A 56,797-nucleotide genomic window follows, 5' to 3' on the forward strand; every position below is an offset into this window, starting at 1 on the left:
TCTATTCAGGAGGTGAATTCAAAATGGCAAACAAAGCACAATTGGTTAGCGATGTTGCAACTGCAACTGGTTTAACTAAAAAGGACGCAACGGCTGCAGTTGACGCAGTCTTCGATTCTGTCCAAGCAACTTTAGCTAAAGGCGAAAAGGTTCAATTGATCGGCTTTGGTAACTTTGAAGTTCGTGAACGTGCAGCTCGTAAGGGCCGTAACCCACAAACTGGACAAGAAATCCAAATTCCTGCAAGCAAAGTACCTGCATTCAAGCCAGGTAAAGCTTTAAAGGATGCTGTTAAATAATTTATTATTTAACGACTAAAAGAGCCAGTGCGGCGTATGCCGGGCTGGCTCTTTGCTGTGCTTAACTAGTTTAAAAGTTCCCGAAGAACCTGAATAGTCGGACTAGCCAATCATTTGCCACCACATTTGCCGGTAACGGTGGTAAGATGGTAAGTGCTGATTTAGTTAGAAAAAAATCGATAAACAACGATGGAGGCGGGTTATGAGTTACGCAGAAACGGCGCTGGACCAACTGGAAAAGGGCCAACTTGAAGATTTTAAAAAGCAGTATGCCTTGTCACTGCGCCACGATGACGATGAGACGCTTTTTAGCCTGGGGGAAGAGTTGTACTCCCTGGGGTTCCTCAACCAGTCTCGACGCATTTACGAAAAATTATTAAAAAAGTATCCGGACGAAGACGAACTACGGACCAACTTAGCCGACATTGCGATTGATGAAGACAAGAACGACGAAGCTCTGGACTACCTGAACCAGGTCAAGCCGGATTCACCAGCCTACATCGAATCTTTGATGGTGGCGGCCGATCTGTATCAGACCCAGGAACTCTTTGAGGTCAGTGAACAGAAATTATTGACGGCCAAGAAATTGGCCCCTGACGAGCCCGTCATCACGTTTGCCTTGGCGGAGCTCTACTTCACCATGCGTGAGTTCAGAAAGGCCATTCCGCTGTATTTAGACCTGATTACGGCCGGTACCACGGAACTGTCTCGGGTCAACATCGTCGAACGGCTCGGGGTCGCCTATGCCAATGCTGGGCGATTTGAACAAGCCGTGGGGTATCTCAAGCAGATTCACCCGGGGAACATGACGCCGGACGTGAAGTTTGAGACCGCCTTTACCTACCTGCAACTGAAGGAACGCCCAACCGCCATTCGGCTCTTTAACGAGCTAAAGGACAGCGACGCGCACTACACCTCCCTGTATCCGTACCTGGGACAGGCGTTAGAGGAAGAGAACCGGTTACCCGAAGCACTCACGGCCTTGCAAGAGGGACTGGGTGTCGACCAGTACAACGAGAAGCTCTGGTTACAGGCGGCTCACGTGGCCACTAAGCTCGATGACGAGAAGATGGCGGAGAAGTACCTGACCCACGGCCATCAGCTCGACAGCGACGATTTAAGTGCCGTCATTCAGTTGAGTAATCTTTACGTGAAGCAGGAACGCTGGCAGGAAAATGCCGACTTGGTTCAGCCGTACGTGAAGAGTGAGGATGCCGATCCACAGCTGTACTGGAACCTGGCCATCACGGCAGAGCACCAGGAAGACTTTGATGCCGCGCGGAAATATTACGATGCCGCGCAGCCATTCTTTATGGATCAGGCCGATTTCCTGAAGCCCGCCATTTACTTCTATCGCGAAGAAGGGGCCACGGACCAGGTCATCAAGTTATTACACGCCTATTTGCAGGTCGTTCCAGACGATGCGGAAATGGCACTGATGCTTGAGGGGTACGAAGACTAGATTTTTGAAAAAGAAGGTCTCTGCGGAGGCGTTCTTTTTGTTTGGGTTAGAACACAATAATTACTTTAACTTATTTAAACAAAATAAAAAGCAACCGCAAAACCCGCGGTTGCTAAGACCCAGTTCACTAACGCTTAAATTTGCCCAAGAACCCTTTTTTCGGGACCTCGAACGAGAAACCTTCACCCAGCGCCTCATTCACGTTGACCACGGACACGAATGCCCGTGAATCATGCCGCGAAATGATTTGGCGCACCTGATACAGCTCACCAGGGGCCACGACCACGTAGATCATTTTACGACCCTGGTGGGAGTAGCCACCCTCGGCGTTGATCAGACTGACGCCACGTTCCATCTGGTCCATGATATCGTTGGTAATCTCCTGGTGCTTGGTGGAGACGATGATGACCCCGCGCGCTGCGTAGGCGCCCTCCAGCGTGAAGTTGACGATGCGCGAGAACACGTAGGAGTAAATCAACGTGTAGGCCATGTGCTGGATGTCGATGTAGACCAGTGAAATCAGGAGCACAACGACGTCTAAGTAAAGGAGCGTCCGCCCCATGGGCACACCCCGGAAGCGTTCAAAAATCCGGGCGACAATGTCGGTACCACCGGTCGTTCCGCCATAGCGGTAGAGCAGGCCGGAGCCGAGACCGCCGACCAAACCAGCACCTAACGCTGACAATAAGAGATCGCCGTGCAGGTCGATCACCAGTGGCACCCGTTGCCAGATCCATAAAAAGAGGGACAACATGAGGGTGCCGTAAATCGTGTAGACCAGTGATTGTCGACCCAAGAAGCGCCAGCCAATCACAATCAGCGGCACGTTGATCAGAATCGTTGAATAGGCGGGGTCAATGTGGAACAGCGCCCGCAAAATCAGCGTGATCCCGGAAATTCCCCCGTCCGCTAGGTGATTCGCAATGTTAAAGAAGACTAAACCAAATGCAAACATGGCGCAACCGATGCCAATCATGAGTAGGTCAAACAGGCGAATCGATTCGTCCTTTTGTGTCATACCATCCACTCCCAACACACGTTCACCACGGGTTGCTGGCAACGTGTTTTCTAATCCGTCTGGTCCGCGTTAGCGCTATGAAATTGCTAAATTTAGGTGCAAACTTTCCCTGACTTCAACTAGCCAGTTTATTAACCTAACAAGCCCCAAACGTTTTTATTCATAAACCCATCATAGCACACCCGTGATTCGGGCATAAACCAATTTCGGGCCAATCAGTGCTAGCACTTGATTAGTCGTGCAATTTTAGGGTAGCGGTCCAGTAGTTTGAATTCAATTTCCGGGACGAATCTGTTAGACTGGCATAGTGAGTAAAAAACAGAAATCAACTGGCAAAAAGGGTGAAAATAAATGAAATTAGAACACTTACCAAATGAATTTGAATTGGCCCGGCCAGTCTTACAGACCATCGAGCAGGCCGGTTATGAAGCCTACTTTGTGGGTGGCAGTGTGCGGGATACCATTCTGGGCAAGGCCATCCATGACGTGGATATCGCGACGAGTGCCTATCCCAATGAGATCAAGGGGCTTTTTAAACGGACCGTCGACACCGGAATTGAACACGGCACCGTGATGATTCTGGACCACGGGACCGGCTACGAGACGACGACTTTCCGGTCCGAATCAACCTATACCGATTACCGACGCCCGGACCAAGTCACTTTTGTGCGATCCCTCGCCGAGGACTTAAAGCGGCGAGACTTTACCATTAACGCCTTGGCCATGAAGGAAGACGGGGAAGTCATTGACCTGTTCGATGGCCTAACGGATATGGCCAATCACCAAATTCGGGCGGTGGGCGATCCGCAAGAACGGTTCCATGAAGATGCCCTCCGCATGATGCGGGCGGTCCGGTTTGCCAGTCAATTAGACTTCAGCATCGTTGACGAGACGTTGGCGGCCATCACGGCGCATGCCCAACTGTTGGCCAAAATTGCGGTGGAACGCACCCAGGTTGAGCTCCTCAAGTTGCTGCAGGGGAAGGCTCCCCAACGTGGACTCCAGGACTTTATGACCACGGGTCTATGGCAACACTGCCCGGACTTTGCGGACCACGGTCCCGCACTGACGGCGTTGGCCACGGAACTGACCCAGGGCGTCTCCAGCGAGGTCGCAGCTTGGACGCTGTTGGCTACCAAATTTGGCCTGGATAGTGCCGCTGTGACGCCATTCTTGAAGCATTGGAAGACGGCCAATCAGACCATTACCGCTGTTCAGGCCGCTAGCAAGGCTGCCCAGATTCTGGCAACGGGTAATTTGAACGCCTGGCAACTGTACCAGTGCGGCGCAGCTCTTGCGCCAGTTGCCAACGAGGTCGCCGTGATTCTGGGTGCGCCTGACCGGGGAGCCGCGTTACAGGCCCAACTGGCAGCCTTACCGATTCAGCACAAGAATGAATTAGCCATTACGGGGAAAGAACTCATGCAGGCCGGCATTCAACCCGGACCGCAACTGGGCGCCATCCTGGGTGATTTGGAATACCAAGTCGTCACGGGGGTATTACCCAACGAAACAGCCGCGCTGGTGGCTCACGTCAACGCCTAACGGTAATTTGAGAATAAGAGAGTGAACAATTTATGCAAACCTTACGCGCGGAAAATCTTCACCGGACTTACGGGGAGAAAACGCTTTTTGATAATTTGAATTTTATTATTAACGAACATGACCGGATCGGCCTGATTGGGGTCAACGGGAGTGGGAAAACCTCGCTGCTGAACACGTTAGCGGGCATTAGCAATGAACAGACCGGCGCCATCGAGACGCCCAAGGACTACACCATCGGCTACCTCACGCAAAAGCCTGAGTTGGACGAGAATTTAACGGTCATGGATGCCGTTTTCTCCGGTGATCAAAAAGTCTTCGTCACGATTCGGCGCTACGAGGCGGCCTTAGCCGCTTACGGGGCCCATCCAGAAGATGCCAAGGCTCAGCAGCGTTACCTGGATGCCGAAGCTCAGATGAACGAAGAGGATGCCTGGACGGCCGAGAGCGATGTCAAGACTATCCTGACGCAACTGAAGATCACGGACCTGTCACAAGCCATTAAGACCATGTCCGGGGGCCAAATCAAGCGGGTCGGCTTAGCCCAAGTTTTGATTCAGTCGCCCGATTTGTTACTGCTGGACGAACCGACCAACCACTTGGACTTTGACTCCATTGCCTGGCTGCAGCAATACCTGGCATCCTACAAGGGGGCCTTACTGGTCGTGACCCATGATCGGTACTTCCTGGACCAAATTGCCAACCAAATTTGGGAACTTGATTTCGGGAAACTGTATCAATACCCTGGCAACTACCAAGCCTACGTACAGGAAAAGGCCGAACGAGTCAGCCAGGAAGCCGATGCTGATCAGAAGCAACAACAATTGTACAAGAAAGAATTAGCCTGGATGAAGGCGGGGGCCAAAGCCCGTTCCACCAAGCAACAGGCCCGAATCAACCGCTTCAACGACATTGCCAGCAACGTCGGCACGCGACAAGTCCAGAACAATGTCGCCATCTCCCTGGGCCAACAACGGCTCGGTAAAAAGGTGATTGAGCTCAAGGATGCCAACCTGACCCTCGGCGACCACGTCATCTTAAAGGACTTTGACGACCTGATTCAGGGTGGCGAACGCATCGGGATCAGTGGGGAAAACGGGGCTGGGAAGTCCAGTCTCTTAAACGTTATCGCCCAACGTCTACCCCTGGACTCCGGGATTGTGTCGATTGGGGAGACCGTGAAAATGGCCTACTATACCCAACAGATCGAACCGATTCCGGATGACAAACGGATGATCAACTACCTGTCCGAGGTCGGTCAAAACGTCACGGACAAGGCCGGTAATTCCGTTAGTGTCACCGAATTGCTGGAACAATTCCTGTTCCCACGGTTCATGCACGGGACACTGATTCGCAAGCTATCCGGTGGGGAAAAACGCCGGTTATACCTGTTGAAGCTATTAATGGAACAACCCAACGTCTTATTACTGGATGAACCCACAAACGACTTAGACATTGGGACGTTGACTGTTTTGGAAGATTATATTTCCCAATTTGCCGGTACCGTGATTACCGTTTCCCATGACCGGTACTTCCTGGACAAGGTGGCCGACCGCCTGTTGATCTTTACGGGTAACGGCGATATCGAACGGTACTCCGGTCGCTTCAGCAGCTATTTAGCAGATGAACAAGCCCAACACAAACAAGCCGCCAAGACGGAGAAGGCCAAGGCCACGCCGAAAGCCGAACAAAAGCCGACTGAACCCCGGAAAAAGGTCAAGTTGACCTACGCGGAACAGAAGGAATGGGAAGGCATTGAAGGCGTCATTGACGGCTTGGAAGACCAGAAGTCTCAGGTCCAATCGGCCATGAATGCCAACGGTAACAACTATGACAAGCTTGCCGACCTTCAGTCACAATTAGACGACTTAGACAAACAGTTGGACGAGAAAATGACGCGTTGGGAATACCTCAGCGAATACGCAGAATAGGAGACGGTCACGTGTTAGAAGACGGGTATTTAGATTTGGCTAAGAAGGTCCTGAACGAGGGCCACGAGAAGACCGACCGAACGGGCACGGGGACCATCAGTCTGTTTGGTTACCAGATGCGGTTTAACCTGCAGGAAGGTTTTCCCCTGTTGACCACGAAAAAGGTGCCCTTTGGCTTGATTAAATCCGAACTGTTGTGGTTCCTGCGGGGCGACACGAATATTCGTTTTCTCCTGCAACACCACAACCATATTTGGGACGAATGGGCCTTCCAGCGTTACGTGGCTAGTCCCGATTACCACGGCCCAGACATGACCGACTTTGGTCGGCGGTCGTTAGTCGATCCAGATTTTAACCAACAGTATCAGGCGGAGAAAAAAGCCTTTTGCGACAAAATTCTAACGGACCAAGCCTTTGGAGACCATTACGGTGACCTGGGTCTGGTTTACGGGAGTCAGTGGCGCGCTTGGCAGGGCCACAACGGCGAAACGATTGACCAACTGGCCAACGTGATTGAAACGCTGCGGACCCATCCGGACTCTCGGCGAATGATCGTATCCGCCTGGAATCCCGCCGATGTGCCGTCCATGGCCTTACCACCTTGCCACACGCTGTACCAATTTTACGTGAACGATGGCAAGCTAAGCTGTCAGCTATACCAACGGAGCGGGGATATCTTCCTCGGCGTGCCGTTTAACATTGCCAGCTACGCCTTACTGACCTCACTGATTGCCAAGGAAGTTGGCCTGGAGGTCGGTGATTTCGTGCACACCCTGGGTGACGCGCACATTTACAAGAACCATATCAGTCAGATTGAAACGCAACTGGCCCGGACACCTAAAGCCGCCCCACAATTGTGGCTGAATCCGGATAAATCAAGTATTTTTGATTATGAAATGAGCGATATTAAGGTAACCGGCTACGATCCAGCGCCTGCTATCAAGGCGCCGGTGGCCGTTTAAACAAGGAGGGGACTGCGATGCTGATCTTTTTATGGGCTGAGAGCCAGGGGAAAGTCATTGGCTTTCATGGCAGCTTACCGTGGCACTTGCCAGCCGACATGCACTACTTCAAGACCGTGACGACGGGCAATACCATTGTTGCGGGCGCCAAGACGTTTGCCTCATTTCCCCAAGCGCTGCCCAACCGGACCAACGTGGTGGTGAGTCACCGCGATGCCAGTGAGTTTCCGGCGGGTGTGACCGTGCTCAATTCGCTGGATGCGGTACGCGAATACGCTGCCCAACGGCCGACGGAGAAAATTTTCGTGGTCGGTGGCGCGCAGATTTTTGCCGGCCTGGTCGATGACGTCGACTTCCTCTATCGAACCGTGATTGACGCCGGATTTGACGGGGATACCTGGATGCCGGCGATTGATTACACGAAATTTCAACTGATTGATCGGCAGCCGGGGGTTCGTAACGAGAAGAACACCGTCGATTACGCCTTCGAACAGTACCAACGGCGGTAAAGGGCAGTCGTTCAATGCCGTTCCCGGCGGCGGATTCAAAGTGGCCTGCTATGGGGTCGGCTCCAGACAAAGGGCGGTCTTCCGCCTCAACTTTGAGCCTGAGAAGCGGTCTCAAAGGTTGTCCCATGGGCTAAGCTGAGTGAGAAACCTCAGCTAAGACCATCGACACAGCTGGCCACCTTGATTCACCTCTGGTCACTCAGTATGGAACACGACATTTACGCCACGCTGAAGGTGAACTAGTCTACAACTACAGTATTCTTCACTTAATCTAATATTTGCTAAAAATAATCTTACCTACGTTAAATTACGGCACATCAAAAAGGCGAAGACAACTATCCTCCACGGATAATGTCTTTGCCTTATTTGATGTTTCGTCTAAACTATCGCTAAATTTTATGCATATAACAGGATGGAGAAGTACATCAGTCCCGTCCCCAGCATCACGAACAGGTGCCAGATAACGTGACCGAATGGGACGTTCTTGAAGCTGTAGAGGACGGCGCCCACCGTGAAGGCCACGCCACCGAAGAACAATAGGGCGAAGCCGACGGGACCCAGGCCCTCGTACAGCGGCTTGATGCCCAGCAAGCACATCCAGCCCATGACCACGTAGATGATGGTCGATAATTTTTGCATTTTGCCCAACCAGAGGGCTTTGTAAATGACCCCACAGACCGCCATAGCCCAGATGATACCGAACATGGTCCAGCCGAGCGCACCGCCAACGACCAATAGGCTAAACGGCGTATAGGTTCCGGCGATCAATAAATAAATGGCACAATGGTCAAATATTTGAAAAACGTGGCGGCCACGGGTAAAGTACAAACTATGAAACAGGGTGGACGCGAGGTAGAAGAGCACCAGGATGGCCCCGTAAATGGCAAAGGTCGTGATGCGCATGGCCCCGCCCTTGGCGTGAGCCTGTAGCAGTAAGACGACGAGTCCGGCGATGCTCAAGGCGGCTCCGATTCCGTGGGTGACCGCGTTTAAGACCTCATTGACGACTTGGTAGGTGTGGCTCCGTTCTTTTATCAAACAAAATCCTCCTTAGAATTCCGGTGACTTTATTTTTCTCTAAAGCAGCCGGATAGTTCCGAACAACTTACTGAAAATTGTCACTAACTCTGCTATACTATTACCGTATGTTTCATTACGCATATTGTAGCATAAACCAAAATTTCTGGTCAGAAAGAGTGGGATACCCATGGCGAAAATTAAGATTGTCACGGATTCATCTGCCGGCCTTACCGAGCAGCAGATTCAAGACTATGACATCACCATTATTCCGTTAACGGTCATGATTGATGACACGATTTACGTTGAACGGGAGACCATCACCAACAAAGAATTTATTGAAAAAATGAAAACGGCTAAGTCATTACCCAAGACGAGTCAGCCACCACTGGGCAAGTTTGTGGAGACCTTCGACAAATTGGGCGAAGACGGTAGCAGCGTGATCTGCTTCACCATGTTAGCTGCCATCAGTGGCACGGTCCACACGGCCGAACAAGCGGCCCAATTGTCCAAGACGGACGTGACCGTGGTCGACAGTCAATACACCGATCAAGCCTTGGCCTTCCAAGTCGTCGAAGCTGCTAAGCTCGCCGCAGAAGGGGCCGACAAAGACGCCATTATCAAGCGTGCCGAGGCCGTTCGAGACCACACCAAATTGTTCATGGGGGTTGTGACCCTAGAAAACATTTTGAAGGGTGGCCGCTTAAGTCGGGCTGCTGGTATGTTAACTTCCCTGCTTAACATCAAGATTGTCTTGCAGGTCACGGGTGGCGAGCTTAAAATTCGGGCTAAGGGTCGCGGTATGAAGACCATCGACCGTTACTTTGATAAAGTCTACGAACAAATCAAGCAGACGCCGGACATCGTGGCTATCGGAATTTCTCACGTAGAAGCCTTCGAATCCATTGATAAGATTCAGGGCCATTTGAAAGAAATCTTGCCAGATAAGGATGTCCTGGTACGGGAAACGGTTCCCATCATTGCGACCCACGGGGGCCCCGGTGCCTTCGCCTTAATGTACTACACCGATCCAACTAAATAACGTCAACTGGAAAGGGGTGGCCGCACGCCACACCCTTTTTTCTTTTAGCTATAGGGGGAACCACGAAATGAAATTTAAGAATCTCAGTAAGATTATTGGGGTGACCTTACTCCTCGTCCTGATTGTGTTGGCGGCGCTAACGTACTGGCATCCCGGCGCGCGCACGACCCACACCACGACCACGGCGCCCCGGAGCACCAAGCGGGCCACCGTGCGCGTCGTTGCTTTAGGTGATTCACTGACCGAGGGTGTCGGTGATCAGGAAAAGGACGGCGGTTATACCGGTCGGCTCAAGACTATGATTCATGAGAAGGACCAGGTCAAGGTGGTCATGCACAATTTTGGCAAGTCCGGCGACCGGAGTGATCAGATTGAAAAACGCCTGGTTAATAGTCAGGAGCAACAGGCTCAGCTCAAAAAGGCCAACGCCATCGTCATGACGGTGGGAGGCAATGATCTACTCCAAACGTTGACAAAAAATGTGACCATCAACCAGCAAGATAAGTTAAACGCCCATCTCGACACGGCCGAAGGTGCCTACCAACAGAAATTGAAGCACCTCCTAAGCACCGTGCGGCAGTACAACGGCCACGCACCCATTTTCCTGTACAGCATCTACAACCCCATCTACGTGTACTTTGCGGATATCCAGCAGGTCACGAACGCCGTGAATGACTGGAACAAGGCCACGAAGAAGACGGCCACTAGCTTCGACGACCTCTACATGGTCGACATCAACCACGCATTGTCCGTTGGGCAGTACAAGTCGATCATCCAGCAGGCCAAGCTCAAGCACGATGCGAAAAAATCAAACAATGGGAAAATTTCAACGGCTAGTCTTCAAGAGTTGATTTTAGCCAGCAATGCCAGCGACGAACTGAACGATTACCTGTCGCCGGCCGACCATTTTCACCCGAACGCCAAGGGCTACCGCCTCATGACCCGCTATGCTTTCAAACAAATGCAAGCTCACCAGCAATGGCTGATGAAGTAAGGAGGAACTATCTATGCAACGTCACGCCGCCCCACAAACTTCCCGTAACTGGTGGAAGTGGGGGTTCATCGCCCTGGTCGCCATTCTGTTAGTGACCGCTGTCACCGTGGGAGTCAAGGCCTTTTCATCGACCCAGATTGACTCTACGGCCAAGGTCACCAAAGATACGACCAACATCAACGTTGATTTAAACAAGAAACAAGTAAACGCCTTAGCCGATTACTACGTGAACAAGTCCCTGAAAAATTCGGCTGTTAAATACCGGTTCCAGGTGTCAGACCACGCCATGATTACCGGCTCCACCCAGGTTTTGGGCGCAAACGTGAATTTCGTTTTACTCTTAAAGCCAACCGTGTTATCCTCAGGAGACGTCCAACTGAAGGCGGAGAAGTTGTCGGTCGGGTCCTTACCCGTGCCGATTACCTTCGTCATGAACTACATCGCGAAGAACTACCCACTGCCAAAATGGGTGGCCATGGATACCGGGAATGAAACCATTACCCTGCATCTGACCGCCATTGGTAACGGGAAGAAATTGTCCTTCGCTGCCAAAAAGATCGACCTGTCCGGTGCCGGAAAGTTTGTCTTCCAAGCGCGGATTCCCAAGAACTAAGGAGGGGCCCTATGCCCAAAACGTTTTATCAATTCCTAATGACCCAACGTAATCCAGAAAGCTACGATCCCGTGGCCAGCTTTGCCAATAATGCCTTTCTGGATAGCTCGTTTCCCAAGCAGGAGACGGAGTTTGATCCCTTATCCAAGTATTTAGAAGAAAACGCCCCGTACCTACCATCCATGACCATCTTTGATGATGCTTGGCAGCTGTACCTGGCGGCGATAGCTTAATTGGTTTATCAGAGAAGCCCGTTGTTGCGGGCTTTTTTGATGGGCCAAACCATTCCTACGGTTTGTATTAGTTTGACCCAGAGAATTTTTCGGACACCATTAAAGGGCATCCCCCAAAGGACTTTCGTAAACTTGTTCTGTGGGGCAATTTTTTTGCTTACATGCCCTAAAGCCAGGCCTGTACCCAGTTCACGCAACTTGAAAACTACCCATATCTGTCGTATAGTTACCTAGATAATCTAGGGTAAAACCCTAGATGGAAGATATCATCTGATTAAAGAAAGAAGGAATAGGCATGGATAGTGTGAAAGGCCGCAACGAACCCCAATCCATTATTAATCAAAAACTGCTTGAAAAATTCAATCAGCATTTTGACAAAGTACGTGGAACGGGCATTCAAATGGATACTAATGCTAAGAACCAAATGATCGTTGATTTGGATAAGCCTGTTCTTAGGGAAATGTTTAATAAATAATGTTAAAACGATTTGGAATCTATTGGTTATTTGTAGATTATCATGGACATTCCAAGCCATCAGGAACAGATGGCGAGGAACGTCCTTTTTATTAAACTAGTGTCATTACTAGTCAGCTTGCACTTGCGGAATTATATTCATTGTCTGCCATGAATATAATTCCGCAAGTCACTTTCCTATCTAAAAAGGAGCGGAAAAATGGTAAGATGGGGTAGTTGGTGAAAATTAACCTTCGCTCGGTGACAGCTAATTCACCACGCTCTTTACTAAGAAACAATCAGTTGCAGCGGTCACCAGCCAAGCAATACCATGAGTTTTAAAGTACTTAACCCACTAATTAAATCTACTACGCTTCACTATCAAAAGGAGAAAATACAATGACTGTAATACAATGGTTCCCCGGCCATATGGCGAAGGCCATTCGGCAAATGGAAGAAAATATTCACCTGGTCGACATCGTTTTCGAACTGGTCGACGCCCGAATTCCTGCCGCATCCCGAAACCCTGAAGTGGTCCGAATTGCCAAGGACAAGCCACACTTGATCATCATGACCAAAAAAGACCTGGCTGACCCACAACAAACGGCGGCCTGGTTAAACTACTACCGCGCGCAAAAGCAACCGGCCATCGCCATCGATTCCCGGGCCAACGTGACCCCTAAGCAGATCACCAAGATTGCCGCTAGCATTTTAGCCGACAAGCTCGCTGCCGAAAAGGAAAAGGGCCTGAAGGAACGGCCAATGCGGGCCATGACGGTTGGGGTCCCTAACGTGGGGAAGTCCACGCTGCTCAACCATTTGGTCCAACGTAAGGCCGCCCAAGTCGGCGATACTCCCGGTGTCACCAAGGGCCAACAGTGGTTGCGTTCCAGCAAGCATTTGGAATTACTCGATACCCCAGGGATTCTGTGGCCTAAATTCAAGGACCAGGAGACCGCGCAGAAGTTAGCGTTGACCGGGGCCATCAAGGACAAGCTCTACGCCAGCGATGACGTGGCACTCTTTGCCCTGAACTTCTTCCGTCAATACCACGAAAAGGCCTTACTGGACCGTTACCACTTGGCTACCAGCGACCTGGAACTCAGTGACGTGGACTTACTTCTCAAAATTACGCAAAAAATCGGTATGCGCGATGACTACGACCGGGCCAGCGAACGGTTGATCCTCGACGCCCGCCGGAAAAAAATTGGTGGCTTCACGCTTGACCGCGCGCCCCAAGCTGGTGACCCTAGCAATGACTAAGCAACCCAGTCTGGCTAGTCTCAAGGCCGAGCTGGCCGATGTAACGACCCCCGACGACCCCCGTTTAGCGTCATTAGCGGCCGATTCACGGAAAGGGGCCCAGTTACTCCTGAAACAGATTCAACGGCGTCTAGCGAAGGCTGAGGCCGCTGAACAGGCCTTTCAACACCGCTTACACTATGAGCGGCCGTTCTGGGCCCAGGGCGAACGGGTCGCCGGCATTGATGAGGTCGGGCGGGGGCCCCTGGCCGGACCGGTCGTTACCAGTGCCGTCATCTTGCCCCAGGACTTCGATATTCCGCTGGTCAACGACTCCAAACAGCTGACCCCCAAGGAACGCGAGCGCCTGTACCCCCTGATTCTGGCACAGGCCGAAGCCGTTAGTATTGGTGTCGGCAGTCCCCAATTGATTGACCAAATCAACATTTATCAGGCCACACGGGTCGCCATGCAGCGGGCCGTGCTCGGTCTCGGTCGGGTACCCCAACAGCTAATCGTAGACGCCATGCAGATTCCGGTGGCCGTTCCCCAGACCCGGCTGATCAAGGGGGACGCCAAGAGCGCCAGTGTGGCCGCAGCCAGTATCGTGGCCAAGGTCTACCGGGACCATTTAATGGCGACCTACGATGCCCTGTATCCGGGCTACGGGTTTGCCAAAAATGCCGGCTATGGCACGGCGGAACACTTGGCTGGCCTGGATGAACGCGGGGTCACCCCGATTCATCGAAAAACTTTTTCGCCCGTACAAAAAATAATTGCGAACCAATCACGGAGTTAACCCTAAAGGGGAAAAGGAGGTTGCTAACCATGCAACTGACACTTCGTGATTTTTTCATGCGCTTACCATTGATTCCGGGCATCGGCCTCAAAACGACAACGACCTGCTGGCGGTGGGTCGAGGCCCAGCCAGAACTGACGACCATGACTGCCGCCACGGTGGCCCAACTCTGCCGAGAAATGGCGATTCCGGCAGCTAAGGCCGACCAGCTCCAGCGTCAGTTATTTTCATCGGAAATTGCCACGCAGGTAACCACCAATCTGACCCATACCGGCTGTCTGACGATTGTGGACGCCGCGTACCCGGACCAACTCCGGGAAACCTTTGCGCCACCGGTCGCGCTTTACTTTCTAGGTGACGTGCGCTTACTCCAAGCCCCGCAACTAGCGGTCGTCGGCTCCCGGCATCCCAGCCCGTACGCCTTAGCGGCCATGCGGCTCTTACTGCCAAACGTGGTCCAACACCACATCTGTCTCGTTTCGGGCTTAGCGCAGGGAGTGGACACGCTGGCTCATCAAGCCGCCTTGGCGTATCGGGGTCACACCATTGCCGTGATTGGCACCGGGTTGGATCACTGTTACCCGGCGACCAACCGGGCTTTGATGACGGAGCTGATCCGCAGTCAGCTGATTTTCTCCGAGTATCCGTGGGGGACGCCAGGGGCGCGGCACCATTTTCCGGAACGCAACCGCATTATTGCCGGGCTGACGCGCAGCACATTGGTGGTCGAGGCGGCCCATCATTCGGGGAGTCTGATCACCGCCAATATCGCCCTGCAAGAAAATCGTAATGTTTTGGCAATTCCGGGGGCCCTGGACAACCCAAACTCGGTTGGTACCAACGAGTTGATCCTCGCCGGCGCCAAACCAATCTTGAAACCTGAACATATAATAGAAGAAGTTTTAGTTGACAACCTGCCCTAAGTTGAAATAAGATGTGTGGGATTATAGTGAAAAATTTAGCGAACTTCTTGTTCGTCGTAAAAACAAGTCGATAGGAACCGGCAAGCCCGTTAGCTAGGGCCCGGTTGCCTATCAAACGAGGGAGTAATGTGCTTTGCCGACTACATCAAAAGCAAAATCAACGACAAAAAAGCGGCGCAAACCGCAAAAAAAATTAGTCATCGTTGAATCACCTGCGAAGGCTAAGACCATTGAAAAGTATTTGGGCCGGACGTTTAAGGTCATGCCTAGCCTGGGTCACGTGCGCGATCTACCGAAAAGTTCGATGGGGGTCGATACTGAAAACAACTACGATCCGCACTACATTTCCATTCGTGGTAAGGGTGACGTCATCAAGGGCTTACGGGCCGAGGCCAAAAAGGCTAAAGCCGTTTACCTCGCATCTGACCCTGACCGTGAAGGAGAATCCATTGCCTGGCATTTAGCCCACGTCCTGAACTTAGACGTGACCGACAAGAACCGGGTCACCTTTAACGAAATCACCAAGGACGCCGTTAAAGAGGCGTTCAAGACACCGCGGACCATCGACATGAACCTGGTGGACGCCCAACAAGCCCGCCGGATTCTGGACCGTTTAGTGGGGTATTCCATCTCACCACTGCTCTGGAAAAAGGTCAAGAAGGGCCTGAGTGCCGGTCGGGTACAATCCATTGCGTTGTCCCTGATCATCGAACGGGAAAAGGAAATCAAAGCCTTCATCCCTGAAGAGTACTGGACCATCGACGCCGACTTCAAGAAGGCTCGCCACACGTTTGGTGCTAGTTTCTATGGACTGAACGGCAAAAAGGCCAGTCTGAAGGACAACACCGCCGTGCAAGAAGTCTTAGGCAAGCTCGACAAGAATGGTGACTTTGACATCACCAACGTGGTTCGTAAGGAACGGAAACGCTCACCACAACCGCCATTTACCACCAGTTCCATGCAACAGGATGCCAACCGGAAGCTGAACTTCAGAACTCGGAAGACCATGATGGCCGCCCAACAGCTTTACGAAGGGATCAACCTGGGTAAGGAAGGGACGCAGGGGCTCATTACCTATATGCGGACCGACTCCACGCGGATCTCCAGCATTGCTAAGCACGAGGCCTCAACCTTTATTCACGAAAAATATGGGGCCGAATATGCCGCAACGAAGCCTATCAAGGGCAAACTGCCTGAAGGGGCCCAAGACGCCCATGAAGCCATCCGGCCAACCTCTGTGTTCCGGACGCCAGCTAGCCTGAAGGAACGCCTCAATAAGGACCAATTCCGGCTGTACCAATTAATCTGGAACCGCTTTGTGGCTAGTCAAATGACCAACGCCCTCATGGATACCATGGCCGTCACGCTCGAACAAAACGGCGTCACGTTCCGGTCCAATGGTTCCAAGATGAAATTCGAAGGGTTCTTAAAGATTTACAAGGACAACAAGGAAAAGGATAACCTCCTGCCCGAACTGAGCATCGGTGACCAAGTCAACTTGGCCAAAACGGATCCGGCCCAACACTTTACCCAGCCGCCTGCACGTTATTCCGAAGCCAACCTGATCAAGGCGCTGGAAGAAAACGGTGTGGGTCGGCCATCGACCTATGCGCCAACGTTGGACACGATTCAACGCCGGTACTACGTCAAATTGGTTGGTCGGCGGTTTGAGCCCACTGAACTGGGTGAAATCGTTGATGGCATCATCAATGAATACTTCCCAGACGTGGTCAACGTCGACTTTACCGCCAACCTGGAACACGAGTTGGATGGGATTGAAGAGGGCCAACAGGACTGGGTCAAGGTCATCGACACCTTCTACAAACCATTCTCAACCGAGGTGGCCCACGCGGAAGACGCCATCGAAAAAATTCAAATTCGTGACGAACCCGCTGGCTTTGACTGTGATATTTGTGGGGCCCCAATGGTCATCAAAATGGGTCGCTATGGCAAGTTCTACGCCTGCTCACGCTTCCCAGATTGCCGCAATACCAAGCCAATCGTGAAGGAAATCGGCGTAACCTGTCCCGTTTGTCACAAGGGTGAGGTCATCGAACGCAAGTCCAAGAAAAATCGGATTTTCTACGGTTGTTCTCGTTACCCCGACTGTGACTTTGTCTCATGGGACAAGCCAGTCGGCCGTGATTGCCCGAAGGATGGTCATTACCTGGTTGCCAAGAAGATTCGTGGCGGCGTGCAAATCGTCTGCCCCAACGGCGACTACGAAGAAGCCCCACAAAAATAAATTTGCTTGGTCACTACCGCCTGCAGATGCTAAACATTCCGCCTGTGGGGCCCACCCGAAGCCAAAGAACGGTCTTCGGGTTCGGCTTAGAGCCCGAAAAAGCATCGGTCTCTAAGTCCGGCCGTGGTGTAAGACCGGAAAACCACCGGCCTAACGCCACCTTCACAGGTCTACATGTTTAGCCTCTTCCGGCTAACGTGACGGCTAAATTGATTTTGTGTGACTCATCGTAAGTGTTTAAACTTTAAACTAAAATACAGGTTTGTTAGGTACTTCCACAGCTAATTATGGAGGCAGCTAGCAAGCCTGTTTGCGTTAAGATGATTTTCATATGGAAGTTAAGTACGGTCTTCAGGAGCGGGTTATCCTCTTCCGGCTAACGTCAAACTGTCTATTTTGCGAATCTACTTCGTGCCTAACTGAAATTTTCATTAATACAGGTTTGTTAGATGTCTTCCACCATAGTTGTGGAGGTATCTAGCAAACCTGTTTGCGTTAAACCAATTTGCATTTGAATATATTGTAGTCTCGTATTGGACACACAGTGCAAACATAAAACGCAAACTTCAAACCATAAACCACCGTCTACGGGCTGAACCAGTGTTAGCCGCAGGGAGGGTGAAAATGAGCTTAGCCGTGGGAGTTACCTTAGCGGGTTTCCCGCTTAGGTAACTGCTATCTTTGAGACGTGGTTCTCGGCTCAAAGTAAGCCTGGAGACCGCTTTTTGGCTCCAGGCGGCGCCCACAGCGTTCCGGCTCAGTTTTCACCCTCCCGGAGGCGACTAACTTTCGGCTGGCTACTTCCGCAACAGGACTAACTCATCTCTGACCAACGGTTCAGTCTAGTTGGTGATCACGCCTAGCCAGAGGATTCAGGGGTGGAGCCAGCTGTGTCGATGGTGTTGACGACTGTCCTTGGGTCGTCTACAGCATGGGACGACTTTGGAGACACGGTTTGGGTGGCTTCAAAGCGAGCCGGAAGCCCGCTCTTCGGCTGGAGGCGGTCCCCACAGCAGGTGGAACCCCTGAAATCCGGCGGCGGATAAGTACCCACCATCTAGTCAGCCACGAAAAGCCTGATGAGTTAGTTGTGTTTTTTCGGTGCGTTTGCTAGCATTGAGAACAGGTAGCAGGGAGGTGTTCACGTGGACCAGGCCATCACAGCGTTTTTAGCGTATTTACAAGGTGAGCGGCAATATTCACCGGAAACGGTCAAAGCGTACCGCGAAGACCTTGAGGAGTTCACCAAGTTCCTCGCGGACAACGGGGGAACCAAGGCGTGGACGGCGATTGACCAATTAGACGTCGAGGTTTATCTGAGTGATCTGTACGACCGGCACTATGCCCGGACGACGATTGCCCGAAAGCTCTCCACGTTGCGGTCACTGTACAACTTCTTGATGAGTAATGGGCAAGCCAAGGATGATCCCTTTGCCTACGTCCAGCTCAAGCACCACCAGAATCATTTACCCCGGTTCTTCTACGAACGGGAAATGACCGCGTTGTTTGCGGCCGCGGGGGCCAACCCGAATGAACAGCTGGCCACTCGCGATTCGGCATTGCTAGAAGTCCTGTATGGCACCGGCATCCGGGTCAGCGAGTGTGTGAATTTAACGCTGCCCGATATTGATTTTGACAACCGGATCATGTTGATTCATGGGAAGGGTAACAAGGAACGCTACGTCCCGTTTGGCCACTACGCTAGCGACGCCCTGCAGCAGTATTTTACCGCCGCGCGGACGCCCATCATGGCGCAGCACCAGGAGACGCACGCGTTTGTCTTTATCAATCACCGGGGCCAGCAGCTGACCCCCGCCGGTGTGACGTACCTGCTGAACCAGATTATCAAACGCAGTACGTTGACCACGGAGATTCATCCCCACATGTTGCGGCACACGTTTGCCACGCACCTGTTGAACCGGGGGGCCGACTTACGGTCAGTTCAAGAACTATTGGGCCACAGCAGCCTCTCGACCACGCAAATTTACACCCACGTGACCCGCGAGCATCTACAGCGCGATTATCGCCAGTTCTTCCCGCGAGCCACCGAAGATAAATCTAAAGAAACCAAGCCATGATAAGGAGATCGATTAAACTATGCCAGTAAAATTTGAAGCCACGACCATCTGTGCCGTTCGGCATAATGGCCACAACGCCATGGCCGGTGACGGGCAAGTCACCATGGGCGAAAAAGTCATCATGAAGGGGACCGCCCACAAGATTCGCCGGATCTACAACAACCAAGTCGTTGTCGGGTTCGCCGGCAGTGTGGCTGACGCCTTCAATTTGGAAGAAAAGTTCGAAGCCCAACTGACCGAATACAGTGGGAACCTCCAACGAGCCGCCGTTGAACTCGCCAAGCAGTGGCGTTCCGACCAGGCTTTACAAAAGTTGGAAGCCTTACTGATCGTCATGGACAAGGACGAAATGTTATTAGTTTCCGGTTCCGGTGAAGTCATCGCGCCTGATGACGACATCTTAGCCATCGGTTCTGGTGGCAACTTTGCCTTAGCCGCAGCCACGGCCTTACACCACCACAACCAGGAAATGAGTGCCAAGGACATCGCTGAAAGTGCCATCCACATTGCTGGGGGCATCGATATCTTTACCAACGATCACGTTATTTCAGAAGAACTTTAATTGAACGGAGGAACCAAAGTGGACGCCATTAATAAAACGCCTAAAGAAGTTGTCGGCCTATTAGATCAATACGTTATCGGTCAGGACGACGCCAAAAAAGCCATCGCGATTGCCTTGCGTAACCGTTACCGGCGCATGCAGTTAGATGCTGCCATGCAAGAAGAAATTTCACCTAAGAACATGTTGATGATTGGACCGACCGGGGTCGGGAAAACTGAAATTGCCCGGCGGTTAGCTAAAATCGTTCACGCACCGTTTACCAAGGTCGAAGCCAGCAAGTTTACGGAAGTCGGCTACGTCGGCCGTGACGTGGAATCCATGGTCCGCGACCTGGTTGAAGTGTCCGTGACGATGGAAAAGCAAGACCAATTTAAGAACGTGCGCAGCGATGCCATTCAAGCCGCCAACAAGCGTCTGGTCAAGCTCTTAGCACCCGCCAAGCAAAAAGAAAACAAGAATAACAACGACTTCGCTAACATGATGAACATGTTTAGCCAAATGCAAAACGGACAAACGCCAACGGCCCCTAGCGACACGGAAGAGGTCACCGATGACGTGCGCAACGAGCGGCTCTCCATTGCTGATCAACTGAACAAGGGCCTGTTAGAAGACCACATGGTTGAAATTGAAATGGATGACCCCCAACAAGCTAACGCGGCTGACAACAACATGATGGGTCAAATGGGCATCGACCTGAGCGACACCTTAGGATCAATCATGCCAAAGAAGCGCATCAAGCGGACGGTCACCGTCACTGAAGCTCGCGAAATCCTAGTCTCTGAAGAATCCGAGAAATTGGTCAACAACGCCGACATCAATCACGATGCCATCCAACGGGCCGAAAACACCGGGATCATCTTCCTCGATGAAATTGATAAGATTGCCAAGGGTAGCAGCCAAAACAGCGGCGACGTTTCCCGTGAAGGGGTCCAACGTGACATCTTACCAATCGTCGAAGGGACGCAGGTCAAGACCAAGTACGGCACGATCGACACCGACCACATTCTCTTCATCGCGGCCGGGGCCTTCGCAGAATCCAAGCCTAGCGATTTGATTGCTGAACTCCAAGGTCGTTTCCCAATCCGGGTTGAATTAAACGACCTGAGCAAGGCCGACTTCGTTCGGATTCTGACCGAACCCAACAACGCGCTGATTAAGCAATATATCGCCTTGATTGGCACCGACAACGTCAAGGTCACGTTTACCATGGAAGCCATCGAACGCATCGCTGAACTAGCCTTCGAGCTGAACCATGAGAACCAAAACATTGGCGCTCGGCGGTTACAAACCGTTCTGGAAAAGCTCCTGGAAGACCTGCTCTACGAAGGGCCAGACATGGGCTCAGGCGATGTGACCATCACCGAAAACTACGTCAACGATAAGATTGGGGACATCGTGGAAAACAAGGACTTGTCCCGTTACATTCTCTAAACACGCAAGGGCTCAGACAACTGTCTGGGTCTTTTTGTGTCCACCGGAACTGGCAGGGCCCTTGACGAAAGCGTTTCCCAAAAAGTGAAGATTGGACTAGACAACTAGGCCAATTTGGTCCATGATTAAAGAAAGACAAGTTAGTTGGAGGTTGTGCGACAATGCTTACACTAAAAAATGATTTCTTAACGGTTAAAATCAACCCGCTCGGGGCCGAACTGACCAGCGTGCAGGACAACGAGAGCCACCTGGAGTACATGTGGCAGGCGGATAAGACCTACTGGGGCCGCCACGCGCCAATTTTATTTCCCATCGTTGGCCGGTTGCAGGACAATCAGTACCGGCTTGACGGTGAGACCTATCACATGACGCAACACGGTTTTGCTCGTGACCGCGAATTCACCGTCGTCGAACAGGCTGACGACCACGTGGTTCTGCGGCTGACAGCCGACGACCAGACCAAGGAACTGTTTCCCACAGACTTTAGTCTGACCGTGCAGTACACCCTGGTAGCCCACCAGTTAAGCTTTGCGGCGACCGTGGACAATCCCGCCGACACGCCGTTAACGTTCTCCCTGGGAGCGCATCCCGGCTTTAACGTACCGTTAGGCGACCCTACCGCTGATTTCACGGACTACCAGGTCACGGTCTCACCCAAGCAGGTGTACCAACGTGTGCCTCTGGTGGGCCCCTACAGCGATACCCAGCACAGCGTTCCCATGGATCTGACGAAACCCATGGCTTTGGACCACGACCTCTTCGACCACGATGCCAAGGTCTTAACGCTCAACAACCACGAGACGACGCTGATGTTAAGCAGTCACGTGAACGACCACGGGGTTGCCTTGACCTTAGCCGCCCCTTACGTCGGTATCTGGTCTCCGTACCCGAAGCAAGCGCCATTCGTCTGCTTCGAGCCCTGGTGGGGGTTAGCCGACGACGTGCAAGCTACCGGTGATTTAGAAACCAAGGTCGCCATTCACCACCTGGCTGCTCACGAAAGTTTCCAAGCGGCTTATCAAATCACTTATTTTTAAACGAAAAAACGGGCTCCCAGCGACGATTGTCGGTGAGAGCCCGTTATATTTCTCAATAAATAAGTGCTAAATTACTTTTCGGCTTGCCGCTTATGATAGCCGTGGCCAAAGGGAACCAGGGATTCCGTGCCGGCCTTGATGCGTTTGATGTTTGTCCGGTGCCGGTAGAACACGAAGATTGTTAAGACCAAGGCAATGCCAGTGAGATACCAATCCTGAAACGCCAGCGAAATCAGCGTGATCAGGCTAAAGGCAATCATGCTGGCCAGGCTGACCATGCTGGTCCAGTAGATCAGGCTGACCCACAAGCCCGCCGCAATCACGAACATGATGGGGTTATAGGCCAGGAGCATCCCCGCTGAAGTGGCCACGGCCTTGCCACCCTTGAAATGATCAAAGATGGAGACGGTGTGCCCGAGAATCGCGAACAGTCCGAATAATAAGGGGGTTGCCGTTCCCAGAAAGGTCGTCACGTGGAACAGGGTGGGGAGTAGCGTGGCCACAGAGCCCTTCGCAATGTCTAACACCATGACCGCGGTGCCGGCGTAGGGTCCGAGGACCCGGTACGTGTTCGTCGTGCCAATATTGCCGGAGCCCGACTGCCGAATATCCGTCTGGAAAAAGGCCTTGCCGACCCAGACGCCGTTGGGAATGGCCCCCAGCAGGTAGGCCACGATGAGTAAACCAATTAATTTCACAAGTTATTCCTCCGCTCTTTCTTGCAACGGGAGCCGCCATAGCTGGGACTCGCCGCAGATAAGCTGGACTATATTTTAGCATGTTTTCACGAGAACGCCAATTATCTCGAGAAGTCTAGCCAGATTTTGGCTTCCTGTGGTATGATTATGAAGTTACTGGATACCTACCCGTGGGCGTTTGACCAGTTTATTTGAACATACGTTCGCATTAGGGTAAAATGTAGGTATGCCATTTTTTAGACAAAAGTAAAAGTAAAGGGGATTTACGCATGGCGAAAGCAAAAGCAAAATATGACGATTCCTCCATCCAAGTGTTGGAGGGGTTGGAAGCTGTTCGTAAACGTCCTGGTATGTATATCGGGTCAACCGACGGCCGTGGCTTACACCACTTGGTCTACGAAATCGTAGATAACGCCGTCGATGAAGCGTTGGCTGGTTACGGTAAGGAAATTAACGTGACGATTCACCAGGATAACAGCATTACCGTCGTCGATCACGGCCGGGGTATGCCCGTAGGTATGCACGCGTCCGGGATTCCAACGCCAGAAGTTATTCTGACCGTCCTACATGCCGGGGGTAAATTCGGCCAGGGCGGTTACAAGACGTCCGGTGGGCTGCATGGGGTCGGGGCTTCCGTTGTGAACGCCCTCTCCAGTGCGCTGACGGTCACCATTGTCCGTGATGGCGTGCGTTACCAAGAAAAATTTGCTAAGGGGGGCCATCCACAAGGCACCCTGAAGAAACTGGGCAACACACGCGCCCACAACGGGACCACGATTGATTTCAAACCAGACAAAGAGATTTTCACCACAACCGTTTATAACTTCGGGACCCTGTCCGAACGGCTCCGGGAATCCGCGTTCCTACTCAAGGGCGTCAAGATTACCCTGACCGACGAACGCGAAGGCCAAGAACGGGCCGAGGAATACCATTTTGAAGACGGTATCAAAGAGTTTGTCGGCTACCTTAACGAAGACAAGGACACCCTGGGCGACGTCATGTACTTTGACGGCAAGAAGGATGGCATTGAAGTCGAGGTCGCTGCCCAGTACAACGACGGCTACACGGAAAACCTGTTATCGTTCGTCAACAACGTCCGGACCAAGGATGGCGGGACCCACGAAGCCGGTATGCGGAGTGGCTGGACCAAGGCCTTTAACGAATACGCCCGGAAGACCGGTCTCCTGAAGGACCGCGACAAGAACCTCGAAGGGACCGACGTCCGTGAAGGGCTGTCCGCCGTGATTTCCTTACGTGTGCCCGAAAACCTGTTACAATTTGAAGGCCAAACGAAGGAAAAACTCGGGACGCCAGAAGCTCGGACCATCGTAGACAGCGTCATCAGTGAGCAGCTGGGCTACTACCTGATGGAAAACGGGGATTTTGGGAAGATGCTGATCAAGAAGTCGACCCAGGCCCGTTCTGCCAGAGAAGCCGCCCGTAAGGCCCGTGATGAGAGCCGTAACGGCAAGCGTCACAAGAAACACGAACGCCTGTTGTCAGGGAAGCTGACCCCCGCGCAATCCAAGAATTCTGCCAAGAACGAACTGTTCCTGGTCGAAGGGGATTCCGCCGGTGGGTCTGCTAAGCAGGGGCGTAACCGAAAGTTCCAAGCCATTCTGCCTTTACGGGGAAAAGTCTTGAACACGGAAAAGGCCAAGCTGCCAGACATCATGAAAAATGAAGAAATCAGTACCATGATCTACACCATTGGTGCTGGGGTCGGGACTGAATTTAACATCGAAGACGCCAACTACGACAAAATCATTATCATGACCGATGCCGATGATGATGGGGCCCATATCCAAATCCTATTGCTGACGTTCTTCTACAAGTACATGCGGCCCATGATTGATGCCGGCCGGGTCTACATCGCCCTGCCACCGTTGTACCAAATCAAAACGACCGGTAAGAAGCCAACCATCGATTATGCCTGGACCAACGATGAACTGAATGGCAAGACCAAGAAAATCGCCAACCACGGCTATCACCTGCAACGATTCAAAGGGTTAGGGGAAATGGACGCGGAACAACTGTGGGCCACGACCATGGATCCTGACAACCGGACGCTGATTCGGGTCCAAATCGACGACGCTGCGTTGGCCGAACGCCGTGTGACGACGTTGATGGGTGACAAGGTCGAACCCCGCCGGAAGTGGATTGAAAGCAATGTCCAATTTACGTTGGAAGAAGACGACACTAGCCTATTGGAAAACGATAAAGCTTCCAAGTCTGACGACTAGCGAACCGGCGAAAGGAGTAAACATCTGTGAGTGAAGGACAAAAAATTCAAGAACTAACCTTGGAAGAAGTTATGGGCGACCGCTTTGGTCGTTACTCCAAGTCAATCATTCAGGAACGGGCGTTACCCGACATTCGTGACGGGTTAAAGCCGGTTCAACGACGTATCCTATTCTCAATGAATAAGGACGGCAACACCTACGAAAAGGGCTTCCGGAAGTCTGCCAAGTCTGTCGGAAATGTCATGGGTAATTTTCATCCCCATGGTGACAGCTCCATTTACGAGGCGCTGACCCGGATGAGTCAGGACTGGAAGGTCCGCGAACCCCTGGTTGAAATGCACGGAAACAACGGGTCCATGGACGGGGACCCAGCCGCTGCCATGCGGTATACCGAGGCTCGGTTAAGCAAATTAGCCGGTGAAATGTTGCGGGATATCGATAAAGACACGGTCGACATGGTATTGAACTTTGATGATACCGAGTACGAACCAACCGTGTTGCCTGCCCGAATTCCTAACCTGTTAGTCAACGGTTCCACCGGGATCTCTGCCGGTTATGCCACGGAGATTCCGCCGCACAACTTGGGCGAGGTCGTGGATGCCTTGATCTACCTCCTCAGCCACCCCAAGGCGAAGCTGGAAGAACTGATGACCTTTGTTCAAGGCCCTGATTTCCCAACTGGGGGGATCATTCAAGGAAAAGATGGCATCGTTAAGGCGTACGAAACGGGACGTGGTCGCGTTGTAGTTCGCTCCAAGACGGCCATTGAACCCCTGCGTGGGAACAAAAACCAGATTACGGTCACCGAGATTCCTTACGAAGTCAACAAGGCCCAATTGGTCAAGAAGATTGATGAAATCCGCTTGAACAAGAAGGTTGAAGGCCTGGCGGAAGTCCGGGACGAAACCGACCGGGACGGCCTGCGGATTGCCATCGAGCTCAAGCGTGATGCCGATGCCCAAGGGGTCCTGAACTACCTGTTCAAGAACACCGAATTACAAATTACCTACAACTTTAACATGGTGGCTATCAACCACATGCGCCCTGAGCACGTCGGCCTCAAGACCATTTTGACGGCGTACTTGGAGCACCAACGCGACGTTATCACGCGGCGAACCCAGTACAACCTGACCAAGGCCCAAGACCGGCAGCACATCGTGATTGGGCTGATCAAGGCCTTGTCGATCCTAGACCAAGTCATCAAGACGATTCGGGCCAGCAAAGACCGGCGCAATGCCCGGGACAACTTAGTTTCGGCCTATGATTTCTCTGAAAAGCAAGCCGACGCTATCGTGGCCTTACAGTTGTATCGGTTAACCAATACCGACGTGACCCAGTTAGAGGCTGAATCGGCCAAGCTGAGCGCGGCCATTGAAGAGTATCACCAGATTTTGGCAGAACCCAAGACGTTAAACGCCGTGCTCCGCAAAGAACTCAAGGCCATTGCCAAGGAATACCGGAACCCCCGGCGGACTGAGATTCAAGACCAAATCGAGGACTTGAAGATCAAGACCACGGTCACGGTTGCCGACGAAGAAGTTGTGGTTCTGGTCAGTCATGACGGTTACTTAAAGCGGTCTGGCGTCCGGTCATACACGGCCTCTGACCCTGCCGATAACGGGCTGAAGGACGAAGATTACCCAATCTTCTTAGAAAAACTCAGCACATTGAATCATCTGATGATGTTTACCAGCAAGGGGAACCTCATCTACCGGCCCGTCCACGAAATCAGTGATGTGAAGTGGAAGGAGACTGGGGAACACATTTCGCAAACAATCGGACTCGCTCCCGACGAAGAAATTGTGGCCACCTTTGCCTTTAAGACGCTGAAGGAACCCGGGCGTTTCCTGATTGCCACTAGCGATGGCTACATCAAGCAAACGGCCTTCACCGACCTGACACCTGGTCGGACCTACAAGAGTCGCGCGGCCACCTACGAAAAGCTCAAGACCACTGACTCACGGGTCGTAGCGGTCAAGTACCTCACGGAACCCATCGAGCAGGGCATCATGCTGGTCTCCAAGAATGGTTACGCCCTGCGTTACGCCATTGATGAAGTTTCCGTCAACGGGGCCCGCACGACTGGGGTCCGGTCCATGGACCTGCGTGATGACGACGAGGTTGTTAACCTGGCCTTGGTCACTGATAGTGATACCATTGCCATGGTCACGACCCGCGGTGCTTTCAAGCGCTTAGCCATGAAGGAAATTTCCGTGACGAGCCGCGCCCGTCGTGGTGTCATCGTCTTACGTGAGCTGAAACGCGATCCGCACCAAATCGTGGACTTCATGACCATTCCTAGCGGCAATCCTGCACTGGAAATCATTACGAGTCGCGAGCGGACCCACGACGTCATGCCAACGGATCATCCGCTGAGTGGGCGCTACTCCAACGGGTCATTCGTGGTCGACACGGACGTTGAAGGCCAACCGGTTCGGTTACGCGTTAAACCAACTGAGTTAGTTCTTGATTAGAATTCAGGGATAGTCGGGGATTTGCGAGGAGAAATCGTTGCGCTTTTTCTGGAAACGGCCTATTATATAGATTAATAGTAACCATTAGGTTGACCTGGTACGATTGTGGTGCGAGGCCGATCATAAGGAGAAAAAACGGATGAAGACGAAACAGGAAAGTATCTTTTCTTCTAAAACCTTAACGTATTTCTTACAGCTGGCAGAAACCATGAATTACACGCAAGCCGCCCAGATTTTAGGGATTACGCAACCCGCCTTGACCCAGCAGATTAAGAAGCTGGAACGCACGGTGGGCGCACCCTTATTCTATTCGGTCGGCAAAAAGTTGCGGTTGTCTGACGCGGGCTATACCATGTTAGACGCCACCCACAAAATTTATGGGATCTTAAACACGGCCACGGACGAGATTCAGCAGTCCACGAGTGCGACTCAGGGGGAAATCAACATTGGTTTGTTGGCTTCCATGGAAGACGCTGTCTTTGAAGACTTCGCGATTTTATCGTACCAGAACAATCCCGACCTCAAAATTTCCTTCCACATGTTAACCCGGAAGGAAATTTGGGAACGCCTTGAAAACAATAAGATTGACCTGGCCATCATGTACCTGCCAGATGATTCAATCAAGAACTGGAAGCCTTACGAATCCAAGAAGATCATCTCGGATGACTTGCTGTTCATTCACCATGATGAGCAATTGGCTAAGAAGCGGCGAATCAAGTTTAAAGATACGACCGCTGACGTTTGGGCCATGTATCCGGACGGGTACTACCTGAACCAAGCGCTGCATGAAGCCTACAAGAACCAGCTAGCTGATTTTCCGAAGAGCGTTGCGAACTTCACGACGCCAACTCAGCTCTTACATTTCTCCATGCAGACGCAAGCGTCAACGGCCTTACCGAATTCCTTTATGATTGGCCAAGAAGAGCTGCCCAACACTTGGACGGCGCACTTCGACCCCAACATTCGCTTCGACCTAGCCTTTGTCTTCCGCAAGGGTAAGGCAGAAATTCCGCGGATCAGCCATTTCTTGGCACAGTTCGACCGGTACTTACACACGGACGACTACATTTCGCGGCTTAAACAACTTCGGAACCAATAAATTTAAAACTAATTTGCTAAAGGAGTTTTATCTCATGAGTAAAGCATTAATTTTCGGTCACCAAAATCCAGATACGGACGCCATCGTTGCAGCCAAGGCGTTTGCCTACTTCCAAAGTCAAAAGGGCTTTGATGTTGAAGCCGTTGCCTTAGGCGAACCCAACATGGAAACCAACTACGTGTTGAACCACTTCGACGAACCCGCTCCTCGCGTGGTTAAGACAGTGGCTAACGAAGTCGACCAAGTCATGTTAGTCGACCACAACGAAGCCCAACAAAGTGTTGCTGACCTGGACAAGGTGACAGTTAGCTACGTCATCGATCACCACCGGATCGCCAACTTTGAAACGAGCCTGCCATTGTACTACCGTGCAGAACCCGTTGGTTGCACGAGCACGATTTTGACCGAAATGTTTGATGAAGAAAAGATTGAGATTCCTGCTAAATTAGCTGGTTTGATGCTTTCCGCTATCATCTCAGACACCTTGTTATTACAATCCCCAACCACGACTGACAAGGACCGCGAAGCCGTTCGTGCCTTGGCTGAAATCGCCGATGTCGATGTTCAAAGCTACGGTATCGAGATGTTAAAGGCCGGGACTAACCTGGCAGCCAAGAGCGACAAGGAACTGATCGACGGCGACGCTAAGTCCTTCGACATGGCTGGCAAGAGCGTTCGGATTGGCCAAATCAACACGGTCGACCTGAACGAAGTCTTGGACCGTCAAGCTGGTTTGGAAAAGGAAATGCAAGCTGAAATGGCCGCTGATGGCTACGACTTGTTCATTACCTTGGCCACCAACGTCTTGAACAGCGACTCCGAACTCATCGTTGCCGGTGAACCTAAGAGCGTTGTCGAAAAGGCCTTCAACACCAAGCTGGACAACAACCGGGCAAGTTTGCCAGGCGTTGTTTCCCGGAAGAAGCAAGTGGTGCCACCATTGACCGCTGCTTTCGACGCTTAATTAGCTAAATTTACATTTAAGAAACGCCCAACCACGATTTTTTCAGCGTGATTGGGCGTTTTTAGTCGTCTTTTTTGACCGAGCCAGGCTATAATACGGGTCGATGGTAGCCGCCAGGCATCCTCCTTTAAGAGAGAGGGACTTGGTATGTTCAGAAGTTGGTACCGAGGAGTTCTAACCATCTTAACGACGGTTTTGTTGTTTATTACGCAGATTGGGGGCAGCATTGCCTTAGCGGCTGGCGTGACCCCATTTGGTCCGGAACGATTTGCGGAAAACCAGGCGACTTACGTGATCACCACGAAGTCTAACTATTACCGCAAGATTTGGGAATCAGCTATTTCTGCTTGGAATCACACGGGGGCCTTTCATTTCAAGGCGGGCACTAAGGGAAATGCCCAAATTGACCTGACGACCGCCTCAGTTGCCCAGGCCAAAACCTTAGGCGAAGACGTTGGACTGACCGAATACACGGCTAACCGCGACTACTTGCGCAAGGTTTCGGCAACGTTGAACCCAACTCTGTTGACGGCTTATGGCTACTCACGTTCCGACGACCTACACGTGGCGGAGCACGAACTCGGACACACCATGGGGCTCGCGCACAACCCATCCAAGAAGAGCGTGATGTACTACCGGAACCGCGCTGTGGGCATTCAGAAGGTTGATATTGAGGGCGTTGAATTACGTTACAAGACCCCGGCCGGACAATCCGCGGAATAGGGACAATTTAGACAAGAAACCGGTTCACAGTGAAGTGGTCAGTCCCGTCAGAAATGGCGGCTGACCACTTTTTGATTTATTATTAGAAAACGATTAGACAAATTACTTGCGTTTAACGCTAAAAGTTTTAGACTGGTAATAGAGTAAATAAGTTGTACGCAATTGATTGGAGGAATTCAGTATGGCAGAAGAAAAAGAAAGTCAAGCCGATTTAAAGCAACGATTAACCGCTGAAGAGTATGCGGTGACCCAACACGCGGCCACTGAGGCAGCGTTCACCGGTAAGTATGATGCCTTTTACGAGCAGGGAATCTACGTGGACGTGGTGAGTGGTCAACCGTTATTCAGCTCAACGGATAAGTACGACGCGGGCTGCGGGTGGCCATCCTTCACCAAGCCCATCGATGCCAGTCACGTGACCGAAAACACGGACCATTCATTTGGCATGTCCCGCCAGGAAGTTCGGAGCACGGACGCCGGTTCCCACTTGGGGCACGTCTTTACCGATGGCCCACAGGACCAGGGTGGTTTGCGCTACTGCATCAACTCCGCTGCCCTGAAGTTCATTCCGGCTGATCAGCTGGAAGCTAAGGGCTATCACAACTTTGCCCAACTTTTTGATAAATAACTATACGGAGGTCTCCACATGGCACAAACAGAAACTGCAATTTTTGCGGGCGGCTGCTTCTGGTGTATGGTTCAGCCATTTGACACCCAGCCAGGGATTCAGTCGGTCGTTTCCGGCTTTACCGGCGGTCACACGGTCAATCCCACGTACGCCGAGGTGGCCAGTCATACGACCGGTCACACTGAAGCCGTGAAAATTACCTTTGATCCGACCGTCATCAGTTACGCGGACCTTGTTGAAATCTATTGGCGCCAAACGGATCCAACCGACGCCAGCGGCCAGTTTCAGGACCGGGGCGACAGTTACCGGCCCGTGATTTTCGTTGATGGCCCGGCCCAACGTCAAGCAGCTGAAGCCTCTAAGGCGGCCTTAGCCAGTAGTGGACGCTTTGATGAGCCCATCGTGACGCAGATTGAAGACGTGCAGCCATTTTATCCGGCCGAAGAGGAACACCAAGACTTCTACCGGAAAAACCCGTTCCGTTATCAGATTGAGGAAATGGGCGGCCGTCAGGACTTCATTCAGAACAAATGGCATTAAAACGCTTTTTGGTAAATACAAATAAAGGTTGGTGAAGACGTGTGGGTTATGTATTAGATTTACGCCAACAAGTTGGCGCCGAACCGTTGATCGTGGTTGGTGCCGCAGCCATCGTTCAACGTCAGCAAGCAGTTTTGTTAGTCAAACGAACGGACAATCACGCTTGGGGCTTGCCAGCCGGATCTAAGGAATTAAATGAAAGCACGCTGACCACAGCCAAACGTGAATTGCATGAAGAAACGGGTCTGGTGGCGCAGTCGGCAAATTTGTTGACGGTCGTGAGCGGCACTGGCATGCAATATCAATATCCCAACGGTGACCAGATAGATTCGGTCACGGTCGTGTACGAGCTGACCGCGACTGGTGAACCCAGCGGCGACGATGACGAAACCAGCGACGCCAAGTTTTTTGACTGGGAAGCAATGCCAGCAAACTTAACGCCAATCACGCAACAAATTTTAAACGTGTTGGCGACAGAGAAACGTTAATAAAAAATCAGGTGGTGAAAAGTCATTAGACAATTTGCCAGCTGATTTTTTATTTTGGCTCTGGGGCGGTATTTTTTTGAGTGAACCACTACTTTCGATAATATATATTATGTAAAGTAGAATAGTTTTCTGATTTAGGCATGAAGAATGGCCATGCCCTTTCTTTGATTTGCGTCGATTTATTTTGCAATGCCACTTATGGACTTGCTGTTACTGATTTGAAAAACATGTTAGCCAAGTTGAACAGCAAGTCGCTGACGACATACGTGTGTCTAACGATCATGATGCTCAGCAGATTGCTTGCGTCACCGCTAGCTTAAACGAACTGGCAAACTTACCGACTGCAATCCAGCCGTCCGCAGCTAAATCAGTTTAATTTCAATTAAGTGTTGCTGTCACAACTGCATGCTGCCAGCAAACCTATTCACCAGCTAAGACCAGCCAAAATCATCAAATTACAGGCGGATTCTCCGTTGATCTCATGGTCAGGTCTCCGTCTAAAGTCTGAACGTGTGCTTAGAATCAACGTCCCAAATCACGTGATGACCGTTGATTCCGATAGCACTTGGTCCTCTGAGATTGCTACCGGTTCTTAAGCTAAAGTACCAGATGAACGCGGATTACTAGTCAGTGATTGGAAAGTACTTGCTGCCTGGCTCGGTGATGGCAATTGCTGAGCTTAATCGTAGATGATCTACATGGTCTGTCTAACGGATACACGTAGACATTGCTGATGATTGTCATCGCTGGCGTGGGTATCAGCGACTGGTTAGTTGGGCTTTGTTCCATAAATATAGTTCCAATAGTGTCCAGACGACGTTTTCTTCCTAGGCATGATGCTGCATGCGTGACGTGTTATAGGCCTAAAACGCCGTTGCAACAGTGTTTACGGCTTATGCTGATTGTCAATTTCATGCGATATTGCTAGCACATGATTAGGAACTTGAGCCCCCAACGAATGCTGCTACATCAGTATTTAACGGCTATTTGTCAACTTCAAAAGTACCATAAGTAAACATGCCCCTCAACATAAAACATAGCCCACATGTCGTTAAAAAGGCCTATATAACAGGCATCACAGGCATTTTGCACCTAAACACGTTAACTAGCTCCTCAGGTCATGCCGGCACCATTCAAACGACTACTTTCATTAAAACAAATATTTTAAAGATAGTAGTAGCTAAAAATAAGGCGGGGGACTTGCTTATTTGCTCATTCACCGGTATCATATAAAATATGAGAACATACGTTTGGAGGCCACTTCTATGGAGAAGCAACATTATTTAAAATTAATTAGCGAAGAACTGGCCACCGCGCCCTGGTACGTCCAGGAATACTACCAGGCCAAGGCGACCGTCCCCCTGTCCCCAGCCACCCTCTATCAATATCTAACCGAGTACCGGCGCTTCTTCAACTGGCTGATCAGTGAAGGCTTAACCCCGGCCAGCCGCCCCGCTGATATTGATATTCAGGTGTTGGCTACTTTAAAGAAAGAAACCGTTGAGTTGTACAAGTCCGCCCTGCTGAATCAAACCAAGCTCACGGGTGCCCCTGGTAGCCGAACGCATCCAACCATTAACCGTTCGTTAAACGCCCTCTCGTCGCTCTTCAAATACCTAACGGAAGACACCGAAGACGAGCACGGTGAAGCCTACTTCGACCGTAACGTGATGCACAAGATTGCCCTGGTGCGAACCAGTGAGACCTACGCGACCCGAGCGGCCAACTTAAAGACCAAGCTCATGCTGGGCAACACGGATCATGATTACCTGGCTTTTATCGACGAAAAATACGAAGGCTTATTGTCACCGGCCAAGAAACGGTACTTTCACCGGGATAAGCAGCGAGACCTGGCCATCAACGCCCTCCTGCTGGGCAGCGGCTTACGGGTCTCGGAGGCCGCCAATGCTGACCTGCGCCACCTGAACTTGAAGACGGGGACGATTGGCGTGGTCCGTAAGGGTGGCCAACGAGATACCGTTCCGATTGCGCCATGGACGTTGCCTTACATCCAAGACTACGTTGACCACCGCACAGCGATTTATCACGCTACCAGCAGCGACCGGGCCCTATTTCTCAGTAGCTATCGTGGGCAGGCCTCACGCATGCAGGCCAACTCCATGGAAAAAATGGTGGCCAAGTACTCCAGCGCGTTTAAGGTCCGTATCACCCCACATAAGCTCCGGCACACGTTAGCCTCAAAACTCTACCTCGCCACCAAGAATGAACAGCTTGTGGCCACCCAGTTGGGCCAGAACTCAACTAGTGCGACCGGGCTGTACACCCATATCATTGACGAGGAACAACGGCATGGGTTGGAGAAAATGTAAAATGTTAATTGATTTCGCTTAAAAATGGACTTTATTTTGGATTTAATTTAAAATCAGCAATTTAAGTTTAAAAAAGCCAGATCTCCTTTCATGAGGAATCTGGCTTTTAGTCTCCCATAAATTTGGCTAGTTGCGGCATTTTTCATACCAAGTTATTTATACCATTTCTGAGGGCATTAGTAATATTCATTCATTTAGAAAACGGTCATACACAGGCATCAAAGCCATATTGACCAAGTTATGAAAACGTTGCTTAGTTATTGGCTCATCATCAAATAAAGTATCGAGTGTTAGTAAAATAGGCATGTTATAAAACTGTTGGGGCATTTCAGCCTTCAAATCACCGCGAACTCGTGCCTGATCAAATATTTTTTTAACAATCTGAGTCAGATAATTATCCCGATTAAGCTTGTCAAAATACTCGCCAAGAGTAATACTCCCCAGTCGTTCTTTAGCAAGCCCAATCATATTTTGATAATTCATTTGAGACATTGCGTTTACTATTTCATCAAACAACTTGATTAAGTCTTTTTTTACACTACCAGTATCGGGAACTTCTAAATTAAATTTTCCTATCTGTGTTCGCAATGCTGCCAGGACAATATCAGCTTTAGAATCCCATCGACGATACAGGACATTCTTATTCGTACTGGCATTCTTCGCAATCATATCCATGGTTAAATCTTCATATTTGGTTGTCGCAATTAACTCTAACGTGACTGCCAAAATATCATTTTCGAGTTGTTGCCCCCGTCGCCGTTTCTGTACCATATCATAAACTCCTATCTTAATCTTGTATTAACTGTACCACGAAATCAACTTTTAAAGTAACGTCCCACTTCTATCAGCGAACACCAAACGCAAAAAAACTTGACGGAAATCACCTTTAGGTCTAAGATACTTCAGTACCTTAAATTAGATACTATGGTACCTTAAAAATGGAGGCGTCAAAATGAAAGAACAAAAATTACCACGAAACATCTTAACTCAAGCCTGGATCATCGTTTTAGGTGCCATCGCACCGCTTCTTGATTCAACGATGGTCAATATTGCTCTCAATCATTTAGTTAAGAGCTTCAACACCTCATTGAGTACCGTTCAGTGGGTTGTCACTGGCTACCTGTTAGCTATGGTAGTCGCTGTGCCATTCACCGGCTGGCTCACCGATAAATTTGGTGGCAAAAATGTTTTCTTAGCGGCTGAGCTGTTATTTGGTATGATGTCACTTGCTGCCGGTCTTTCAGGAAATATCAACGTCTTGATTGTTTTTCGTTTCGTTCAAGGCTTCAGTGCTGGACTGATTACCCCACTATTGACGACGCTACTGGTTGATATTGCTGGTACCAGTATGATGGGTCGTTTGATGGCCGTGGTTGGTCTACCAGTCTTATTAGGACCAATTTTAGGACCAGTCTTTGGCGGTGTCATCGTTCAATATTTAAATTGGCGGTGGATTTTCTTCGTGAATATTCCAGTAACCATCATTGCTGCGCTCTTTATTTGGTTAAAGCTGCCACATACGGCGCCTAAGAACATCCATGCCAAATTCGATTGGCTCGGGGTCGCTTTACTTGCAGGGATGTCAGCCAGCATTGTGTATGGTGTTGTCCAAGCAAGTTCCAAAGCTAATTTTACCAATAGCACCACGATTACTTACCTAATCATCGGTGCAATTGCAGGTGTTCTGTATGTCATCTATGCGGCATTGAAAAAAGAACAGGCCATCGTGCCACTCTCCCTATTCAAACATGGAAACTTCAATGGTTCGGTGATTGGCCTATTTTTAGCCGGTGTCGCAACGAATGGTCCAATGCTATTGTTGCCACTATTCTTTCAAAATTTACGTGGTCAATCAGTTGCAATGGCTGGGCTGTCACTGTTACCACAAGGTATTGGTATGTTGCTTGCGCGACCAATTATTGGTCGTTTGATTGATAGTATCGGTGCACGTTTTGTCATGCTTGGTGGCCTAGCAATCACACTGATTGGCTCAGTCCCTTTCATCTACTTTAACCAACACTCTGCTTATTGGCTGTTGATGGTGGTCCTCTTCATTCGAGGAATTGGGGCCGGGGCGATCATTAGCCCGCTTATGACCGATTCTTTCATCGGTATTGACCCGAAACTATCTGGTCAAGTTTCAATCGCAACTCGGATCATGCAAAACGTTGGTGGTGCCTTTGGGTCTGCTTTATTAGCCACCATTGTTGTGAATTATCAGACTAATCATACTCATCTTCTGAGATTGAGCATGATTGCTTCAAGTTACCAACAAGGATTTTTATGGGCCGTCATCTTCACAGCATTACTAGCGATTCCAGCGATGTTGTTGACTAACCGGTTAGGTCATCCTAAACAAAATTCGTAGACTATTTCGTAATCCTTAATCGATATTTTAGTAGTTTTATTTAAAATAGCCCGATTTTTAGCAATATTGTTAGCTTAGTCTCGACGACGTCTTCTTCCACTACGGTCATGATGCCGCTCAGCTTGAAGTTCAGCGTTGGCACGCATTTCCGTTGGATATTTCTGGCTAGCTAACCACCAGACACACCCACGTTGCACCAGCAAGGTGACGCCTAAATAGAGCAATAACGTGACCGAACTGCCGGTCCATAGCCGATCAACACCCAAGTGGCCGGCGATACCGACGACCCACCAGACCAACGTCAGCCAATTCCCTTGGCGTATTACTAGCCCATTATTATCCACCCAGAAACGATAAGACCAGGCCCGTAACAAGGCAAAAATGATTGCACTAGCTAAGCTCAAGCTGCCAAAGACAACTGCCTGTGAAGGGCTTATCTGTAAATGCTGTTTATTGAAGGCATCTCCAATTGATGCAGCACCCAATAGCGTGACCAGTACAAAGAATGACATTTTAAAACGAACTACCTTGGGAGCAAGTTGCCGTTTAATCACAACGAAAAGCAACCAGGCACCCAACACCAAATTGGTCAAATCTAAATTTTGCATCGTTAAACTCCTTAAGCTATTTATTTAAGTGATTAAAACTATCTCTGTAGTATACACCTTCAACCAAAAAAATGGTCAACCTCAATATGAGTTGACCATTTTTACCTATCTTTATCTAGGGCAATACGACAACCTTACCAAGGCCCTCACTAGTCGCCAAGTACTCATGCGCGGCTCGCGTTTCAGCTAGCGTAAAGATATGATCTGGGGTCACATCAACCTGGTGTTCTGCGATGAAGTCGAATAAGGTTTGGATACGTCCAGCATCCACGTGACCCGAATAGAATCCCGTCAGGTAACGATTGTTGGGGATGTCCAATGGGATCGAAACCATCCAGCGTCCAAACGCCACCGAGCTCCCCGGTCGCGCTGACGATGCCCCATTCGGCCGTGTGCTGCAGGGAATCCCGCACGGCTGAGGGGCCCATCAAATCCACAATCTTGTCGAATTCACCCGTTTCTGCCGGCAAAACGTTAGCGTCGGGCGTGTGCAGGACCTGATCAATCCCGAGCTGCTTCAGCGCGCTATCCTTACGCGTTGAGCGCGAAGTCCCCGTGACTGACAGATTCAAGCCAGATGCTTTCATTAATTTCAGCACCGCAACGCCCACGCCACTAGTGGCGGCCCGAATCAACACGCGGTCACCCGTCTGCAAGCGTAAGCTCTGATAGATACCAAACGCCGTGTAGAAGGTCTCGGGCACCGCCGCCAGTTGGGCCCAGTCTAGCTTAGTCTTAATCGGATATACCTGGTCGTTGGACAGCAAAACATATTCGGCATAACTGCCATCAAAGGCCCGACCCATTTCGCCCATTAAGGAAACCACGGTTTGGCCAAGATGAAATTGACCCGGTGCGCTGGTTTCATCAACCGTGCCCACAACTTCAATCCCTAATATGCGGGGAAACTGCACGGAAGGCGACTTGCCCTCTCGCGTAAAAATTTCTGAATGATTGATGCCAAATCCCCGAACTTTAACCCGTGTCCAGCCCGGTCGAACCGCGGGGGTTGGGACCTCCGTGTATTCCAAAACTTCTGGCCCACCTGGCCGTTTAACGACTACCGCATGCATGGTGTGATCTTCCCTTCATTTTGCAAAAAAGCTGAATTGATTCGTATTCATCATACCATTAATCAATCGGTCAATTGGAAACTTGCATCAACCAGTTTCCGTAAGACCTCTTTGGATGGCACTTGACTGATGTCCAGGGTAATCCAGTTTTGCTTCGTGAAATGCTGTCCCGGGAGGATATAAGGCATCGTGTTAACGAGCTCATCAATGCTGGCAGGGTGACATTTTAAATCCAGGTACAGGGTGTCATCTTTCTCGTAGGCCAACCCAAATATTTTCTTGCTGGCCGCGTGTCGTAACGCGTCAAAGACAATCCGATTGCGGCGTCCCGGAGCGTTAAACGGCTCATCAACACTAACTTTTTTGTCTGCACTGCTGAATGCAATGAGGGCTTCTTTTGTCATTTCCATAATTACGACTCTCCTTCACTTCGATAGTCAAACAAGACGTCTACTGATGTGTTTAGAATCTGTGCTAATTTGAAAGCCAGGCTTAGCGACGGATCATACTTATCGTTTTCAATGGCATTGATTGTTTGCCGCGTCACGGCCGCTAACTTAGCCACCTCTGCCTGGGATAGTTTTAATGTTTTACGCCGAATGGCAATACTATTTTGCATGGTTTTCGCCTTCCTATGTCACACTCATTTAACACCTTTAGTAAAACATGTTTGACATAAAATGTAAAGACTTTTTGACACCATGTATCGTCAGCCAGCAAAAAAGACGTCTGAGATCTTCGTCAATCCCAGACGCCCACTAAAATTTAGTTTCGATTCAGATAATCCTGACGTTTCCTAAACAGAAATACCGTCAACAACATGCCAAATGTAAATGGCAGTGCCAATCGATATGGCCGCAAGAAGGCCTGAGTTAATTGTTTTTTAATTTCGCGCCTGATTGTCGCAACCACCGGCGTCAAAGCCCGATTATCTTGAGTAACTTGGGTCGTCACAGCCTGGCTAACCTGTTGGTGGATACGCCGTTTAACGGTAGCTGGTGCTTGGGTCAGCTTATTTTTCTGTAAGGCTTGCTGGTAGTTTAAACGGATAAGTCGTTGCGTTTTCGTCTTACCAATGAACGTCGTCTGTTGATGCTTAGGCGTTTTCTCCGTAGCTAACTGCGTTTTTACCTGCACCAGCGTGTCGTGCTTCACCTTATCCGTTCGACGCCGTCCTGCGCAAAGGTCCAGATATTGGTCTTCGCCGTTACCAGATTGGCAGACAGCGCCGACACAAAGATGGCCACAGCTAGGGATGTCCCAATCTGCCGAAAAACACCAATGACGCTCTGCGAGGCCGTTAGTAGATTGCCGGTGAAATCGCCCGCCGCCAATACCGTAATCGGTCCAATCACGATGCCATAGCCTGCGCCCACTAGGATTGCCGCTACACAGACCTGCCAATAGATATTGGGATTCATTTGACTAAGGGCCACGTAACCTCCAATCATCGACAGACTGCCCATCAAAATGACGGCTCGCGGCCCTACCTTGGATAACAGCCAACCGCTGATGGGTGACCAGATGAAGATCATAAGCGAGGCCGGCGTAATCATCAGTGCTGCCAGGAGTTCACCCTTATTTTGTACCTTCGTAAAGAAGCTTGGCATCAGGACTAATAGCGCAACCAGAAAGATACCGGACATCACAGTCACAACTGCTGATCCGACAAACTGTTTGTCCTTGAATAAAGCCAGCGGCACCATGGGTTGTTGGCTATGTGCTTCGACCACAATAAAAGCAGCCAGTGCAACCAGACTCAGTAGACCGAGTCCCAGACCTCTCCCGCTCGTCCACCCCCAGTCACTGCCCTTGACCAGCAACAGGGTTAGGCTGAATAACATCATCATTGAGAGTAGCGAACCAGCAACATCTAAACGTTCCTTGGTTTGCTTGCTTTCATGCAGATCTAACAATCGCCAGCAAAGCACGAGTGAAAGCAAGGCAAACGGCACGTTGATCAAGAATATTCCACGCCAACCAAAGAATTGCGTCATGATTCCACCAATCGTTGGTCCCATGGCCGCCGCTAATCCCTGCGTGACGCCCAGTGTGGCAATCGCACTGGTTCGTTTTTCCATAGGAACGCTCTGAATGCCAATTGTCATACTAGCTGGGAAGACGATTGCTGCTCCCAGACTCTGAATTCCCCGGCCCACAATTAGCCACGCCACATTAGCTGCTAATCCAGAAAATAGTGACCCAACTAAGAATAATGCTAAACCTAAGATGTAAAACCGGCTGCGACCATGGATATCTGCTAATCGGCCTAAGGGAATCGTCAAACTGGCAAACAAAATCGTATATAAATTGAGCGCCCATGAGAGCTGCTCCAGACTGGTCGATAATCCGGTCTGAATCGCCGGCAACGCAATGTTCATCACCGTTGTGTCCAACATACAAAGAAAAATACCAATGGCCATTACCCCAACTAACTTCACTGATTTTTTCATCATCTTGACCCCCTCTTCAAGTGTTATTGCTAGTTTATCGGCTGCCACCACGATAAACTAGCTTTAGGTTACAGAAAGGGAGAGGTTGTTACCTAATGAATCCGCATGACCGAAAGCAGCAGAACTTAGCGGCCATTTATCAGGCTTTACTGGAGCTGATGATGCACAAGCCACTGACCGACATTTCTATCACCGAGCTTTGCCAGCGGGCCCAAGTCTCACGGACCTACTTTTATCGCCACTATCAAAATTTTGATCAGATTATTCGAACATACCAAACGCAGAACATGCTGCGCTATCTGCGCCGATTGCCACGGACATCGCAAGTTGAATTGGCGCGCTTAATGACCCACTACTTTGAGAATACGAAGTCTGAGGCTGAAACCTACCAACTTCTGATTAAAAATGATAAATTGGCTATTCTGCTGGAAACATTTCAGACCGTTTTTCAGCTACTCATCAAGCAGGACCGTATTGAAAAACACACGTCGCGGTTAACGGCCCCTTACTATCTAGAGTTCTTTTCTGGTGCCGTCATCAACGTTACGGTCAACTGGGTCAAGAATGGTTTTGTTGAATCCCCGGAGTATCTAGGTCAAATGGTGGCTCAGTTTACATTGGATCAACAAGACTAAAAAAAACAATCATCTGGAGAATTCTCAGAGATTGTCTCTTTTAGTCGATGATGACCTATTTATTTCGCTAGCAAAAATCTAATCAACAACCGATCCACCTGTACATTGTCATGCAGTTTGCTATGTTGCGCATTCGTCCCAACAATTTTACGCTCCTGATAAGACTTGGCACGACCAGCAACCAGGTACCGCAACGATTGGGATGATGCATTGCTGACGGATCCATCCGAGTGCGAACCATCATCCTTGTCGCCGTAAATGTTGAGCACCGCCGCTTGCTTTGGGTAAGTCTGTCGGAGTGGTAACAGGGCGCGATACTCGGGCTGCATGTTAGTTGGCTTACCGTTGGCTTGGAGTTTCATCCGGTTGGGTTCATCGTTCATGCCCAGAATTCCGTTAAAATGACCGGCAATGTCGACTTGCTTCTGCAGCTTGGGCATTTTGGCTGAATTGCCCAGCAAGCCATACATAATGGCCATATTCCCCATTGAATGACCAACCACGTTAAACCTTTTGATGTGATACTGGTGTTGCAGCTTCACAACCGTTGCCCGGGCCCAGTGTCCCCACTGCTGCGGACTGCTATTCCGGCTGTCTTGAAAGTCTACTTCTACAATGGGGTGATCATCAGCCTCGTGGAAGCGACCCGTCAGCGTGACCTTGCCCCGTTTCGAAACGGTTGCCCGCATAATGGTCTTCGTTAGACCGGCATTGACGAGCGCGTGCGCCATCTGTTCCTCAGCGTGATAACTACTGCCCCAACCGTGAAAAAACAGTGTGGGCTCGTATTTACTAGCGTCAGGTAAGTCCGACGCGGCTTGGTGCTTGCTAACTCCGCAGGCTGACAATCCAGCGAACAGGATACCTATCCCCAAGGCTAACAGTAATCTTCTTCTCAACATAACATTTCTCCCCCATATTTGGCGTAAATCTTAATTGATAGCACCAGTATAGCCCTTCACGTGGACTCTAATGCAAGAGATATCTCAGTGAATCTGCAAATATTAAAGTGCCTACCACGAAATAGGACATTAATTATTTCAACTTTCAATCAATTTGGTAGAAATGATCAAGCCAATATTCTCAGCATATTGACTTGGTTCACCTATCAGACTACTGTTAAGGGAGACACAAGGAAGGGGCTTTACTATGTTAAATGGTAAGCATATTTCCCCATGTTTAATTTCAGGGGCTGCGTTACTAACACACGATAATTCTTACAGGGGGGTAGTTGTTACCAATGCTGATTACACAACTTCTACAAGTGAATCAACACCAAACGCAACTGCACTTGCTTTTGGTTAATAATGACAAACGTGTCAAAAAAGTCCTCTTTTCAACGATGTTTTGGCTGATTCTGTCAGTTACCTTCCTATTACTTAATATAAATGCATTATTTATCGGCGTATCTGTCGGCTGGATAGTTTACCTGGTCAAAATATTAAAGTAAATTACTGGATTATTCAATAAACATCGAACTTTAACTTTTTTAAATTAAAACTAGCCATAAACAGGCTCAGGTTCCATTACAGAACTTGAGCCTGTTTACATGCGCACAACTATGTCATCCAAAAATCCATAGGCTCATCAGAACAAACTATCACTCGTCATGCATCCACTCGTCAAAACTTGGTGATTTTTTAGAATCGTAATGTCCATCACTATCAATGTCTACCCGCTCAACCGGCATACCTGCAATTAATTCTTTCCAATCAAGACTAGAAGGAAACCTTTCCAACATTAATTGTCCATCTTCATTGCGGGTGACCCTTAGCTGATTACTTTTCGAAATGATAAGCCTTTCCCTGAAAACAAACGGCATGACAACTTGTCTTTTACTAGAGATTTTAATTGTTTCACTACCTGGTATGAATCCCATGAGCTCCCCACCTCACTTCTTACTCACTTTAGCAATTTCTCACAGGCATTCAAAGTAAAGCGACTCCTAGGAGCTAAACATCACTTACTGTCCGCTAAGCTCTTATAATTCAAAAGGGAAGCAACTCCCAACATGGAATCCGCTCCCCTTTTACATTTGACCGCAAGATGTTTATTTACCTACAGCACCGCCGAATCCGTCCGGTGCCAGTAAAAATACCCCAGCGTGCCCAAACTAAAGACGACCGCAATTCCGGCTAGAATCCAGCTAATCCCCGCAATTGAGCCGCCCAGTGAAATCGTATGCCGCAACCCCGCCATCGCAACGGTCATGGGTAAATACGGGTGAACGGCGCGGTAGAACGGATTGGTGAGTTCAATCGGATACGTTCCACCCGACGCCCCAATTTGAAAGAGCATGAACAGCAGCATTAACCACGCCCCGGTCAGACCAAACCATAACCGGAAACAGGTCACCAAGCTGAAAAATGCCAAGACAATCAACAGGCACAGCAGGTACGTTTTCCCCGGCTCCAGTGGTCGCAGCCCAATGATGTACCACACGCCTAACCACATGGCTGATGCCGCCAACACCACGAACCCCCAGAGGAACCCCATTTTATCCAACCAAGCTAACGCAAAGTTTCGGTAGTTGCCGTGACGCTTGCGGGCATCGTAAATGATATTCAGCGTGATACACCCCACAAACAGAGAGATCGCCATGAAGTACGGCGCCATGCCGGTCCCGTTGTTGGCGACGGCCACCACGTCATGCTGCGTCAACTTCACGGGCATGGCCAATTGCTTCAATTGATCCGCTCGCCGGACCTCACTGAGTTGAACACCCGCCTGCGTTAACCCATTCACAATTTTCTGCGTTGCCGCGGCGAGCTGTGCCGCTGGTAAGCCGGCGGTGCTAGCCTGTTGCAGCTGGCCCAATTGCTTAGCCGTCAACGTCAACCGTTGGCCAAGGTGCCGGGCCACTGCTTGACTGGCTTGCAACTCGGCCTGAATCGTCGACTGGTTCAGCGTTGTCTGCAGCTTCTGCATCGCGGTCGCGCCCATTTTCGACGCTACCGTGCTCTGACCGGCATTGGTGTCATAGGTCACCTTCAACTGCTTCGGTGCCGTTGCCAAATGACTCAGGGTTTGTGACGCGTTGGCCGGAATCTTTAAGACTAGAAATAGCCGACCGTCCTTCAATTCACGCTGAGCCTTCGCCGCTGTCATTCGGTGAAACTGTAACGACTTGCTCTTAACCAACTCTCGTGACACCGTTCGCCCCCAATTCAACGTCCGTGTAGCCCGGTCCTGATTGACGACGGCCATGGGTAAATGATGCAATTCTCCATATGGATTCCAAACGGACGCCAGGAATAATCCGGCATAGAACAACGGAATCACTAAGATGCCTAATAGGATTCGCCAAAGTGCTGGATGATGCTTGAGGTAGACCCATTCTTGAGATTTCATGTGACTTTCCCCCTTTTACGAATGAACGAATCATTCATTCGATTGCCACCCAGTCTAAACACTCCCACCAAAATTACCATTTTTGGTGGCGATTCACGGTGCCTTTGACCGGTTAGCTAATTAAGGGGCTCACTGATAGCTTCGCCGCAACATGTCGCGGACGACGGCCAGCATTTGCTCGTCATCACTACGCGCCATCTCCGTTTCAAAGCTGTCATAGCGCTTATGGGCACACCACCAGAAGACCAGGTCCACCACGATTACCCCGTTACGTTGCGGGTCAGCCAGGTTGGGCCGTTGGCGCTGAAAAAAATCGCCCACGCGCTGATAAATTTCTTGCCGCTGTTGCCGGTATAGTGCCGTCAGGGCCGGATTGACCGTGGGATTGTGCTCAAGAATTAAGAAGTAGCGCGCATACCGCTTGAATGCCGTGAATAACGCCGTCAGTAGCTGGTCAAAGTCGGTGGCCTGCTGTCCGGCCAGCTGATGATTCCAGCCAGCATACGCGGCCTCCGTGCGCCGAACCAGTTCTCTCGGATCAACCGGCTGTAAGGGAAACGTTTGCGGGCGGTCCACGGTTGTCGGTAGCGTTGTCAGGAAGACATAGTCTAGCAGGGCTTCCTTGCCGCTAAACAAGCGGTACAGGGTTCCCACGGCCATCTGCGCGCGTTGCGCAATCATTTGCATCTGAGTCTCATGATAGCCAGGCTGAATGAACAGTTCACTCGCCGCCGCGTAAATACGTTGCAATTTTTCTTCGTCAGTCATCGGTAAGTCACTCCTTTCCGCCTCCATTAAAGCCTAAATCCCCGCAAAGTGCTGACATGTTCACGCTTCTGAGTCGGTTAACTTACAAACCCCTGACGGCGACAAAAAATAAGCCCAAGGACTATTTCCCTTGAACTTATTTTTTAAGTACCCGGCTGACCGCGGTGACCACATAGGGAATGAGCCGATGATTTTCCGTCAGCTGATCCAGTGAGGTCAGGTACTGAAGGCGATCATGTTCAGCGAGGTCTAACCGAATGTTTTGCCCATTCCCAAGGTCAACCTCATCCGCCAAGTAAATTAGCCTGGTGAACAAGGTCGCCTTAGCCACATCGGCGTTTGAGGTTTCCAGAACAATTCGCTGAATTGTGACCCGCAGGCCAATTTCTTCCGCACATTCCCTTACCGCCGCTGCCTGTGGAAACTCACCGTCGCTGGTTAAGCCACCCGGCAGGTCCCACCAACCGGGGAAAACATTTGCTTTTCCCCGTTCAATTTGCGTTCGTCGAAGCACCACGATGCCCTTGTTAGTGGGGACAATAACGTGGGCAATTAACCGATTCAACATTTGGGCCTCCAATCGTCTGAGCTACTGCTAGTAAACGCCAACTGGCCAGTAAATGATAAACATGCGACTGCCTTGAGAATATCCAGTTACAAACACCTTATCAACCAAAAAGCCCAGACCGGAAATTACCATCTGGACTTCAAAATCTATTAAAGTCTTCGCTTAATCAACACTATGGGTGCAAATACAATTAAAACAAAGCAGTAAAATTGACGAATCAACCACGCCCCCCATCCAGTACTAGGCATAGTAGTCTTGATGGGCAAATAAGAAACACGGGTATGCGCAACGCGCCAGTTAGACCCCCGATCATAGTTAGCCAAATCGCTACTGTGAAACTGCATAGCAGTATTCACTTGATCTTTCCCCAAATGTTTAAGCCACGTTGGGCTTTGACGGGCAATGAATGGATAGGCGATTAGCCATGACAAAACGAAATAAATGGTAAAAATACTGTGATCAAGAATAATTGTTGTTCCAACCGTCCGTGAAACTAAAATTAGATAAAGGCTCACTGAAAACAAACTCTGTAAATAAATTTTCAAAATTTTACCCGCCTTGATGCAGACCATCACCAAAATCGCCATCATCCGGAAAACTCCCTTCAGGTAACCAGTAAGCTGATTGGCGGACCTGTGAATTAACCACTACTTTGGTAATCACCGGGCCAGCAATTCCCAATGTTGCCAATGTCAAAATTAAGATCACTAACTTCTCCATACGAATCACCTCTCTTCGAATAAATTTGAACTGATGGTACGACCTAGACCTATCACGCACAACAATAAAACTACTTATTAGCCATGATTTGTAAAATCAACAAAACAATCGAGCAAATAATCTGTACACAAAATCCAAAACAGAAAATTAATTGCTGCCTTGAACCCTTTGTCCAAAATTTCAAGCACGCTCATTTAGCCGTGCGGACCAAACCATGCCCAGCAGCGAAATCACGCCCGCCCCAATCATGATTGCCTGAAAACCGCTAACAAATCCCAACTGGTGAAATTGATAGAAAATCATTACTGAAATTGTTGTCCCCAACGCCCCACCTAACAACCGAAAGACGTTATAGATACCAGACGCCTTGCCAATCATGACATTCGGCACCGCCCCCAGCACCGCTTTCTGTAATGCCGGCCCTGCCATTGATAATCCAACGCCAGCCAGCATTAGCGGTAAGATTAACCACGCATAAGTTTGATGGACAAACACCGCCAACAATAAATAACCCAACCCTTGGAACAGTAAGCCCAGCGTCGCCACTCCCCGTTCACCAAAGCGGTCGACGGCTCTTCCCGCGAATGGTGCCACTAAGACCAACGTTCCCGTCCACGGCAGTAATTCCAGCCCAGCCGTTAACGCCGTCGCCCGTGGTCCGGCCTGCAGATACTGTGGCAGGAAGAAAACGACCCCATACATTGATCCGTAGAGGCAAGCCGTTGCGAGATTGCCAGCCATAAAGGTTGCCTCACGGAAAAGACTCAGTGGCACCATGGGCAACGCTTCCCGGGCCTGCCGAATCAGAAACCAGCCAGCCGCTCCGATACTGAGTCCCCCGATACCCAAGACGAGACTCAGGTTGTCACCCGTGGTCACTGCGGATAATGCCCAAATAATTCCCGCCATGGCCATAATGATCAACGCATTATCAAGTAGACTAATCGGTTCTCGTTGTCCCTGACTCTCTGGCAAATAATGCCGCGACAACAGGATACCCAAGAGGCCAACGGGAACATTGATCCAGAAAATCCACTGCCAAGTCAATTGGGCCACGATGAATCCACCCAAAGACGGGCCCACAATCAAGGCCAGGCCACCAATGCCACTCCAGATTCCTAGGGCACGGCCCCGTTGATTGGCAGGCATAGCGTTTGTCAGAATGGCCATCGACATAGGCGTCATGACCGAGGCCCCCAGCCCCTCGACGATTCGTGCCAGAATGAGCCAACTAATATTGGTCGCCAACGCGCAAAATACCGAACCAATGGTGAAAATTAGAATTCCCCACAAATAGACGCGTCGTCGCCCCCAGCGCTCACCCAAGGCGACGCCAACCAGTAGAATCGCTGCGATGGTAATATTGTAGGCATTCAATGCCCACTGTAGCGTCCCCACTGAAATCTGAAAATCGGTGCGAATAGCCGTCGATGCCGTTGTCACAATCATCGCGTCCATCATGGCCATGAAAAATCCTAACGAGGTTAACCCCAGAATCCATTTCAATCGATGCGTTTCCCCTGTCATTGCCCCATCTCCTAAGGTTGCTTAATAGTTCAAAATGTTTTGAACTATGTAACCATAGCATGCCCCTTGTCAGCTGACAAGCACCAAAATTAAAAAGAGCCGCTCCCAGGGGAACGACTCTGTAATGGTCTAATGTGCTAAAGATTCTGCCAGAAATGGGTCAAGTAGTGGTCAAACGTCGAGCGGTCTAGCTGGACATATTTTTCACGTCCGACCTTGTTTACCGTGATCAATCCCGCTTCCTGGAGGATCTTAAAATGATACGACCCGGACGTCTTACTGATGTTCATGGCACGACCGACCTCACCACATGCCACCTCGTGGTCCAACTGATTGAGATATTGAATGATGGCCAGGCGAATAGGGTCGGCTAGGGCCTTAAAAATTTGGACAGATGCGTCACTTTTTTGCAATTGATTTAGCATTTCACTCATCCTACTAGACTTGATTTTTGAATTCCCCTATCATCACGATTTATGCCGTTGCTTCAACGCCTGATTAATCTGACTGACACGGAGGTGCTGGTCCAACATGACGACGGCCCAAACGACGACGTAAATCAGGACAAACTCAATCCAGAAGGAAACGCCAATGGACCAGTTATTATAGAACATCAGCCCTAATATCAGTGCGGCCGTCCCGACCAAATGAATCCCAAACGCCAGTGGCCAGGCCACGGCTTCATGGTCACTGTCAAAAATCATACTGAGAACACCAATTGCCCCACTCGCCAAAAGCAGGCTGACCACGTTTTTCGGGGAGACGTTGGTGGGGGCCACGCTAAAGGCAATCAGCACGAGATAGGCCACGGCGCCATAACCCACACCTCTGATGGCGTACCTGAATATTTTAGTCATAGCTCCCCCTCCTACAAGCCCAGTTGGCTCATTAAGTCTTTAACATATTTACGACTCACGGCGGTCTTGAGCTGATTCGTTAAGATTGCCGTCATGTTACCAGAGAAACTGTCCTCCAAGGACTGCAGGTGGTCTAGGTTTAACACACCATGCTTGGAGACTTGCACAAAATTAGGGTTGGCTAAGCGTTGGACCAGGTGCCGCAACGTTTCGTGCGTGGTAATCGTGTCCGTGGTGGTGTACAGCATCAGCGTCTCATGCTGCACATCGGCAAGAATAATCGTGGCCGCCTTGACCATCACCAACCGATCCGGCGTCTTCACGGGAATGATTCCCGCATGCGCCACCTGGTAGTTCCCCAGGTAGGTCATAATCGCCGCTGTCTCGGGACTCTCGGCGGCCGCTTCCACCACCACTAGGGGATCAGCCGGATCAATCGTCTCATTCTGTTCAAATTTATGCCGCACGCTGATCCCCCCATTTTCAGTTACCGTTCGCGCAGGTACTGGCGTCGGCGCTGGATCTGTAGCCATTTCAGACCAAATACCAGCACCACGGTACCGCTAAAGATTAATCCCATTATGAGGTAAGTTTCCTGTTGGGTCAACAAGGTCGACCAGTTTAATCGGATACCCATCAATCGTTCAAAGGTATGGCGCGTTGCCAAATGTCCAGCAAAGGCTGATTTCAGCTTGTCGTCCATCAAAAATTGCCGGTAGAGTGCCGCCACGTAGCTGCCGGGAATGAATTTGACCATGCTCTGCGCGAAACCAGGCAAGGCACCAATGGGGATGTACGTGCCCACCAGAAATCCGGCCGCGGTTCCTATGATCGTCCCTAATTTGCCTAAACTGTCCACCGTGTGAATGCCTTGGACAATGGCCGCATTCACCACAACCGCCAACAAAGAGCTCGTGACCATGAGTCCCAACGTGTTCAGAACGGCCGTCCCCGACAACGTCAGACCATCCGTCAGGTAAAAGCCACCCCACATGATGCCAAACATCGCCAGCTGCGTCAGCGTCCCAATCACCGCGGCACTGATCAGGTAGCTGGTGAATAAGCGCAACGGACCGGCATCGGTCAACGTTAAATCGTCCGCAATGTGTTTTTCCTTATCGGTGACCATCAACGCCAGACTGCTGAGAGTCGTGGTGATGCTAGTAATGGCCAGTGTACCCCCAATCAACCACGTATCGAGCAAGGTCTTGGCGTCCGGCATTTGGTGCCAACTCGCTAACATATTTTTCTTCAGAAAGACCAGGTATAGCACAAACGAGATGAGCGCCCCCAAGAGTGAGAAGAAAACTCCGCTGTGATCCCGAAAGTATAGCAGTAAGTTGCGTTTGATCATGGCTAGCATGTTACCGCATCTCCTTTCCCGTTAAGGCCAGGAAGGCATCATCCATGGTGCCCGGCCGGAATTCAAAGTTGCTGATCAATGGCCGATTGGCCGTTAAAATGTCGAGCGCCGCCTGCATCGTTGGGAGGCTAAAAACCAGTTGGTCGGCAGTGCGCCGGATTGGCTGCCGAGCCACCCGAGCTGCTAGTTGCGCCACGTCCGGAGAGGTCAGCGTTAACTGGTCCGCCGCGTAGCGAGTCTTGATATCAGCCGCTGTACCCTGAGCCAGGATTCGGCCATGATCAATCACGATGACGTTGTCCGCCGAGTCGGCCTCATCTAGATAATGTGTGGTCAGGATGACGGTCAGCTTTTTCTCTCGCTGTAACCGTTGAATCAGCGTCCAGATGGCCAGCCGCGTCTGAATATCCAGACCGGTCGTGGGTTCATCCAAGAATAAAATGTCCGGCTCGTTGATCAGTGCCCGGGCAATGTCGACGCGCCGCCGTTGCCCACCGGATAAGGTGCCGTAGCGTTGGGCCATAAACGTGGTAAGTCCCAGTTGCTGGCTCAAAACGGTGACCCGGTCAGCGGGGACGTGCCGGTACTGACCAGCGCGAATCTGTAAATTTTCCCGGACCGTTAAAATATCGTCCAGCACGCTGCCCTGAAAGACCACACCCAGCTTGGGGTCATGGTCGTAGGTTACCTGGCCAGCCGTTGGTTGTAGCAGGCCAATCAACATATTCATGGTCGTCGACTTGCCCGCCCCGTTTGGCCCCAGTAGTGCGGTAAAACTGCCCTTTTCAATCTGCAGGTCCACCGCGTTAACAGCAATGTGATCCCAAAAGGTCTTGGTTAAGTGTTGCGCTTCTAATAGCATCTGCCTCATCTCCTATGCCAGGAGAATACACCGTAAGTGCGCGTGGCGTCTCGGTGATTGGGGTAAGTGGCAATTTTTGCTGGGTAAGTGGTAAACTGGGGCGGGTGAAAGCGTCAAGTTAGAAGACGCTGTATTAAACCTATTCACCCGAGGAGTGATAATGCTATGGAAACAACCATTCGTAAATTTGATCATTCATTGGGAATAATTCTGCCTGAAACACTTAATGCCAAGATTGGCGACCGGTATCAAATTACTAACAATGGGGATAGTTTGATCCTGACGCCGTTACGCAATCAGCTGTTCTCTAACGAAAATGACTGGACCGGCTTCCGTGACAGTATTTCTAAAGCGGATACTGACTGGGACCGTGACTAAATTCCTTGGTTTCTCCCCCAATCGATTCCGAAAAAGGCTAGGACACCGCGGTTTGATCACGCGTGCTCTAGCCTTTTGATTCTCCAAAACAAAAAAGCACCGCCACCTCTCGGATGACCGATGCTTTACGCCCCTTACTTCAGTGACCATTCACGCGTCAAACTAATTCCCCAATTAGTCAGCGTTCTTGAATTGCCCACTGGTTAAAGCGCTCTTCAAGACCCAGCCTTGGCCCTTAACGTAGCTAAACGTTTGGGTCTTCTTGGCTGAATTCTTTAACTTTAATTGCTTCGTAACCTTGTAAGTCGTGCTAGCCTTTAATTGACCCTTGGCTTTCAAGGTTGCCGTTGGCCGGTCGGCGGCGATGGCTGCCTTGTAAACGACTGGCTTGGCGTCCTTGGTGTGCACCGTCTTAGCCTGTTTGAAGAAGCTAGACGAAACGATGGTGTAGTTCACAGCTTTGGCCTTCACACCGTCAGCGGTCTTAAACTTGCCGGCCGTTAACTTGCTGGCAACGACCCAGCCTTGACCCTTAACGTAGCTGTAGGTCTGGTTTTTCTTGGCGTTTAATTTCAGTTTGGCTTGCTTTGTCACTTTGTAAGTGGTCCCTGACTTCAGCTTCCCCTTAGCCGTCAACGTCATGGTTGGCCGATCAGCGGCAATGCTGGCCTTGTAAACGATCGGCTTGGCATCCTTGGTGTGCACCGTCTTGGCCTGTTTGAAGAAGTTAGACGAAACGATAGTATAGGTCTTACTTTGCTTAGCCGTTGCCGCAGTGGCGACAGCCGTCGTGCTCTTAGCAGAAGCCGGTACAGCTAATGCCAACGGCGCAACCATTCCTAAAACAGTCATCAATACTAAAGATTTTTTCATGTAATCCCACTCCTCTTCCAAAGATTAAAGCTAGTATAGGCATGTTACAGAAATGTGTCAATGGCATTTCGACTGTAATATATTAAGATGTTGTAAAGGTGCAATCTTTTAGGGGAGTGACCACTTGCTCACTAAAATGGTCTTCATTCTACAAGTCACTCACGGTCATTGATTTCGATTCCTTAACGACAGAATAACAGACAAATTTTCCTAGTGCTATCTAGAAAAAGGCTATTGACATCAAGTTAACCTGGTGTCAATAGCCTTTATTAAAAGCAGGTTTGGCCCCCAGCGGACGGAGTCATCAGTAGCAGAACCACTGACAGAAGTTATCTGGATTTTTTGTCTCCAGCAGACGGGGCTAGTAGCAGAACCGCTAGCAAAAATTATCTGGATTTTAGGTTGCCTGACCAACCAGAAGCTAAAAACTGCCCTTAGCTTCTGTCTACAATATACAGTGTTTTATTCAAAAAGCAAACAGAGTTACGCTTCTGTCCTGAGTTTGTAGTCGATTTTGCTCTTTTTCGCTACATGCCATAGGACTCACTCATCAATACTAAACAAAAGCTTGTATCGATTAATAATGTCAGTTAATTCACTTTTGGATACCCAATCAACAATAGAATCCTCCGTAACCCCTCGAGCAAGTAAATCAAGCGCAATTGTTTGATCCAATAATACTTTTCCATACACTTGTCGACTACTGCTTAACTGATAATACATCGGGAAATTACGTTTTGTGCTACTGATGGGGGCAACAATAGTCATATGACTCGTCTGAATGACTAGGTCGTTGCTTAATGCTATCGCAGGTCGTCGATTCATCTGTTCATGACCACGACTGGGATTAAAATCTATGAAAAATATATCACCTTGGCTTACCATGGTAATTCATGACCTTCCGCTTTTCCCCAGTCTAATTCCTGATCACGCTTACCATCATCTTTCCAATTTGCAAACAACTCATGAATATTGGATGGCTGTTTCTTAACTGGTGTTAGAACAATTGAATCATCTTGAACCCTGACAGTCAGCTCCTGATCATCATCTAAATCTAATTGTTTGATAATCTTACTGGGAATTCTAGCAGCTTTTGAGTTTCCCCATTTGGCCAAATGAATTTGCTCTTCAGTAGTTGCCATGTTAATCTCCTCCAATCACTGGTTTTAGGAAGTATATACCATGTAGATACATTAATCAACGCATTTGCTCCACACACAACACAATTTCAATTTTTTGGCTTGCCACTAGCATTTTTCATCAAAACCAGGTAAATTAGACCTAATTACTCATCCAGGGGGGAAACGTCATGTCACTCGGAACCACGCTCAAGCAAGTTCGCCAGCACCAGCACCGCTCACAAAAGGCCGTTGCGACCGGCATCTGTGCCCAGTCTATGTTGTCAGCCATCGAAAATGACCGGTACACGCCCAATGCTAAACTCTTGCTGGCGCTTTGCCACCGTCTAGATATTTCACTCGATGAAATCAGCCTGGCGACCGACTTTGCCATTAGCGGGGATGATCAGCTGAACGCTCACATGCAACGGCTCTGTAATCAGCACCGCTACCAGGAACTGGCCGACTTTTTAACGGATCCCAGTACCCAAGATGCCGTGGCCACCGCCCAACAGACACAGGCCTATTACTACTATCTGGGCGTGGCGCAACTGCACGTCGACCCGACACTCACTGCGGCTGAGAAGGATCTGCGGTTCGCCACGACCATGACCGAGGAACGGACGCCCACCACCTTGACGCGACTGGCCTTGGCCTCGCTCGCCACCGTGCACGCCAAACAACAGCTACCCGAGAGTGCAGCGCAGTTAATCACGCAGGCGCTCGCCAACCTCGACCAAAGCCCCTACGAAGAAAATAACAATATCCTCTTCTACCTGGCCGCCCTGACTGCCTATTTTTTGCAGGATACCACGGTCGCTACAGAACGCCTCCTAACCGGAATCACCTACATCACCGACCATGACTCGCATTACATGCTGGCCAACAGTTACCGTCTGTTGGCAGAACTGGCCGAGCAGGCTGGTCATGCCAACGATGCCGAAGCCGCTCGGCAGAAACAACAATTTTTATCGGACCTATTTCACGAGAAGGTGCCCGAAAAATTTTAGACTATCAGTATTCTGATTTTTAACAATCAGTCAAAACGCTTAAAGTAAGGCCATCCAATCAAGGGAGGCCTTTTTCAATGTCAGAAAACTTATTCCAAAACGTCATCAGCACTCATGCTCGCCCCGACCGTTTGCACGAGATTCTCGTCCACCCGGAAAACTTGCCGCTGTGGGACGAAGAGCTCATCCAAGTCGTCCCAACGATCACGGCTAAATTTCAGCTTACCCGTCAACCGCCCGCTCTCAATGAACATGAAGACCTATCCGTCACGGCAACTGCCGACCAAATTATCTACCACAGTCAGGGCGGCCGCTTGGCCTATGACCTCGTCTTCAGCCTAGCCACAGAAGCGACGCACACCATCCTCACCGAAGAACTCCGCGTCACCAGCACAGGTGGCCTGCCGCTACCCCTACGCTTATTGGCACCCATCGCTCAACAGGCCTTTGCCCAGAAACTCCACCACCTAATCGCCCTCGCCGAATCCTCTCGGGAGGTGCTCAGCTAATGCAAGCTATCGTGCAAGATTCCTACAACGGCATCGACGCGTTGACCCTCGCGACGAGGCCCACGCCAAAATTACTGAATCCACTCGCCGTCAGAGTCGAGACCCACTACACCCCGGTCATGCCCTACGACGTACTCACCGAGACCGGTCAACTGAAGCAACGTCGCCCGGTCAAACTGCCCATTGTGGTGGGCTACGGCTTCGGCGGGATTGTCCGCGAGGTTGGTCAGCTGCGGCACCCACGCTTACACAACCAACCCGTAATTGGCATTCAACTGACTGGCAGCCATCAGGAACAACTACTCTCGGCCTTACCGCCACTCCTGTTTCCAGTTCCGCAAAGTGTATCCTTGGCCGATGCCACAACTGTGATTGGTGGCGCCGATGCCGCTTACTTTGCCTTGAAAAAGGCCCAATTGACCGCGGGTGAAACGGTACTCATCACCGGCGCCACCGGGAGTGTCGGTACCTACCTGGTCCAGTTGGCCCGGTTGGCGGGCTGTCACGTCATTGCCGTGGGACATTCCAGCCGCCACGCCTTATTAACTGATTTAGGCGCCGAACACGTCCTGGAATACGACCGACCACTAGAAGAACAACTGACAACGACTAATGTCGACCAACTCATTGATTTAGCTGGCAATACATCACTACTAGATCATTTAAGCGCTGAACTGGGACCGGTAAATATCTTGTCCCTAGCGTTACCGGATTATCAGCCAGCTTTCCCGGAACAAGCATTCACCTTTGCTAGTGGGGCCATTACCCCTGGTAACTATCGGTGGTTGCTCGACCAGCTAGCGACGGGAACCCTCACGGCGGTGATTCAAAAACGGCTGCCGTTTACCGCCGTCAAGACCGCTCAGCACCACCTGATGACAGAACACTCGGCTGGTCGCATTCTCTTAACCTATCAACAGGAGGCTGATAACTATGTTCCTGAACTTAACGATTGATTGGGCCCACCTATTGCCGCAACTCTTAACACTCTGGCTGATTGGCTGGGGCATTCGGGCGCTCCTGATTGGCTGCATTCTCGGTGGCCTGCTTTGGCTATTTAAACGGTCCCGCTAACTAAAAATTTCCGCATAAAAAGGCGCCTCGACTGATTAAAAACAGCTCAAGGCGCCTTTGAAATGACATTAAATTATCTGATTACGCTTCTCGCATCGTGACG

At 50.3% G+C, this 56,797-nt stretch carries 59 protein-coding genes and 2 pseudogenes (1 of these 61 cut by a window edge); 35 read left to right on the forward strand and 26 right to left on the reverse strand.

Annotated features, from left to right (window positions below; translation table 11 throughout):
- Positions 1-23 precede the first annotated feature (23 nt).
- Complete coding sequence (locus tag ACEPST_RS12525; protein WP_011667553.1) at positions 24-299, forward strand: HU family DNA-binding protein; 276 nt, start codon at positions 24-26, stop codon at positions 297-299.
- 202 nt (positions 300-501) lie between these two features.
- Entirely contained in the window at positions 502-1,761 is a 1,260-nt protein-coding gene (locus tag ACEPST_RS12530; protein ID WP_204121635.1) for a tetratricopeptide repeat protein, read from the forward strand.
- A 127-nt stretch (positions 1,762-1,888) separates the two neighbouring features.
- Here the strand turns inward: ACEPST_RS12530 and ACEPST_RS12535 are convergent, their stop codons facing one another.
- Complete coding sequence (locus ACEPST_RS12535) at positions 1,889-2,779, reverse strand: YitT family protein (RefSeq protein WP_395390951.1); 891 nt, start codon at positions 2,777-2,779, stop codon at positions 1,889-1,891.
- 351 nt (positions 2,780-3,130) lie between these two features.
- Here ACEPST_RS12535 and ACEPST_RS12540 point away from each other — a divergent pair, with 351 nt between their 5' ends.
- From ACEPST_RS12540 to ACEPST_RS12555, 4 genes are read left to right on the forward strand one after another with little or no spacing between them, the layout of a single operon-like run.
- Complete coding sequence (locus ACEPST_RS12540; RefSeq protein ID WP_204121637.1) at positions 3,131-4,324, forward strand: CCA tRNA nucleotidyltransferase; 1,194 nt, start codon at positions 3,131-3,133, stop codon at positions 4,322-4,324.
- A gap of 32 nt (positions 4,325-4,356) precedes the next feature.
- Positions 4,357-6,252, forward strand: a complete 1,896-nt coding sequence (locus ACEPST_RS12545; protein ID WP_204121638.1) for an ABC-F family ATP-binding cassette domain-containing protein — start codon at positions 4,357-4,359, stop codon at positions 6,250-6,252.
- Between the two features lie 11 nt (positions 6,253-6,263).
- Positions 6,264-7,214: a thymidylate synthase gene (locus tag ACEPST_RS12550; protein WP_204121639.1), complete on the forward strand. Its 951-nt coding sequence runs from the start codon at positions 6,264-6,266 to the stop codon at positions 7,212-7,214.
- 17 nt (positions 7,215-7,231) lie between these two features.
- Positions 7,232-7,723, forward strand: coding sequence for a dihydrofolate reductase (locus ACEPST_RS12555; RefSeq protein WP_204121640.1), 492 nt, complete (start codon positions 7,232-7,234; stop codon positions 7,721-7,723).
- Between the two features lie 396 nt (positions 7,724-8,119).
- Here the strand turns inward: ACEPST_RS12555 and trhA are convergent, their stop codons facing one another.
- A complete protein-coding gene (gene trhA / locus ACEPST_RS12560; protein ID WP_204121641.1) occupies positions 8,120-8,761 on the reverse strand; it encodes a PAQR family membrane homeostasis protein TrhA in 642 nt (213 codons plus the stop codon).
- Positions 8,762-8,930: 169 nt separating this feature from the next.
- On the opposite strand from trhA, the gene ACEPST_RS12565 reads away from it, so the two are divergent.
- The 13 genes from ACEPST_RS12565 to ACEPST_RS12625 all read left to right on the forward strand — a co-directional run bounded on the left by ACEPST_RS12565 (position 8,931) and on the right by ACEPST_RS12625 (position 22,392).
- Positions 8,931-9,782, forward strand: coding sequence for a DegV family protein (locus tag ACEPST_RS12565; RefSeq protein ID WP_204121642.1), 852 nt, complete (start codon positions 8,931-8,933; stop codon positions 9,780-9,782).
- 67 nt (positions 9,783-9,849) lie between these two features.
- Entirely contained in the window at positions 9,850-10,776 is a 927-nt protein-coding gene (locus ACEPST_RS12570; protein WP_204121643.1) for an SGNH/GDSL hydrolase family protein, read from the forward strand.
- 13 nt (positions 10,777-10,789) lie between these two features.
- Entirely contained in the window at positions 10,790-11,389 is a 600-nt protein-coding gene (locus ACEPST_RS12575; protein WP_125762655.1) for a YpmS family protein, read from the forward strand.
- Between the two features lie 11 nt (positions 11,390-11,400).
- A complete protein-coding gene (locus ACEPST_RS12580; RefSeq protein ID WP_203645684.1) occupies positions 11,401-11,622 on the forward strand; it encodes a YozE family protein in 222 nt (73 codons plus the stop codon).
- A 295-nt stretch (positions 11,623-11,917) separates the two neighbouring features.
- Positions 11,918-12,097 carry a hypothetical protein gene (locus tag ACEPST_RS12585; protein ID WP_204121644.1) on the forward strand — a complete coding sequence of 60 codons (180 nt, stop codon included), beginning with the start codon at positions 11,918-11,920 and terminating at the stop codon, positions 12,095-12,097.
- 377 nt (positions 12,098-12,474) lie between these two features.
- Positions 12,475-13,338 carry a ribosome biogenesis GTPase YlqF gene (gene ylqF, locus ACEPST_RS12590; RefSeq protein WP_204121645.1) on the forward strand — a complete coding sequence of 288 codons (864 nt, stop codon included), beginning with the start codon at positions 12,475-12,477 and terminating at the stop codon, positions 13,336-13,338.
- Positions 13,331-14,116 (forward strand): ribonuclease HII, encoded by a 786-nt coding sequence (locus ACEPST_RS12595; RefSeq protein ID WP_204121646.1) that lies wholly within the window; start codon positions 13,331-13,333, stop codon positions 14,114-14,116. The genes ylqF and ACEPST_RS12595 overlap by 8 nt, the downstream gene beginning before the upstream one ends.
- A gap of 29 nt (positions 14,117-14,145) precedes the next feature.
- Positions 14,146-15,039, forward strand: a complete 894-nt coding sequence (dprA, locus tag ACEPST_RS12600) for a DNA-processing protein DprA (RefSeq protein ID WP_204121647.1) — start codon at positions 14,146-14,148, stop codon at positions 15,037-15,039.
- Positions 15,040-15,172: 133 nt separating this feature from the next.
- On the forward strand, positions 15,173-17,284 hold the full coding sequence (topA, locus tag ACEPST_RS12605) for a type I DNA topoisomerase (RefSeq protein ID WP_204121648.1): 2,112 nt from the start codon (positions 15,173-15,175) through the stop codon (positions 17,282-17,284).
- A 1,145-nt stretch (positions 17,285-18,429) separates the two neighbouring features.
- Entirely contained in the window at positions 18,430-19,362 is a 933-nt protein-coding gene (xerC, locus tag ACEPST_RS12610; RefSeq protein WP_204120694.1) for a tyrosine recombinase XerC, read from the forward strand.
- A gap of 19 nt (positions 19,363-19,381) precedes the next feature.
- Positions 19,382-19,924 (forward strand): HslVU peptidase proteolytic subunit, encoded by a 543-nt coding sequence (gene hslV / locus ACEPST_RS12615; RefSeq protein ID WP_204120695.1) that lies wholly within the window; start codon positions 19,382-19,384, stop codon positions 19,922-19,924.
- Positions 19,925-19,942: 18 nt separating this feature from the next.
- Positions 19,943-21,355 (forward strand): ATP-dependent protease ATPase subunit HslU, encoded by a 1,413-nt coding sequence (gene hslU, locus ACEPST_RS12620; protein WP_204120696.1) that lies wholly within the window; start codon positions 19,943-19,945, stop codon positions 21,353-21,355.
- Between the two features lie 161 nt (positions 21,356-21,516).
- Positions 21,517-22,392 carry an aldose 1-epimerase family protein gene (locus tag ACEPST_RS12625; RefSeq protein WP_204120697.1) on the forward strand — a complete coding sequence of 292 codons (876 nt, stop codon included), beginning with the start codon at positions 21,517-21,519 and terminating at the stop codon, positions 22,390-22,392.
- A 71-nt stretch (positions 22,393-22,463) separates the two neighbouring features.
- On the opposite strand, the gene plsY is transcribed toward ACEPST_RS12625, so the two are convergent.
- Positions 22,464-23,090 carry a glycerol-3-phosphate 1-O-acyltransferase PlsY gene (plsY, locus tag ACEPST_RS12630; protein WP_204120698.1) on the reverse strand — a complete coding sequence of 209 codons (627 nt, stop codon included), beginning with the start codon at positions 23,088-23,090 and terminating at the stop codon, positions 22,464-22,466.
- Positions 23,091-23,359: 269 nt separating this feature from the next.
- Here plsY and parE point away from each other — a divergent pair, with 269 nt between their 5' ends.
- The 9 genes from parE (at position 23,360) to xerS (ending at position 34,579) form a co-directional block, all read left to right on the forward strand.
- A complete protein-coding gene (gene parE, locus ACEPST_RS12635; protein ID WP_203645712.1) occupies positions 23,360-25,333 on the forward strand; it encodes a DNA topoisomerase IV subunit B in 1,974 nt (657 codons plus the stop codon).
- 26 nt (positions 25,334-25,359) lie between these two features.
- Positions 25,360-27,807, forward strand: a complete 2,448-nt coding sequence (gene parC, locus ACEPST_RS12640; RefSeq protein ID WP_204120699.1) for a DNA topoisomerase IV subunit A — start codon at positions 25,360-25,362, stop codon at positions 27,805-27,807.
- Positions 27,808-27,946: 139 nt separating this feature from the next.
- Positions 27,947-28,906, forward strand: a complete 960-nt coding sequence (locus ACEPST_RS12645) for a LysR family transcriptional regulator (RefSeq protein WP_125762626.1) — start codon at positions 27,947-27,949, stop codon at positions 28,904-28,906.
- A 34-nt stretch (positions 28,907-28,940) separates the two neighbouring features.
- Positions 28,941-29,870, forward strand: a complete 930-nt coding sequence (locus tag ACEPST_RS12650; RefSeq protein WP_203645716.1) for a manganese-dependent inorganic pyrophosphatase — start codon at positions 28,941-28,943, stop codon at positions 29,868-29,870.
- Positions 29,871-30,017: 147 nt separating this feature from the next.
- On the forward strand, positions 30,018-30,593 hold the full coding sequence (locus ACEPST_RS12655; RefSeq protein ID WP_204120700.1) for a matrixin family metalloprotease: 576 nt from the start codon (positions 30,018-30,020) through the stop codon (positions 30,591-30,593).
- Positions 30,594-30,774: 181 nt separating this feature from the next.
- Positions 30,775-31,221, forward strand: a complete 447-nt coding sequence (gene msrB, locus ACEPST_RS12660; protein WP_204120701.1) for a peptide-methionine (R)-S-oxide reductase MsrB — start codon at positions 30,775-30,777, stop codon at positions 31,219-31,221.
- Between the two features lie 18 nt (positions 31,222-31,239).
- On the forward strand, positions 31,240-31,761 hold the full coding sequence (gene msrA / locus ACEPST_RS12665) for a peptide-methionine (S)-S-oxide reductase MsrA (RefSeq protein ID WP_204120702.1): 522 nt from the start codon (positions 31,240-31,242) through the stop codon (positions 31,759-31,761).
- Between the two features lie 41 nt (positions 31,762-31,802).
- On the forward strand, positions 31,803-32,249 hold the full coding sequence (locus tag ACEPST_RS12670) for an NUDIX hydrolase (RefSeq protein ID WP_204120703.1): 447 nt from the start codon (positions 31,803-31,805) through the stop codon (positions 32,247-32,249).
- 1,265 nt (positions 32,250-33,514) lie between these two features.
- On the forward strand, positions 33,515-34,579 hold the full coding sequence (gene xerS, locus ACEPST_RS12675; protein WP_125762614.1) for a tyrosine recombinase XerS: 1,065 nt from the start codon (positions 33,515-33,517) through the stop codon (positions 34,577-34,579).
- Between the two features lie 186 nt (positions 34,580-34,765).
- On the opposite strand, the gene ACEPST_RS12680 is transcribed toward xerS, so the two are convergent.
- A complete protein-coding gene (locus tag ACEPST_RS12680) occupies positions 34,766-35,350 on the reverse strand; it encodes a TetR/AcrR family transcriptional regulator (RefSeq protein WP_204120704.1) in 585 nt (194 codons plus the stop codon).
- Positions 35,351-35,531: 181 nt separating this feature from the next.
- Here ACEPST_RS12680 and ACEPST_RS12685 point away from each other — a divergent pair, with 181 nt between their 5' ends.
- On the forward strand, positions 35,532-36,947 hold the full coding sequence (locus tag ACEPST_RS12685; RefSeq protein ID WP_204120705.1) for an MDR family MFS transporter: 1,416 nt from the start codon (positions 35,532-35,534) through the stop codon (positions 36,945-36,947).
- Between the two features lie 74 nt (positions 36,948-37,021).
- Here the strand turns inward: ACEPST_RS12685 and ACEPST_RS12690 are convergent, their stop codons facing one another.
- From ACEPST_RS12690 to ACEPST_RS12710, 5 genes and pseudogenes are all read right to left on the reverse strand, one after another.
- Entirely contained in the window at positions 37,022-37,555 is a 534-nt protein-coding gene (locus ACEPST_RS12690) for a hypothetical protein (protein WP_204120706.1), read from the reverse strand.
- A gap of 115 nt (positions 37,556-37,670) precedes the next feature.
- A pseudogene (locus ACEPST_RS12695) lies at positions 37,671-38,628 on the reverse strand (zinc-binding dehydrogenase).
- A 62-nt stretch (positions 38,629-38,690) separates the two neighbouring features.
- Positions 38,691-39,038 carry an MmcQ/YjbR family DNA-binding protein gene (locus tag ACEPST_RS12700; RefSeq protein ID WP_204120707.1) on the reverse strand — a complete coding sequence of 116 codons (348 nt, stop codon included), beginning with the start codon at positions 39,036-39,038 and terminating at the stop codon, positions 38,691-38,693.
- 2 nt (positions 39,039-39,040) lie between these two features.
- Entirely contained in the window at positions 39,041-39,247 is a 207-nt protein-coding gene (locus ACEPST_RS12705; RefSeq protein WP_203645740.1) for a helix-turn-helix transcriptional regulator, read from the reverse strand.
- Between the two features lie 146 nt (positions 39,248-39,393).
- A pseudogene (locus ACEPST_RS12710) lies at positions 39,394-41,084 on the reverse strand (MFS transporter).
- A 92-nt stretch (positions 41,085-41,176) separates the two neighbouring features.
- Here ACEPST_RS12710 and ACEPST_RS12715 point away from each other — a divergent pair.
- Entirely contained in the window at positions 41,177-41,716 is a 540-nt protein-coding gene (locus tag ACEPST_RS12715; protein ID WP_204120708.1) for a TetR/AcrR family transcriptional regulator, read from the forward strand.
- A gap of 59 nt (positions 41,717-41,775) precedes the next feature.
- Here ACEPST_RS12715 and ACEPST_RS12720 read toward each other — a convergent pair whose 3' ends face one another.
- The 13 genes from ACEPST_RS12720 to ACEPST_RS12780 all read right to left on the reverse strand — a co-directional run bounded on the left by ACEPST_RS12720 (position 41,776) and on the right by ACEPST_RS12780 (position 51,732).
- The gene (locus ACEPST_RS12720) at positions 41,776-42,618 is read right to left on the reverse strand and encodes an alpha/beta hydrolase (RefSeq protein ID WP_204120709.1); all 843 of its coding nucleotides are present in this window, start codon (positions 42,616-42,618) and stop codon (positions 41,776-41,778) included.
- Between the two features lie 698 nt (positions 42,619-43,316).
- Entirely contained in the window at positions 43,317-43,595 is a 279-nt protein-coding gene (locus tag ACEPST_RS12725) for an AbrB family transcriptional regulator (RefSeq protein WP_239064483.1), read from the reverse strand.
- Between the two features lie 179 nt (positions 43,596-43,774).
- Positions 43,775-45,067 carry a YhgE/Pip domain-containing protein gene (locus ACEPST_RS12730; RefSeq protein ID WP_204120710.1) on the reverse strand — a complete coding sequence of 431 codons (1,293 nt, stop codon included), beginning with the start codon at positions 45,065-45,067 and terminating at the stop codon, positions 43,775-43,777.
- A 129-nt stretch (positions 45,068-45,196) separates the two neighbouring features.
- A complete protein-coding gene (locus tag ACEPST_RS12735) occupies positions 45,197-45,835 on the reverse strand; it encodes a TetR/AcrR family transcriptional regulator (protein WP_204120711.1) in 639 nt (212 codons plus the stop codon).
- 136 nt (positions 45,836-45,971) lie between these two features.
- Positions 45,972-46,403, reverse strand: a complete 432-nt coding sequence (locus tag ACEPST_RS12740) for an NUDIX hydrolase (RefSeq protein ID WP_204120712.1) — start codon at positions 46,401-46,403, stop codon at positions 45,972-45,974.
- Positions 46,404-46,552: 149 nt separating this feature from the next.
- Positions 46,553-46,993, reverse strand: a complete 441-nt coding sequence (locus tag ACEPST_RS12745) for a hypothetical protein (RefSeq protein WP_204120713.1) — start codon at positions 46,991-46,993, stop codon at positions 46,553-46,555.
- On the reverse strand, positions 46,953-47,123 hold the full coding sequence (locus ACEPST_RS12750; RefSeq protein ID WP_203645769.1) for a hypothetical protein: 171 nt from the start codon (positions 47,121-47,123) through the stop codon (positions 46,953-46,955). Before ACEPST_RS12750 ends, ACEPST_RS12745 begins: the two co-directional genes overlap by 41 nt.
- A gap of 180 nt (positions 47,124-47,303) precedes the next feature.
- Entirely contained in the window at positions 47,304-48,650 is a 1,347-nt protein-coding gene (locus ACEPST_RS12755; protein WP_204120714.1) for an MFS transporter, read from the reverse strand.
- A gap of 137 nt (positions 48,651-48,787) precedes the next feature.
- The gene (locus ACEPST_RS12760) at positions 48,788-49,075 is read right to left on the reverse strand and encodes an ArsR/SmtB family transcription factor (protein WP_204120715.1); all 288 of its coding nucleotides are present in this window, start codon (positions 49,073-49,075) and stop codon (positions 48,788-48,790) included.
- Positions 49,076-49,117: 42 nt separating this feature from the next.
- Positions 49,118-49,507: a DUF3021 domain-containing protein gene (locus ACEPST_RS12765; RefSeq protein WP_204120716.1), complete on the reverse strand. Its 390-nt coding sequence runs from the start codon at positions 49,505-49,507 to the stop codon at positions 49,118-49,120.
- An 11-nt stretch (positions 49,508-49,518) separates the two neighbouring features.
- Entirely contained in the window at positions 49,519-50,040 is a 522-nt protein-coding gene (locus ACEPST_RS12770) for a LytTR family DNA-binding domain-containing protein (protein ID WP_395390970.1), read from the reverse strand.
- On the reverse strand, positions 49,995-50,870 hold the full coding sequence (locus tag ACEPST_RS12775; protein ID WP_204120718.1) for an ABC transporter permease: 876 nt from the start codon (positions 50,868-50,870) through the stop codon (positions 49,995-49,997). The genes ACEPST_RS12770 and ACEPST_RS12775 overlap by 46 nt, the downstream gene beginning before the upstream one ends.
- Before the next feature lies 1 nt (position 50,871).
- Positions 50,872-51,732 carry an ABC transporter ATP-binding protein gene (locus tag ACEPST_RS12780; RefSeq protein WP_204120719.1) on the reverse strand — a complete coding sequence of 287 codons (861 nt, stop codon included), beginning with the start codon at positions 51,730-51,732 and terminating at the stop codon, positions 50,872-50,874.
- Between the two features lie 165 nt (positions 51,733-51,897).
- Between ACEPST_RS12780 and ACEPST_RS12785 the strand changes: the two genes are divergently transcribed.
- Positions 51,898-52,110 (forward strand): antitoxin MazE, encoded by a 213-nt coding sequence (locus ACEPST_RS12785; protein ID WP_204120720.1) that lies wholly within the window; start codon positions 51,898-51,900, stop codon positions 52,108-52,110.
- A gap of 174 nt (positions 52,111-52,284) precedes the next feature.
- On the opposite strand, the gene ACEPST_RS12790 is transcribed toward ACEPST_RS12785, so the two are convergent.
- The 3 genes from ACEPST_RS12790 to ACEPST_RS12800 form a co-directional block, all read right to left on the reverse strand.
- Positions 52,285-52,983, reverse strand: coding sequence for a hypothetical protein (locus ACEPST_RS12790; protein WP_204120721.1), 699 nt, complete (start codon positions 52,981-52,983; stop codon positions 52,285-52,287).
- A 543-nt stretch (positions 52,984-53,526) separates the two neighbouring features.
- On the reverse strand, positions 53,527-53,868 hold the full coding sequence (locus ACEPST_RS12795) for a type II toxin-antitoxin system PemK/MazF family toxin (RefSeq protein WP_204120722.1): 342 nt from the start codon (positions 53,866-53,868) through the stop codon (positions 53,527-53,529).
- Positions 53,862-54,125, reverse strand: a complete 264-nt coding sequence (locus tag ACEPST_RS12800; protein WP_204120723.1) for an AbrB/MazE/SpoVT family DNA-binding domain-containing protein — start codon at positions 54,123-54,125, stop codon at positions 53,862-53,864. Before ACEPST_RS12800 ends, ACEPST_RS12795 begins: the two co-directional genes overlap by 7 nt.
- Before the next feature lie 167 nt (positions 54,126-54,292).
- Between ACEPST_RS12800 and ACEPST_RS12805 the strand changes: the two genes are divergently transcribed.
- The 4 genes from ACEPST_RS12805 to ACEPST_RS12820 all read left to right on the forward strand — a co-directional run bounded on the left by ACEPST_RS12805 (position 54,293) and on the right by ACEPST_RS12820 (position 56,694).
- Positions 54,293-55,111 carry a helix-turn-helix transcriptional regulator gene (locus tag ACEPST_RS12805; protein WP_204120724.1) on the forward strand — a complete coding sequence of 273 codons (819 nt, stop codon included), beginning with the start codon at positions 54,293-54,295 and terminating at the stop codon, positions 55,109-55,111.
- Positions 55,112-55,188: 77 nt separating this feature from the next.
- A complete protein-coding gene (locus ACEPST_RS12810; RefSeq protein WP_203645798.1) occupies positions 55,189-55,620 on the forward strand; it encodes an SRPBCC family protein in 432 nt (143 codons plus the stop codon).
- A complete protein-coding gene (locus ACEPST_RS12815; RefSeq protein WP_204120725.1) occupies positions 55,620-56,576 on the forward strand; it encodes a quinone oxidoreductase family protein in 957 nt (318 codons plus the stop codon). The genes ACEPST_RS12810 and ACEPST_RS12815 overlap by 1 nt, the downstream gene beginning before the upstream one ends.
- Positions 56,554-56,694, forward strand: coding sequence for a hypothetical protein (locus ACEPST_RS12820; protein WP_204120726.1), 141 nt, complete (start codon positions 56,554-56,556; stop codon positions 56,692-56,694). The genes ACEPST_RS12815 and ACEPST_RS12820 overlap by 23 nt, the downstream gene beginning before the upstream one ends.
- 81 nt (positions 56,695-56,775) lie before the next feature.
- Here the strand turns inward: ACEPST_RS12820 and ACEPST_RS12825 are convergent, their stop codons facing one another.
- Positions 56,776-56,797, reverse strand: partial view of a cysteine hydrolase family protein gene (locus tag ACEPST_RS12825; RefSeq protein ID WP_204120727.1) — the 3' end only. 476 nt of this gene lie beyond the right edge of the window; the window shows 22 of its 498 coding nt (coding positions 477-498); its start codon lies off the right edge, out of view — the gene reads right to left on this strand; the stop codon is at positions 56,776-56,778.

The sequence above is a fragment of the Levilactobacillus sp. FUA 3915 genome, assembly GCF_044053135.1.
Classification (GTDB): domain Bacteria; phylum Bacillota; class Bacilli; order Lactobacillales; family Lactobacillaceae; genus Levilactobacillus; species Levilactobacillus lanxiensis.

What these genes read in the sequence shown, in the direction of transcription:
- ACEPST_RS12790 (WP_204120721.1), bottom strand. Translation starts at nt 52,983, where the DNA reads ATGAAAAAATCTTTAGTATTGATGACTGTTTTAGGAATGGTTGCGCCG.
- ACEPST_RS12625 (WP_204120697.1), top strand. Translation starts at nt 21,517, where the DNA reads ATGCTTACACTAAAAAATGATTTCTTAACGGTTAAAATCAACCCGCTC.
- msrA (WP_204120702.1), top strand. Translation starts at nt 31,240, where the DNA reads ATGGCACAAACAGAAACTGCAATTTTTGCGGGCGGCTGCTTCTGGTGT.
- ACEPST_RS12730 (WP_204120710.1), bottom strand. Translation starts at nt 45,067, where the DNA reads ATGAAATCTCAAGAATGGGTCTACCTCAAGCATCATCCAGCACTTTGG.
- ACEPST_RS12545 (WP_204121638.1), top strand. Translation starts at nt 4,357, where the DNA reads ATGCAAACCTTACGCGCGGAAAATCTTCACCGGACTTACGGGGAGAAA.
- ACEPST_RS12810 (WP_203645798.1), top strand. Translation starts at nt 55,189, where the DNA reads ATGTCAGAAAACTTATTCCAAAACGTCATCAGCACTCATGCTCGCCCC.
- ACEPST_RS12530 (WP_204121635.1), top strand. Translation starts at nt 502, where the DNA reads ATGAGTTACGCAGAAACGGCGCTGGACCAACTGGAAAAGGGCCAACTT.
- ACEPST_RS12725 (WP_239064483.1), bottom strand. Translation starts at nt 43,595, where the DNA reads ATGGGATTCATACCAGGTAGTGAAACAATTAAAATCTCTAGTAAAAGA.
- ACEPST_RS12700 (WP_204120707.1), bottom strand. Translation starts at nt 39,038, where the DNA reads ATGGAAATGACAAAAGAAGCCCTCATTGCATTCAGCAGTGCAGACAAA.
- ACEPST_RS12740 (WP_204120712.1), bottom strand. Translation starts at nt 46,403, where the DNA reads ATGTTGAATCGGTTAATTGCCCACGTTATTGTCCCCACTAACAAGGGC.
- ACEPST_RS12565 (WP_204121642.1), top strand. Translation starts at nt 8,931, where the DNA reads ATGGCGAAAATTAAGATTGTCACGGATTCATCTGCCGGCCTTACCGAG.
- ACEPST_RS12785 (WP_204120720.1), top strand. Translation starts at nt 51,898, where the DNA reads ATGGAAACAACCATTCGTAAATTTGATCATTCATTGGGAATAATTCTG.
- ACEPST_RS12735 (WP_204120711.1), bottom strand. Translation starts at nt 45,835, where the DNA reads ATGACTGACGAAGAAAAATTGCAACGTATTTACGCGGCGGCGAGTGAA.
- msrB (WP_204120701.1), top strand. Translation starts at nt 30,775, where the DNA reads ATGGCAGAAGAAAAAGAAAGTCAAGCCGATTTAAAGCAACGATTAACC.
- ACEPST_RS12580 (WP_203645684.1), top strand. Translation starts at nt 11,401, where the DNA reads ATGCCCAAAACGTTTTATCAATTCCTAATGACCCAACGTAATCCAGAA.
- ACEPST_RS12715 (WP_204120708.1), top strand. Translation starts at nt 41,177, where the DNA reads ATGAATCCGCATGACCGAAAGCAGCAGAACTTAGCGGCCATTTATCAG.
- ACEPST_RS12765 (WP_204120716.1), bottom strand. Translation starts at nt 49,507, where the DNA reads ATGACTAAAATATTCAGGTACGCCATCAGAGGTGTGGGTTATGGCGCC.
- ACEPST_RS12820 (WP_204120726.1), top strand. Translation starts at nt 56,554, where the DNA reads ATGTTCCTGAACTTAACGATTGATTGGGCCCACCTATTGCCGCAACTC.
- ACEPST_RS12750 (WP_203645769.1), bottom strand. Translation starts at nt 47,123, where the DNA reads ATGGAGAAGTTAGTGATCTTAATTTTGACATTGGCAACATTGGGAATT.
- ACEPST_RS12800 (WP_204120723.1), bottom strand. Translation starts at nt 54,125, where the DNA reads ATGGCAACTACTGAAGAGCAAATTCATTTGGCCAAATGGGGAAACTCA.
- ACEPST_RS12755 (WP_204120714.1), bottom strand. Translation starts at nt 48,650, where the DNA reads ATGACAGGGGAAACGCATCGATTGAAATGGATTCTGGGGTTAACCTCG.
- ACEPST_RS12705 (WP_203645740.1), bottom strand. Translation starts at nt 39,247, where the DNA reads ATGCAAAATAGTATTGCCATTCGGCGTAAAACATTAAAACTATCCCAG.
- ACEPST_RS12570 (WP_204121643.1), top strand. Translation starts at nt 9,850, where the DNA reads ATGAAATTTAAGAATCTCAGTAAGATTATTGGGGTGACCTTACTCCTC.
- ACEPST_RS12575 (WP_125762655.1), top strand. Translation starts at nt 10,790, where the DNA reads ATGCAACGTCACGCCGCCCCACAAACTTCCCGTAACTGGTGGAAGTGG.
- ACEPST_RS12645 (WP_125762626.1), top strand. Translation starts at nt 27,947, where the DNA reads ATGAAGACGAAACAGGAAAGTATCTTTTCTTCTAAAACCTTAACGTAT.
- ACEPST_RS12650 (WP_203645716.1), top strand. Translation starts at nt 28,941, where the DNA reads ATGAGTAAAGCATTAATTTTCGGTCACCAAAATCCAGATACGGACGCC.
- ACEPST_RS12680 (WP_204120704.1), bottom strand. Translation starts at nt 35,350, where the DNA reads ATGGTACAGAAACGGCGACGGGGGCAACAACTCGAAAATGATATTTTG.
- xerS (WP_125762614.1), top strand. Translation starts at nt 33,515, where the DNA reads ATGGAGAAGCAACATTATTTAAAATTAATTAGCGAAGAACTGGCCACC.
- hslV (WP_204120695.1), top strand. Translation starts at nt 19,382, where the DNA reads ATGCCAGTAAAATTTGAAGCCACGACCATCTGTGCCGTTCGGCATAAT.
- ACEPST_RS12795 (WP_204120722.1), bottom strand. Translation starts at nt 53,868, where the DNA reads ATGGTAAGCCAAGGTGATATATTTTTCATAGATTTTAATCCCAGTCGT.
- ACEPST_RS12775 (WP_204120718.1), bottom strand. Translation starts at nt 50,870, where the DNA reads ATGCTAGCCATGATCAAACGCAACTTACTGCTATACTTTCGGGATCAC.
- dprA (WP_204121647.1), top strand. Translation starts at nt 14,146, where the DNA reads ATGCAACTGACACTTCGTGATTTTTTCATGCGCTTACCATTGATTCCG.
- ACEPST_RS12535 (WP_395390951.1), bottom strand. Translation starts at nt 2,779, where the DNA reads ATGACACAAAAGGACGAATCGATTCGCCTGTTTGACCTACTCATGATT.
- ACEPST_RS12655 (WP_204120700.1), top strand. Translation starts at nt 30,018, where the DNA reads ATGTTCAGAAGTTGGTACCGAGGAGTTCTAACCATCTTAACGACGGTT.
- ACEPST_RS12760 (WP_204120715.1), bottom strand. Translation starts at nt 49,075, where the DNA reads ATGCTAAATCAATTGCAAAAAAGTGACGCATCTGTCCAAATTTTTAAG.
- ACEPST_RS12685 (WP_204120705.1), top strand. Translation starts at nt 35,532, where the DNA reads ATGAAAGAACAAAAATTACCACGAAACATCTTAACTCAAGCCTGGATC.
- ACEPST_RS12770 (WP_395390970.1), bottom strand. Translation starts at nt 50,040, where the DNA reads ATGGCTACAGATCCAGCGCCGACGCCAGTACCTGCGCGAACGGTAACT.
- ACEPST_RS12690 (WP_204120706.1), bottom strand. Translation starts at nt 37,555, where the DNA reads ATGCAAAATTTAGATTTGACCAATTTGGTGTTGGGTGCCTGGTTGCTT.
- ACEPST_RS12815 (WP_204120725.1), top strand. Translation starts at nt 55,620, where the DNA reads ATGCAAGCTATCGTGCAAGATTCCTACAACGGCATCGACGCGTTGACC.
- ACEPST_RS12805 (WP_204120724.1), top strand. Translation starts at nt 54,293, where the DNA reads ATGTCACTCGGAACCACGCTCAAGCAAGTTCGCCAGCACCAGCACCGC.
- ylqF (WP_204121645.1), top strand. Translation starts at nt 12,475, where the DNA reads ATGACTGTAATACAATGGTTCCCCGGCCATATGGCGAAGGCCATTCGG.
- ACEPST_RS12555 (WP_204121640.1), top strand. Translation starts at nt 7,232, where the DNA reads ATGCTGATCTTTTTATGGGCTGAGAGCCAGGGGAAAGTCATTGGCTTT.
- ACEPST_RS12585 (WP_204121644.1), top strand. Translation starts at nt 11,918, where the DNA reads ATGGATAGTGTGAAAGGCCGCAACGAACCCCAATCCATTATTAATCAA.
- ACEPST_RS12540 (WP_204121637.1), top strand. Translation starts at nt 3,131, where the DNA reads ATGAAATTAGAACACTTACCAAATGAATTTGAATTGGCCCGGCCAGTC.
- parE (WP_203645712.1), top strand. Translation starts at nt 23,360, where the DNA reads ATGGCGAAAGCAAAAGCAAAATATGACGATTCCTCCATCCAAGTGTTG.
- ACEPST_RS12720 (WP_204120709.1), bottom strand. Translation starts at nt 42,618, where the DNA reads ATGTTGAGAAGAAGATTACTGTTAGCCTTGGGGATAGGTATCCTGTTC.
- ACEPST_RS12525 (WP_011667553.1), top strand. Translation starts at nt 24, where the DNA reads ATGGCAAACAAAGCACAATTGGTTAGCGATGTTGCAACTGCAACTGGT.
- ACEPST_RS12780 (WP_204120719.1), bottom strand. Translation starts at nt 51,732, where the DNA reads ATGCTATTAGAAGCGCAACACTTAACCAAGACCTTTTGGGATCACATT.
- ACEPST_RS12595 (WP_204121646.1), top strand. Translation starts at nt 13,331, where the DNA reads ATGACTAAGCAACCCAGTCTGGCTAGTCTCAAGGCCGAGCTGGCCGAT.
- ACEPST_RS12745 (WP_204120713.1), bottom strand. Translation starts at nt 46,993, where the DNA reads ATGATGGCGATTTTGGTGATGGTCTGCATCAAGGCGGGTAAAATTTTG.